54 protein-coding genes and 1 pseudogene (1 of these 55 only partly in view) are annotated in these 57,095 nt (G+C 50.5%); 26 read left to right on the top strand and 29 right to left on the bottom strand.

Annotation, left to right across the window (positions count from 1 at the left end; all coding sequences use genetic code 11):
* Window positions 1-745, top strand: partial view of a threonine-phosphate decarboxylase CobD gene (cobD, locus tag H6F76_RS11340; RefSeq protein ID WP_190508259.1) — the 3' portion only. The gene continues 344 nt to the left of window position 1, outside the view; only the last 745 of its 1,089 coding nucleotides appear in the window; the start codon falls outside the window, past its left edge; it ends in the stop codon at window positions 743-745.
* 74 nt (window positions 746-819) lie between these two features.
* Window positions 820-2,304 (top strand): FAD-dependent oxidoreductase, encoded by a 1,485-nt coding sequence (locus H6F76_RS11335; RefSeq protein WP_190508257.1) that lies wholly within the window; start codon window positions 820-822, stop codon window positions 2,302-2,304.
* 121 nt (window positions 2,305-2,425) lie between these two features.
* Here the strand turns inward: H6F76_RS11335 and dcd are convergent, their stop codons facing one another.
* Together dcd and H6F76_RS11325 are read right to left on the bottom strand one after the other, a co-directional pair.
* Complete coding sequence (gene dcd / locus H6F76_RS11330) at window positions 2,426-3,007, bottom strand: dCTP deaminase (RefSeq protein ID WP_190454644.1); 582 nt, start codon at window positions 3,005-3,007, stop codon at window positions 2,426-2,428.
* 67 nt (window positions 3,008-3,074) lie between these two features.
* Window positions 3,075-3,611 carry a P-loop NTPase family protein gene (locus H6F76_RS11325; RefSeq protein WP_190454641.1) on the bottom strand — a complete coding sequence of 179 codons (537 nt, stop codon included), beginning with the start codon at window positions 3,609-3,611 and terminating at the stop codon, window positions 3,075-3,077.
* 212 nt (window positions 3,612-3,823) lie between these two features.
* Here H6F76_RS11325 and H6F76_RS11320 point away from each other — a divergent pair, with 212 nt between their 5' ends.
* Together H6F76_RS11320 and rph are read left to right on the top strand one after the other, a co-directional pair.
* Entirely contained in the window at window positions 3,824-4,378 is a 555-nt protein-coding gene (locus tag H6F76_RS11320; protein WP_190508255.1) for an adenylate kinase, read from the top strand.
* Window positions 4,379-4,447: 69 nt separating this feature from the next.
* Window positions 4,448-5,161, top strand: a complete 714-nt coding sequence (gene rph / locus H6F76_RS11315; RefSeq protein WP_190508253.1) for a ribonuclease PH — start codon at window positions 4,448-4,450, stop codon at window positions 5,159-5,161.
* Window positions 5,162-5,298: 137 nt separating this feature from the next.
* Here rph and H6F76_RS11310 read toward each other — a convergent pair whose 3' ends face one another.
* The gene (locus H6F76_RS11310; RefSeq protein ID WP_190508250.1) at window positions 5,299-6,747 is read right to left on the bottom strand and encodes an ATP-dependent DNA helicase RecQ; all 1,449 of its coding nucleotides are present in this window, start codon (window positions 6,745-6,747) and stop codon (window positions 5,299-5,301) included.
* 426 nt (window positions 6,748-7,173) lie between these two features.
* On the opposite strand from H6F76_RS11310, the gene H6F76_RS11305 reads away from it, so the two are divergent.
* Window positions 7,174-7,749, top strand: a complete 576-nt coding sequence (locus H6F76_RS11305) for a TMEM175 family protein (protein ID WP_190508248.1) — start codon at window positions 7,174-7,176, stop codon at window positions 7,747-7,749.
* Here the strand turns inward: H6F76_RS11305 and H6F76_RS31010 are convergent.
* On the bottom strand, window positions 7,739-7,873 hold the full coding sequence (locus tag H6F76_RS31010) for a hypothetical protein (RefSeq protein WP_277881214.1): 135 nt from the start codon (window positions 7,871-7,873) through the stop codon (window positions 7,739-7,741). The two genes, H6F76_RS11305 and H6F76_RS31010, sit on opposite strands and share 11 nt — an antisense overlap.
* Window positions 7,874-7,915: 42 nt before the next feature.
* Here H6F76_RS31010 and zds point away from each other — a divergent pair, with 42 nt between their 5' ends.
* From zds to H6F76_RS11290, 3 genes are all read left to right on the top strand, one after another.
* Entirely contained in the window at window positions 7,916-9,385 is a 1,470-nt protein-coding gene (gene zds, locus H6F76_RS11300) for a 9,9'-di-cis-zeta-carotene desaturase (protein WP_190508950.1), read from the top strand.
* Between the two features lie 89 nt (window positions 9,386-9,474).
* Entirely contained in the window at window positions 9,475-9,924 is a 450-nt protein-coding gene (locus H6F76_RS11295; protein ID WP_190454625.1) for an SRPBCC family protein, read from the top strand.
* Window positions 9,925-10,245: 321 nt separating this feature from the next.
* The gene (locus tag H6F76_RS11290; protein WP_190508246.1) at window positions 10,246-11,418 is read left to right on the top strand and encodes an LL-diaminopimelate aminotransferase; all 1,173 of its coding nucleotides are present in this window, start codon (window positions 10,246-10,248) and stop codon (window positions 11,416-11,418) included.
* A gap of 729 nt (window positions 11,419-12,147) precedes the next feature.
* Here the strand turns inward: H6F76_RS11290 and H6F76_RS31460 are convergent.
* The 3 genes from H6F76_RS31460 to H6F76_RS31005 form a co-directional block, all read right to left on the bottom strand.
* Window positions 12,148-13,719, bottom strand: a complete 1,572-nt coding sequence (locus H6F76_RS31460; protein WP_190508244.1) for a tetratricopeptide repeat protein — start codon at window positions 13,717-13,719, stop codon at window positions 12,148-12,150.
* Between the two features lie 144 nt (window positions 13,720-13,863).
* Window positions 13,864-15,534 carry a dynamin family protein gene (locus tag H6F76_RS11280; RefSeq protein WP_190508242.1) on the bottom strand — a complete coding sequence of 557 codons (1,671 nt, stop codon included), beginning with the start codon at window positions 15,532-15,534 and terminating at the stop codon, window positions 13,864-13,866.
* A 138-nt stretch (window positions 15,535-15,672) separates the two neighbouring features.
* Entirely contained in the window at window positions 15,673-15,795 is a 123-nt protein-coding gene (locus H6F76_RS31005) for a hypothetical protein (RefSeq protein WP_277881213.1), read from the bottom strand.
* Here H6F76_RS31005 and H6F76_RS11275 point away from each other — a divergent pair, their 5' ends adjacent.
* On the top strand, window positions 15,796-16,272 hold the full coding sequence (locus H6F76_RS11275) for an Hsp20/alpha crystallin family protein (RefSeq protein ID WP_190508240.1): 477 nt from the start codon (window positions 15,796-15,798) through the stop codon (window positions 16,270-16,272). It begins immediately after the preceding gene.
* Between the two features lie 396 nt (window positions 16,273-16,668).
* Window positions 16,669-17,229, top strand: coding sequence for a hypothetical protein (locus H6F76_RS11270; RefSeq protein WP_190508238.1), 561 nt, complete (start codon window positions 16,669-16,671; stop codon window positions 17,227-17,229).
* A 19-nt stretch (window positions 17,230-17,248) separates the two neighbouring features.
* On the opposite strand, the gene H6F76_RS11265 is transcribed toward H6F76_RS11270, so the two are convergent.
* A complete protein-coding gene (locus H6F76_RS11265) occupies window positions 17,249-17,914 on the bottom strand; it encodes a DNA-3-methyladenine glycosylase (RefSeq protein WP_199322056.1) in 666 nt (221 codons plus the stop codon).
* Window positions 17,915-17,948: 34 nt separating this feature from the next.
* On the opposite strand from H6F76_RS11265, the gene H6F76_RS11260 reads away from it, so the two are divergent.
* Window positions 17,949-18,584 carry a histidine phosphatase family protein gene (locus tag H6F76_RS11260; RefSeq protein WP_190508236.1) on the top strand — a complete coding sequence of 212 codons (636 nt, stop codon included), beginning with the start codon at window positions 17,949-17,951 and terminating at the stop codon, window positions 18,582-18,584.
* 3 nt (window positions 18,585-18,587) lie between these two features.
* Here H6F76_RS11260 and H6F76_RS11255 read toward each other — a convergent pair whose 3' ends face one another.
* Entirely contained in the window at window positions 18,588-19,058 is a 471-nt protein-coding gene (locus tag H6F76_RS11255; protein ID WP_190508234.1) for a DUF4079 domain-containing protein, read from the bottom strand.
* Window positions 19,059-19,169: 111 nt separating this feature from the next.
* Here H6F76_RS11255 and H6F76_RS11250 point away from each other — a divergent pair, with 111 nt between their 5' ends.
* Entirely contained in the window at window positions 19,170-19,700 is a 531-nt protein-coding gene (locus H6F76_RS11250) for a hypothetical protein (protein ID WP_190508232.1), read from the top strand.
* A gap of 35 nt (window positions 19,701-19,735) precedes the next feature.
* Here H6F76_RS11250 and purH read toward each other — a convergent pair whose 3' ends face one another.
* On the bottom strand, window positions 19,736-21,301 hold the full coding sequence (gene purH, locus H6F76_RS11245) for a bifunctional phosphoribosylaminoimidazolecarboxamide formyltransferase/IMP cyclohydrolase (RefSeq protein WP_190508230.1): 1,566 nt from the start codon (window positions 21,299-21,301) through the stop codon (window positions 19,736-19,738).
* Window positions 21,302-21,491: 190 nt separating this feature from the next.
* On the opposite strand from purH, the gene H6F76_RS11240 reads away from it, so the two are divergent.
* The 4 genes from H6F76_RS11240 (at window position 21,492) to H6F76_RS11225 (ending at window position 24,241) form a co-directional block, all read left to right on the top strand.
* Window positions 21,492-22,145 carry an alpha/beta fold hydrolase gene (locus tag H6F76_RS11240; protein ID WP_190508228.1) on the top strand — a complete coding sequence of 218 codons (654 nt, stop codon included), beginning with the start codon at window positions 21,492-21,494 and terminating at the stop codon, window positions 22,143-22,145.
* Between the two features lie 106 nt (window positions 22,146-22,251).
* Entirely contained in the window at window positions 22,252-22,464 is a 213-nt protein-coding gene (locus tag H6F76_RS11235; RefSeq protein ID WP_190508946.1) for a DUF2555 domain-containing protein, read from the top strand.
* A 150-nt stretch (window positions 22,465-22,614) separates the two neighbouring features.
* Window positions 22,615-23,817: a bifunctional phosphopantothenoylcysteine decarboxylase/phosphopantothenate--cysteine ligase CoaBC gene (coaBC, locus tag H6F76_RS11230; RefSeq protein ID WP_190508226.1), complete on the top strand. Its 1,203-nt coding sequence runs from the start codon at window positions 22,615-22,617 to the stop codon at window positions 23,815-23,817.
* Window positions 23,818-23,827: 10 nt separating this feature from the next.
* The gene (locus tag H6F76_RS11225) at window positions 23,828-24,241 is read left to right on the top strand and encodes a hypothetical protein (protein ID WP_190508224.1); all 414 of its coding nucleotides are present in this window, start codon (window positions 23,828-23,830) and stop codon (window positions 24,239-24,241) included.
* Window positions 24,242-24,254: 13 nt separating this feature from the next.
* Here the strand turns inward: H6F76_RS11225 and H6F76_RS11220 are convergent, their stop codons facing one another.
* Window positions 24,255-24,461 carry a hypothetical protein gene (locus H6F76_RS11220; RefSeq protein ID WP_190508222.1) on the bottom strand — a complete coding sequence of 69 codons (207 nt, stop codon included), beginning with the start codon at window positions 24,459-24,461 and terminating at the stop codon, window positions 24,255-24,257.
* A 563-nt stretch (window positions 24,462-25,024) separates the two neighbouring features.
* Window positions 25,025-27,130, bottom strand: a complete 2,106-nt coding sequence (locus H6F76_RS11215; RefSeq protein WP_190508220.1) for a TIGR00300 family protein — start codon at window positions 27,128-27,130, stop codon at window positions 25,025-25,027.
* A 123-nt stretch (window positions 27,131-27,253) separates the two neighbouring features.
* On the opposite strand from H6F76_RS11215, the gene sfsA reads away from it, so the two are divergent.
* The 4 genes from sfsA to H6F76_RS11195 all read left to right on the top strand — a co-directional run bounded on the left by sfsA (window position 27,254) and on the right by H6F76_RS11195 (window position 32,210).
* Window positions 27,254-27,973, top strand: a complete 720-nt coding sequence (gene sfsA / locus H6F76_RS11210) for a DNA/RNA nuclease SfsA (protein WP_190508218.1) — start codon at window positions 27,254-27,256, stop codon at window positions 27,971-27,973.
* Window positions 27,974-28,377: 404 nt separating this feature from the next.
* A complete protein-coding gene (locus H6F76_RS11205; RefSeq protein ID WP_190508216.1) occupies window positions 28,378-30,591 on the top strand; it encodes an ATP-binding protein in 2,214 nt (737 codons plus the stop codon).
* 129 nt (window positions 30,592-30,720) lie between these two features.
* Complete coding sequence (locus tag H6F76_RS11200; protein ID WP_190449444.1) at window positions 30,721-31,326, top strand: hypothetical protein; 606 nt, start codon at window positions 30,721-30,723, stop codon at window positions 31,324-31,326.
* Window positions 31,327-31,541: 215 nt separating this feature from the next.
* Complete coding sequence (locus tag H6F76_RS11195; RefSeq protein ID WP_190508214.1) at window positions 31,542-32,210, top strand: M23 family metallopeptidase; 669 nt, start codon at window positions 31,542-31,544, stop codon at window positions 32,208-32,210.
* An 86-nt stretch (window positions 32,211-32,296) separates the two neighbouring features.
* Here H6F76_RS11195 and ftsH read toward each other — a convergent pair whose 3' ends face one another.
* Window positions 32,297-34,144 carry an ATP-dependent zinc metalloprotease FtsH gene (gene ftsH / locus H6F76_RS11190; protein WP_347276019.1) on the bottom strand — a complete coding sequence of 616 codons (1,848 nt, stop codon included), beginning with the start codon at window positions 34,142-34,144 and terminating at the stop codon, window positions 32,297-32,299.
* Window positions 34,145-34,697: 553 nt separating this feature from the next.
* On the opposite strand from ftsH, the gene H6F76_RS11185 reads away from it, so the two are divergent.
* Window positions 34,698-35,243, top strand: coding sequence for an NAD(P)H-dependent oxidoreductase (locus tag H6F76_RS11185; RefSeq protein ID WP_190449441.1), 546 nt, complete (start codon window positions 34,698-34,700; stop codon window positions 35,241-35,243).
* 211 nt (window positions 35,244-35,454) lie between these two features.
* Here the strand turns inward: H6F76_RS11185 and H6F76_RS11180 are convergent, their stop codons facing one another.
* Window positions 35,455-36,633: a ferrochelatase gene (locus tag H6F76_RS11180; RefSeq protein WP_190508210.1), complete on the bottom strand. Its 1,179-nt coding sequence runs from the start codon at window positions 36,631-36,633 to the stop codon at window positions 35,455-35,457.
* A 194-nt stretch (window positions 36,634-36,827) separates the two neighbouring features.
* On the opposite strand from H6F76_RS11180, the gene H6F76_RS11175 reads away from it, so the two are divergent.
* Window positions 36,828-37,424 carry a hypothetical protein gene (locus H6F76_RS11175; RefSeq protein WP_190508208.1) on the top strand — a complete coding sequence of 199 codons (597 nt, stop codon included), beginning with the start codon at window positions 36,828-36,830 and terminating at the stop codon, window positions 37,422-37,424.
* 198 nt (window positions 37,425-37,622) lie between these two features.
* A complete protein-coding gene (locus H6F76_RS11170) occupies window positions 37,623-38,867 on the top strand; it encodes an MFS transporter (RefSeq protein WP_190508206.1) in 1,245 nt (414 codons plus the stop codon).
* Window positions 38,868-38,903: 36 nt separating this feature from the next.
* On the opposite strand, the gene H6F76_RS11165 is transcribed toward H6F76_RS11170, so the two are convergent.
* The 14 genes from H6F76_RS11165 to H6F76_RS11100 all read right to left on the bottom strand — a co-directional run bounded on the left by H6F76_RS11165 (window position 38,904) and on the right by H6F76_RS11100 (window position 49,204).
* Entirely contained in the window at window positions 38,904-39,431 is a 528-nt protein-coding gene (locus tag H6F76_RS11165; RefSeq protein ID WP_190508944.1) for a CPBP family intramembrane glutamic endopeptidase, read from the bottom strand.
* Between the two features lie 212 nt (window positions 39,432-39,643).
* Window positions 39,644-40,729 (bottom strand): DUF3326 domain-containing protein, encoded by a 1,086-nt coding sequence (locus H6F76_RS11160; protein WP_190508204.1) that lies wholly within the window; start codon window positions 40,727-40,729, stop codon window positions 39,644-39,646.
* A gap of 64 nt (window positions 40,730-40,793) precedes the next feature.
* Window positions 40,794-40,976, bottom strand: a complete 183-nt coding sequence (locus H6F76_RS11155; protein WP_190508202.1) for a hypothetical protein — start codon at window positions 40,974-40,976, stop codon at window positions 40,794-40,796.
* Between the two features lie 74 nt (window positions 40,977-41,050).
* Window positions 41,051-41,593: a hypothetical protein gene (locus H6F76_RS11150; RefSeq protein ID WP_190508200.1), complete on the bottom strand. Its 543-nt coding sequence runs from the start codon at window positions 41,591-41,593 to the stop codon at window positions 41,051-41,053.
* A gap of 80 nt (window positions 41,594-41,673) precedes the next feature.
* The gene (locus H6F76_RS11145; protein ID WP_190449434.1) at window positions 41,674-42,000 is read right to left on the bottom strand and encodes a 2Fe-2S iron-sulfur cluster-binding protein; all 327 of its coding nucleotides are present in this window, start codon (window positions 41,998-42,000) and stop codon (window positions 41,674-41,676) included.
* Window positions 42,001-42,115: 115 nt separating this feature from the next.
* A complete protein-coding gene (locus H6F76_RS11140) occupies window positions 42,116-43,066 on the bottom strand; it encodes a F0F1 ATP synthase subunit gamma (RefSeq protein WP_190449433.1) in 951 nt (316 codons plus the stop codon).
* Window positions 43,067-43,201: 135 nt separating this feature from the next.
* Window positions 43,202-44,716: a F0F1 ATP synthase subunit alpha gene (gene atpA / locus H6F76_RS11135; protein ID WP_190449432.1), complete on the bottom strand. Its 1,515-nt coding sequence runs from the start codon at window positions 44,714-44,716 to the stop codon at window positions 43,202-43,204.
* Window positions 44,717-44,811: 95 nt separating this feature from the next.
* Window positions 44,812-45,369: an ATP synthase F1 subunit delta gene (atpH, locus tag H6F76_RS11130; RefSeq protein ID WP_190449431.1), complete on the bottom strand. Its 558-nt coding sequence runs from the start codon at window positions 45,367-45,369 to the stop codon at window positions 44,812-44,814.
* On the bottom strand, window positions 45,366-45,932 hold the full coding sequence (locus H6F76_RS11125) for a F0F1 ATP synthase subunit B (protein ID WP_190508199.1): 567 nt from the start codon (window positions 45,930-45,932) through the stop codon (window positions 45,366-45,368). The genes atpH and H6F76_RS11125 overlap by 4 nt, the downstream gene beginning before the upstream one ends.
* 87 nt (window positions 45,933-46,019) lie before the next feature.
* Window positions 46,020-46,442 (bottom strand): F0F1 ATP synthase subunit B', encoded by a 423-nt coding sequence (locus tag H6F76_RS11120; protein ID WP_190449429.1) that lies wholly within the window; start codon window positions 46,440-46,442, stop codon window positions 46,020-46,022.
* Window positions 46,443-46,622: 180 nt separating this feature from the next.
* A complete protein-coding gene (gene atpE / locus H6F76_RS11115; protein WP_190449428.1) occupies window positions 46,623-46,868 on the bottom strand; it encodes an ATP synthase F0 subunit C in 246 nt (81 codons plus the stop codon).
* A gap of 128 nt (window positions 46,869-46,996) precedes the next feature.
* A complete protein-coding gene (gene atpB / locus H6F76_RS11110) occupies window positions 46,997-47,752 on the bottom strand; it encodes a F0F1 ATP synthase subunit A (protein WP_190449427.1) in 756 nt (251 codons plus the stop codon).
* A gap of 59 nt (window positions 47,753-47,811) precedes the next feature.
* The gene (locus H6F76_RS11105; RefSeq protein WP_199322055.1) at window positions 47,812-48,231 is read right to left on the bottom strand and encodes an ATP synthase subunit I; all 420 of its coding nucleotides are present in this window, start codon (window positions 48,229-48,231) and stop codon (window positions 47,812-47,814) included.
* Window positions 48,232-48,589: 358 nt separating this feature from the next.
* Complete coding sequence (locus H6F76_RS11100) at window positions 48,590-49,204, bottom strand: hypothetical protein (RefSeq protein ID WP_190508197.1); 615 nt, start codon at window positions 49,202-49,204, stop codon at window positions 48,590-48,592.
* Window positions 49,205-49,262: 58 nt separating this feature from the next.
* Here H6F76_RS11100 and H6F76_RS11095 point away from each other — a divergent pair, with 58 nt between their 5' ends.
* Together H6F76_RS11095 and H6F76_RS11090 are read left to right on the top strand one after the other, a co-directional pair.
* Entirely contained in the window at window positions 49,263-49,505 is a 243-nt protein-coding gene (locus H6F76_RS11095) for a 2-oxoisovalerate dehydrogenase (protein WP_190508195.1), read from the top strand.
* A gap of 273 nt (window positions 49,506-49,778) precedes the next feature.
* A pseudogene (locus H6F76_RS11090) lies at window positions 49,779-53,066 on the top strand (phycobilisome rod-core linker polypeptide); the annotation flags it as partial.
* Window positions 53,067-53,384: 318 nt separating this feature from the next.
* Here the strand turns inward: H6F76_RS11090 and H6F76_RS11085 are convergent.
* Entirely contained in the window at window positions 53,385-54,344 is a 960-nt protein-coding gene (locus H6F76_RS11085) for a beta-1,6-N-acetylglucosaminyltransferase (RefSeq protein ID WP_190508191.1), read from the bottom strand.
* Between the two features lie 231 nt (window positions 54,345-54,575).
* Here H6F76_RS11085 and nrdJ point away from each other — a divergent pair, with 231 nt between their 5' ends.
* Entirely contained in the window at window positions 54,576-56,906 is a 2,331-nt protein-coding gene (nrdJ, locus tag H6F76_RS11080; RefSeq protein ID WP_190508189.1) for a ribonucleoside-triphosphate reductase, adenosylcobalamin-dependent, read from the top strand.
* The last annotated feature ends 189 nt before the right edge of the window (window positions 56,907-57,095 follow it).

Here is a 57,095-nt window from a genome sequence, read left to right as displayed (position 1 = left end):
TAAAGCCTTCAACGCTCACGTCTTGGCACGTCCGTTAGCACCTCAGGACGATCGCCATTGGAATTTTGAACAGGCTTTGCCGCTCGAAGCCGGTAAGCAGCGATTGAATGGTCAAGCGCTTGGGCTATTGCTCAACAATCCGCATAACCCGACTGGGAGCCTTTTAACAAAGCACTGCTTGCAGCCGCATTTGCATGATTACGCGCTGGTGGTAGTAGATGAAGCATTTATGGACTTCTTGCCACCAGACAAGCAGCAGAGCGTGATTGATCTGGTTTTGGAGCAACCAAATTTGGTGGTATTGCGATCGCTCACGAAGTTTTACAGCCTGCCGGGGCTGCGGTTGGGCTACGCGGTCGCCCATCCCGATCGGCTCAAGCGTTGGCAAGAGTGGCGCGACCCCTGGTCTGTGAATGCACTAGCAGCAGCAGCAGGTGCAGTGATGGTGCAAGACACCGCATTTCAGCAGCAGACGTGGGAGTGGCTGGCGGCAGCAAAGCCTCGGTTGTTTCACGGTTTAGCTAGCTTGCCGGGGTTACAGCCGTCTCCTGGTGCAGCGAATTTTTTGCTGGTCGAGTCGGATCGATCGGTCGTGCAACTGCAAATGGAACTTTTGAAGCGACACCAGATCCTGATTCGGGATTGTTTGAGTTTTCCATCACTAGGCGATCGCTATTTCCGTGTCGCCATTCGCACTGAGGCTGAAAACCAGCGGTTAATAGACGGCTTAAGTTGCATCCTCTGAAAGGGAAAGTAGGGTTAGTGTTAAGTTGTGTGCCTTCATAGTTTCAACTTCTGCCCCCTTTCTTCTCTCCCTTTATGCCTGTTGATTACGATCTGGTTGTTATTGGTGGTAGTGCGGCTGGCATTCAGGCAGCGATCGCGGCGGCTCAGCTCAAAGCCCGTGTAGTGCTGGTGGATCAGGGCTGTGCTACTAGTAAGATAAGCGATGCTCACGTGCTAAGTGCTATGGGGCAAACGCTTAGACAGTTACAGCGAGGGGTACAGCTAGGTCTTGAGACGATAGAGGCAACGCTTCCGTCTGAAGCAACAGTGTGGACGCAAGCAAAACGCTGGTCGGTTGCGGCAAAGACTGCCAGCACTGAAATGCATTCTCCCGCTGTCCTCTCTGCTATGGGAATCGAGGTGATTGCTGGCTTTGGTGAGTTTCATCGCAAACCCCAACTCGGCTTGCTGGTTAATGGTCGATCGCTGCGATCGTGTGCTTACCTTTTGGCGATCGATTCTCTTCGTGTCAGCTTCCAAACCGAGCCAACAGGGGTTGGAACAGTGCTACCGCCGCTTGCAGCGATTGATGGACTGACCACTGTTGGCTACTTGACGGCTGATGTGGTTTTACAAAAACTGCCTTCACTGGCATCTCGTCAACTCGTCATCATTGGCAGGGAAGCGATCGGCGTTGAATTGGCGCAAAGCCTGGTGCGGCTTGGACGATCGGTCATGCTCATTGTGCCGGATGCCCAATTGCTCCCGCACGAAGATGCCGAAGCCGCCTTTTTGATTCAGGCGCAGCTAGAAGCAGAAGGCGTAGAGGTTTTAACGGGAACGAGTGTGAGCCAGGTACGAGAAATTGACGGTAAAAAATGGGTACAGGCAGGCAATCGGGCGATCGAAACGGACGAAATCATCCTGGCTATGACACCACCGTTTGACCAAACCAGCCTCAATCTGCCAGCCGCAAACGTCAAACAGTCATCCTCAGGCATTCTGGTCAATGCGAAACTACAAACCACCAATCCTTGCATCTACGCCTGTCGGGGACGGATTGCTGGTTACGATACTCCGCACATTGCGCTCGCTGACGCTAAAGTCGCCCTCAAAAATGCGCTGTTTCTGCCGATCGCCAAAGTCACCGATCGCCCTATTCTCAGCGTTGTTGCCACCCACCCACCTTTAGCACGAGTGGGACAAACCGAAACCGCTGCCGTTCAACGCTATGGCAATGACGTAACCATCCTCCGCCAACCCTTCAAAACGCTGGCTAAAGCCCAACTTCAAGATGAAACAACCGGCTTTTGCAAACTGCTGGTGCATCGCAATGGCGAACTTCTGGGCGCACACATCGTTGGTTGGCAAGCGGAAGAACTAATTAGCACGATCGCCCTTGCTATGCAGCAAAAACTCAAAATTCAGGCGATCGCTGCTCTCGTGTTACCGTCATCGTCTCTCGCCGTAATCCTTCAACAAACTGCCGCCGAATGGCAGCGCCTTCGATTGCAGAGAAACACTAGATTGCAGGATTTTCTGGAAGGCTTTTTCAACTGGCGGCGATCGGTAAACTGAGGCGTAGTTGCTAGCGGTTGGTTGTTAGTTTTTAGAAGGAGTCAGAAAACAGAAGCCAGGAGTCAGAAACCACGAATCAGAAGATGAAAGGTAAAAGCTGACCGCTGACTGCTGACCGCTATCACACCCTTGCTAGCGTCACCTTCTCTGGCTGATCTTGATACTTGCCGCGTCGAGTTTCGTAGCTTACAGCGCAGGGCGCTCCTTCCAAAAAGAGCAATTGAACAACACCTTCGCCTGCATAAATGCGGCAATCAGCGCTAGACGAGTTGGAAAATTCTAGTGTCAAATAACCGCGCCAACCAGCCTCGGCAGGCGTTAAGTTCGCAATAATGCCGCAACGAGCATAGGTACTCTTACCAATGCAAACCACCGTCACGTTTTCAGGCACTTCCAGCTTTTCTAGCGCCACCCCTAAGCCGTAAGAATGGGCAGGCAAAATAAAGTGATGTCCGTCCTCACCTGCATGGAGTTGGGCGGGTTCTAGATTGGCAGGGTTAAAGTTTTTGGGGTCAACCACTGTGCCAGGGATGTGCTTAAAAATCCGAAACTCAGAGGGTGAAAGTCTCAGGTCGTAACCGTAGCTGCTCAACCCGTAGGAAATAACTGGCAAGCCATCGACTTTTCTAACTAATTGTGGCTCAAAGGGACTAATCATTCCCTGTTCAGCCATTTGTGTAATCCAAGTGTCGTTTTTAATCATGACTGGTTAGGTTTGATGGCTCTGAGTGATGACTATCTTTGTAAAGCTGATAGCTGAACGCTAAAGGCTAAGGCTGATGGCTACGCCGGAGTTCGGTGATTTGATCCGCTACGTCAAGGAGCGATCGCGGCATTTCTGGTCCCGTAAGGATAATATCCACGTGACGCGGACGCTGTTGCAGGAGTGATAGCACCTCTGTATCAGCAATCAGCCCAAAATTGACTGCCAAACTCAGTTCATCCAGCACTACCAGTTCGTATTTACCTTCCAGGACGATCGCCTGCGTATACTCCCACAGCTCCAACAGCGATCGCGTCTCCTCTTCATCCAACTGGGGCGTATCAATACAGCGCGGCAAATTGCAGCGAATCCAGTCCAGGTTTTGACCCAATTGCACCGGATGCTCGTAGCCTTGACCAATACCACCCTTGAGAAACTGCACGACCAATACGGGTGTGCCCTGTCCAGCAATCCGCAACGCCTGCGCCATCACGTTGGTAAAAAAGCTGCGATGCGAACACGTAAAAACCTGTACCAGCCCTTCAACCCGATGGGTGAGTTGATGACCGACATCGATCGAGGGGGTTTCGATCTGTGAAACCATAAGCTATATCCAGGTAACGATTAACTAGTATCAGCGTTAGTCTTAAACTTTTTGAAGTACTCAGAATCTAGCGTGATTTGCAGGGTTTCTCCCACATCAAACACTATATGTAATAGTCCGTCAAGCATAAGGTACTAATCATACGATCGTGCAGTGGTGTCATGAGAAATGGTGCAAAATAGCCTTGAGCCAAGCAGCAGGAGCCGTCAGCCATGAAACTCGTTATTTTGGGAGGACCAGGAGCCGGAAAAGGAACGCAAGCAGAGCAACTGTGTCAATCGTTAGGCATCACTGGGATTTCAACTGGCGATATTCTGCGAAGCGCGATCGCAGCTCAAACGGAACTGGGCAAGCAGGTGCAAACGCAAGTTGAGCAGGGTGAATTGGTCTCCGATAACAGCATGATTGACCTCATTCGACAGCGCTTATTGCAACCAGATGTGGTGCAAGGCTGGCTGCTCGAAGGCTATCCTCGCACGGCGTTTCAGGCAGAGGAGCTTGATTTTCTGCTCGATACACTTGACCAGCAGTTGGATTTTGCGATTTTACTTCAGGTTCCCGACTCGGTTTTGGTCAGTCGTTCGCTGACAAGAGCCAGAACTGACGATACCTTAGAAGCAATTCAGCGGCGCATCACTCTCTTTCATGAGTGCACTACGCCACTGCTGGAGTACTACGCTATGCGCGATCGCCTACTCAAGGTCGATGGCAATCAGGCGATCGCTCAGGTACAGCAAGCAATCGTGCAACAGCTCAAGCCGCAGTAAGAACAGTCGTGCCCCTAGCCCCCTAGCTCTAACCCCTGTATCCTGAGCAAGGGGATTTGAGGCAAACGTATGGCTTGGCAGCGTCCAGATGGTCGACGATCGAATCAGTTGCGCCCGGTGAGCTTTGAGCGCAACTTTACGCGCTTTGCAGCAGCATCGGTGTTAGCAAAATGTGGTGATACGCAGGTGCTTTGTAATGTCTCCATTCAGCCGAAAGTGCCCAGATTTTTGGAAGGTAAGGGGCAGGGCTGGCTAACGGCAGAATATCGTATGCTGCCCGGTGCCACGCCAGATCGCCAGGAGCGAGAACTCATGAAGCTCTCTGGTCGGACGCAGGAGATTCAACGATTGATTGGGCGCAGTTTGCGATCGACCCTGGATATGGCACTGCTGGGCGAACGCACGATCGTCGTTGATGCCGATGTGCTGCAAGCGGATGCTGGTACACGCACCACGTCCATCACGGGCGGCTTTGTGGCGCTGAAGGATGCACTGGATCAACTGGTGGCAAAGGGGGAACTGGCGCGATCGCCCATCATCCATCAAGTGGCTGCGGTTTCTGTGGGATTGATTGATGACCAACCCTTACTCGACCTCAACTATCCCGAAGATGTCGCCGCCGAGCTTGACTGCAATGTGGTAATGAACGAAAAGCTGGAATTGATCGAAATTCAAGGCACTGCCGAAACAGGTAGCTTTAGCCGTGCCCAACTCAACCGCATTCTGGACACTGCTGAAAAGGGCATTCAGGAGTTGCTAGACGCACAGCTTCGCGCGTTTTAGCCTCTAGCAGGCTTGTTGTCGTGACGATTAAACGACGATCGCTGAGGTTTGAAAGACGGCAAAGAGAGTTCTAGCTTACTTCTTGGCTTCCTCGATCGGTCGAACTGACGTTTAGTTTTATTCTCAGCCCCCAGGCTCTAGTGGCGGCAGTTATCACAGTGCCCACAGCGTAAGTTCAATGCGTCTGCCTCAAACCCAAACGCACTAAGCAAAAAGCGCCAACGACAGTCTCGCGTTTTAAGGTACTCGGTCATCTGTTTGGCAGCCTGAGTATTTGATTGTCCTGTGCGATCAACGTTTCCAGACTTCATCACGTAATGGAACGGATCAGACCATTCCAGGTGTCCGGTGCTGTTGAGCAGAGAGAGGGCGATCGCGCCATCCTTAAATTGTCTGCTAACGCTAGCGACATCCCCTTGAGTTGGCAATTTGTGGCTAAGTGCCTGCGCTGATCGCTGCTGCTTTTGTGCCTGTTCGACAAAAAACTGTCGTCGCTGTTTGTCTTCTGGATCAAGCCAGCCTGTTGTCTCGCTGATGAGCGTCAGAGCTGTAGCAGGTTTTCCGTCCCGTCCGGCTCGTCCGACTTCCTGCACATACTCTGATAGCAGCAGCGGCGAGTGAAAATGCACGACCCAACGGCAATCTGGTTTGTCAATCCCCATGCCAAAGGCGCAGGTGCAGATAACGAACTGTATTGTGCCACCTAACCAGGCTTTTTCAAGCTGCCGACGCTCATCAGCACTCAGCCCTGCATGATAGGCTGCCGTCTGAAAACCTTGCTGCGACAGCCACTCTGCCAGAGTTTCACTATCGCGACGAGTGCGGACATACACTAATCCCGCTTGCCCTAGCTGCGCTTGAATAAACTTCAGCATTTGCTGCCGTCGCTGCCTGGGTGTCCAAACTACCTGCACATTGAGGTGCAAATTGGTGCGGTAGGGATTGAGCCGAAAGACTTCTGGCTGTTGGAGTTGCAGCACTCGCTGAATCGTTTGCTGAGCGTCAGGGTTGGCAGTGGCAGTGAAGGCAGCGATCGCAATCTTTGTCCCCTCTGGCTTACACTTCAGTAAGGCTGGACGCACTATACCCAACCGATAATACGCTGGACGAAATGTATCGCCCCACTGGACCAAGCAGTGAGCCTCGTCCAAAATGAGTCCGTTAATTTTGAGATTGGGCTGACATAACCGCTCCCAGACAGCCTCACTCAGCAGCGTTTCAGGCGAAAGGTAGAGCAACCGCAGACTTTGGTTTTCTAATGCCCACAACGTTTGTCGGCGCTGTTGTTTGGACACTTCACTATGCAGCAAGGCGGCAGGCAAACGGCGTTGGCGAAGTTCCTGCACCTGGTTTTCCATCAGCGCCACCAATGGCGACACAACGATCGTCAACCCAGTTTGCATCAACGCTGGAAGCTGAAAACAGAGGGATTTCCCCCCGCCAGTCGGCATGATGATCAGCGCGTCCCGTTGCTCCAGCAAGCACTGGACAATTTCTCCCTGAGGTGATCGAAAATCGTCATACCCCCAAATCTGTTTCAGCTTCGCGCGAATGGTTTCACGCACAGACACAGTCGGATGATTCATGCTTGATGCTTCCCTGATGACACGCTTCTGTAGAAGTCATTGCTTCAGAATGCCCAACTTCGCCATGTCGATCGAAGCAGCACACAGGTCGATCAATGTGCCTGGTAGAACGGTCAGTCGTAGGTAAATTCTGCTTGTGGCTAGGAAGTGAATCAACAGGGCTTTATACTGGGTTCACTTTAAGCATGAAGACAATTGACACAACGCAGTGTCATAACTGTTTTCGGATGACCAGACTAGACTGCGTCATGCAGTTTTTGATCACGGGTAACGCGGGAACATTACGATAAGCCCCTTACCTTCTACCATTGCATCAGAGCTATTGTTGTGTCTCTGACGGCGAGCGCTGCAAAACATAGAGCTTTTTGGGGTCGAACCGACAGCCTATTTTCAACGTGTGAAAGCACAAAAAGGAGCATCAATACTATGGGAAAAGGCAGGTTAGAAGCATTCAGCGATGGTGTCCTTGCTATCATCATCACGATCATGGTGCTGGAAATGAAGGTGCCGCATAAAGCCGATCTGTCAGAGCTACGTCCGCTGATTCCAATCTTTTTGAGCTATGTTCTCAGTTATGTCTATATCGGCATCTACTGGAACAATCATCACCACCTATTTCAGGCAGTTCACTCTGTAAAAGGCAGTGTTCTCTGGGCGAATTTGCATTTGTTATTCTGGTTGTCACTCTTTCCGTTTATGACTGGTTGGATGGGCGAGAACGCCTTTGCTGCCATCCCCGTTGCAGTCTATGGTGTGGTGCTCATGTTTGCCGCGATCGCTTACTTTATTTTGACCCGCGTCCTCATTGCTAGCCACGGTAAGGATTCTACTTTGGGGACGGCTATCAGGGAGGACTTTAAAGGTAAGATTTCGGTCATCCTTTATGCGGTGGCTATTCCACTGGCTTTTGTCAATGCGTGGGTTGCCTGCTTAATCTACACTGTGATCGCAATCTTTTGGCTCATCCCCGATCGTCGCATTGAAAAAACTCTCATTCAGTAAGGCGATCGCTCCATTGCATCAGGTGTTGACGACGGTCGAATGCTAAGAATGACGAGCCTGATACGCCAATTTCGCCAATGGGTGAATCAGTTGCAGTAAGCGCCTGCCGCTCATCTACCCGCACATTCCTTTACAATATGTGAAGCAATCTAAGCGAGAAGACAGAATGCGAGTTGCGATCGTGGGCGCGGGACTGGCAGGTTTGGCAGCAGCCGTTGAGTTAGCCGATGCCGGACATGAAGTGGAAATTTTTGAGTCTCGTCCGTTTGTGGGTGGCAAGGTAGGCAGTTGGGTTGATGCAGACGGCAACCATTTAGAAATGGGTCTGCACGTCTTTTTTGGCTGCTACTACAACCTGTTTGACCTAATGAAAAAGGTGGGAGCCTTTGAGAGTTTGCTGCTCAAGGAACACACCCATACCTTCATTAACCGCGGTGGACAAACCGGGATGCTGGATTTTCGCTTCATCACCGGTGCGCCCTTTAATGGTTTGAAGGCATTCTTCACGACCTCCCAGCTTTCGGTGCAGGATAAAGTGCAGAACGCGATCGCCCTTGGCACCAGCCCTATTGTGCGTGGCTTGGTAGACTTTGACGGTGCCATGAAAAGCATTCGCAACTTGGATGGTATCAGCTTTGCCGACTGGTTTCGCAAGCAAGGTGGCTCGAACGGTAGTCTGAAGCGGATGTGGAACCCGATCGCCTATGCCCTCGGTTTCATTGACACCGAAAATATCTCTGCTCGCTGTATGCTCACTATCTTTCAGTTCTTTGCTGCTAAGACAGAAGCCTCAGTGCTGCGAATGTTAGAAGGGTCGCCCCACGAGTATCTGCACAAGCCGATCGTGGACTACCTGGAAGCCCGCGGCACCAAGATCCATACTCGCCGCCGTATTCGTCAGGTTCTCTTTGAAGGCGAAGGCGATCAAACCCACGTCACAGGCTTAGTCGTTACCAAAGATGACACTGAAGAGACGATCGCGGCTGATGCCTACCTCGCCGCCTGCGATATCCCCGGTATTCAACGACTTTTGCCTACCGAATGGCGTACCTGGAAAGAGTTCGACAATATCTACAAGCTGGATGCGGTTCCTGTGGCGACTGTGCAGCTTCGCTTTGATGGCTGGGTAACAGAGCTGCATGACTCCGCGCAACGCAAACAACTGGATCACGCTACTGGCATTGATAACCTGCTCTACACGCCCGATGCTGACTTTTCTTGCTTTGCTGATATGGCGCTGACAAGCCCCAGCAATTACTACCGCGAAGGAGAAGGTTCTCTACTGCAACTGGTGCTAACTCCGGGCGATCCATTTATCAAACAGAGCAATGAGGCGATCGCGCAACACGTCCTTAAACAAGTCCACGACCTTTTCCCTTCCTCCCGCGACCTCAAGATGACCTGGTACAGTGTTGTTAAACTTGCCCAATCCCTCTATCGCGAGGCTCCCGGCATGGATCCGTATCGTCCTGCACAAAAAACGCCGATCGCTAACTTCTTCCTTGCGGGCAGTTACACTCAGCAAGATTATATCGATAGCATGGAAGGAGCAACCATCTCTGGTAGACAAGCCGCACAAGCGATTCTGGAACCAACAGGGCACAAGGTTCAAGGCATGGGATTGTTTAACTACTAGGGAAGAGACAGAAAGGCTAAACGCTAAAGGCTGAAAGTATTGCCAGTAGTCAAATCAACTCAAAACTCAAAACTCATAACTTTTCCCTCATGTCCAACTGGCTCGAACACAGCGTCCAAGTAGAAGTTGATGCCCCGATCGAAGTTGTCTGGGGTCTTTGGTCTGACCTGGAGCAAATGCCCCGATGGATGAAGTGGATTGATTCTGTCAAAGTCCTTGAAGACCAGCCTGAACTGTCGCGCTGGAAGCTGGCAACGGGAGGTTTGGAGTTTACCTGGCTCTCTCGCATTGCGAAGGTGGTGCAGAATCAAATTATTCAATGGGAATCAGTCGATGGGTTGCCTAACCGGGGTGCGATTCGCTTTTACGATCGCGGTGATAAAGGCAGCATCGTCAAAATGTCCGTCGGCTACGCGATTCCTGGCTTTCTCGGTCAACTCCTTGATAATCTCTTCATTGGGCGAGTGGTGGAATCAACGCTGCACGCAGATTTAGAGCGGTTTCGGCAATATGCGCTCCAAGCAAAAGCGAATCTGTGATTTTAGGCTGACAATCCAATGAGCTAGCTATATGAACTGAAGCGGTATGGCTTTGCTGACGTGCTTGGTCGAAGCAAAGGATGAAAGCATTAGTGTCTTGCCCCAAGCGTTAGAACAGTACAAGTCTTCTCGGCAGCGTTTTAAGCCGTGAGCCAAAGGGCTGGCACACGCCACAACAGCTATCTTTTTGTTTGCGAAGCCTATAGCAGCTAGCCCAAAACGATAGACTGAAGTTTCTCAGTTGACAACACTTCTTTAAGTCGATCGCCAGGTGTAACCTAACGGAGTACGCCCAAGCTTGACGGCTCAATGCTAACTGCCATGCAATTTGCTAACCGCCTTAAATCGCTACAGTCCAATGTGTTTGCCGATATGGATCAGGCAAAAGCTAGAGCTAGAGCAGCAGGGCAGACTTTGATTGACCTTTCCTTAGGATCGTCTGACTTGCCTGCTGATGCGTCTGTGCTGGATGCGATCGCTCGTTCCTTGCCTGACCCAGAAACACACGGCTATCTCCTGTACCACGGTACACGGGCGTTTCGGCAAGCGGCAGCTACCTGGTACACCCAGAAGTTTGGCGTTGCCGTTGATCCAGAAACAGAAGTTTTGTCGCTGATCGGTTCTCAAGAAGGCACTGCACATTTGCCTTTGGCGATTCTAAATCCAGGTGATTTTGCGTTACTGCAAGATCCTGGCTACCCGTCTCATGCAGGCGGCGTTTATTTAGCAGGTGGGCAGATCTATCCCATGCCACTGCACATCGATCGCGATTTTCTACCTGCGTTTGAGGATATCCCTGCCCCTGTCCTGGCGCAAGCACGCCTGATGGTATTGAGCTATCCTCACAATCCCACGACCGCGATCGCGCCCTTGTCTTTCTTTCTGTCTGCGGTCGCCTTTTGTCAGCAGCATAATTTAGTGCTGGTACATGACTTTCCGTATGCAGATTTCGTGTTTGACGGGGTTCAGCCACCCTCTATACTGCAAGCCGATCCTGATAAGACGGTTTCGATCGAGTTTTTTACCATGTCCAAGTCCTACAACATGGGCGGATTTCGGGTGGGGTATGCGATCGGCAATGCGGCTCTTATTCGGGCGCTGCGACAGGTCAAGACGGTGGTTGACTTTAACCAGTATCGAGGGATTTTAAATGGGGCGATCGCCGCCTTAACGGGAACACAAGCGAACGTTGAGGCAAGTGTCAAAATCTTTCGTCAGCGTCGTGATGCATTTGTAGACGCACTGCATCAGATTGGTTGGGAGGTGCCCTCACCAGCCGCCACGATGTACGTTTGGGCAAAACTGCCGGAACCCTGGGCAACGCAATCCGTCCATTTTTGTACCCAGCTAGTCGAAGCGACGGGTGTAGCCGTCTCGCCTGGTGCTGGCTTTGGTAAGTCTGGTGAAGGATACGTGCGGTTTGCTCTGGTTCACGAACCCGCCATTTTAGAGACAGCCGTGGCTAGAATCGCTGACTTCTTGCATTCCCACTGATAAAGCAGCGGTTCCTCATAGAGCAAGGTATAGGTGATTAGGGAAGCATGGCGTCAGTAGGTGCCGCAGTAAGTAAAAACCGCTATAACGCTGGCTTTCAACCTGTTTGTCTTCATCTAAACTTCACTAGATTGAACCCTGACTTTACCAATTCAAGCGCATCCGGGTTTATACTTGAAAATGTAGAAAGTAATTCAGGCGAACGGTAAACCTACTGAGAAGACAGGACTTGATAAGATGCCCTGTCAGTAGCTATGGCTCGCGGAAATGTTTTCACAATCTATCATGAGAGGCTAAGGGGGCAGTTTTGCCCCTTTTTTTTGGCTGTATGGCTTCACTTGTAGCAGTCGAAGAGAACGTTAGGGCAGACACAAACCTGAAACTTCCTTTAAACAAGGCTTCTATTTAGCCTTCATCCTTTTGCTATGCCTTTGCTTCACCAGACGCAACTAAGCTTGTTGCTTGACTGCTAGCTCTCTACAGCTTCGTACTGTCGCTCATACTTCCTAAGCAAATAGAAGCTTTAAGTAGGAGGGTTAAATTAAGCACTACTTAGAGATCGAGTTTCGACTGTGCTCAACCTGCCCACAAACAGGACTGGGAGTCTTGAGACTTCGGCGTGCGCTTTCGACCTGAGCTTTTGACCTGAGCGCTCAAGCTGAAGGGCGCTCAGCCGAAACGTTGAACGCGAAGTCGAAATGCAGCTTGTAAATGATTACACCTACGTACTTAATTGTTTACAGGAAGTGACTTCAATGCGTGCACGACGCGATCGAGTACACCTTGCCAGTCATTTAGTTTAGATTGACGGAACAAACGCATTGTAGGATACCAGGGGGTATCTTCGCGGTGTAACATCCAGCGCCAATCGGGTTGCAAGGTGAGCAAGACCCATACTGGTTTACCAAGGGCACCAGCTAGATGAGCGATCGATGTATCGACTGTAATAACCAGATCCAACTGAGCGATCGCCGCAGCGGTCTCTGCCATATCATTGAGCCGATTGCTCAAATCCTGTACTTGAGACTCCCAACCCAATTCTGACAAATGCGTTTGAGCAATGCCTTTTTGCAAACTGTAGTAAGCGATGTCAGGCAATTGCAGCAACGGTTGAAAATGAACCAACGGACAAGAGCGGCTCTGATTTTTTTTATACAAATGCCCACCAGACCAGACGATGCCAACTTTCAGCCGTGCTGTTGCAGGTGCTGCTAGTTGCAAAGCAGACTGAGGCGGTTGCAAATAGGGTATTGGTGCAGGCACATTCTCTAGCGTTGTACCCAAAATGCCCGGTAGGCTCATGAGCGGGGCATAAACGTCAAAATTGGGTGGGGGATAGCCAAGCGGCACTAGCTGATTAATACCGGGCATTGTTGACAAGAGGCGCATCAAGGGCTGATGACAGGTCAGCACAATGCGCGCCCCCCGCTGCTTTACGAGCGCAGCATACCGAATAAATTGAAGCGTATCGCCTAAGCCTTGCTCCGCATGAAGCAGAATCGTGCGTCCTGTGAGATCAGACCCGTCCCAGAGAGGCTGCCGGAAGGGGCAAGGCGGAAATTCGCGCGTTTTTAAGCGCCACTCGTACTCTGGAAACCCCTGCTGATAGTCACCTTCGGTCAACAAGATAAGCGATCGGTTATAGCGAGCATTCGCATCCGTTGGGTTTAGCGCTAGAGCCTGATTGAAGCACGATAAGGCTTCCTGGGTATTGCCATCTTCTTGCAGTGCCGTACCTAAACTATTAAGGGCGTCAGGATAATGGGGTCGTATTGCCAGTGCTCGACGGTGATAGGCGATCGCGGCAGACGTCTTGCCTTGCTGTTGCAAAAGGGTGCCGATCGTATTGAGTGCCACCGCATCATCAGGCTGAACGGATACGGCTTGCAGGTAGTAACTCAAAGCTTCGTCCAGCTTGCCTTGCTCAACCAGAATGCTGCCTAGATTATGGTAAGCCTGCTGGTTTTCGGGCTGAAAGGTGATGATTTGACTGTAAGAATCGATCGCCTCTTCAATCAGTTGTTTGCCCCGTTTCCAAAGGGCAACGCTAAGATTTTCGCGCGCACTGACATAGCCTGGACGCAACGCTAATGCTTGCCGATAGAGGGTAATGCCCTCGTCTAGCCCACCTTTTTGGCAGGCAATCACACCTAGCAGATTCAGCGCGTCAACCTGTTGGGGCTGCTGCTGTAAAATCTGACGATAAAGCTGTTCTGCCTGGGGCAACCGTCCGGCTTGATGATGAGCCGTAGCCGTCGCAAGCGTTTCTGGAATATTGAGTTGGGAGGGGTAGCTTTGCACGGGTGAGGGTTAAGGGGTGAGGAGAGAGGAGTTGATTTAGCTTGAGTTGATTCAGTAATGAGCAATTAGCGTTTCGACTTCTGCCATATTCTCATAACCAACAAGACGTTTCTGAGCAATGTTAAGGTGGGAGTCGGGTTTGCTTTAGTTGACCGAAACCTGCTCGATCGCGCCCTGCAAGTTAGCTAGGGTGTTTTGCAACAACTCTAGCTGATGGTGCTGATGGGTCAGGGCGATCGGCTCTTGTGCGGCATCAAAGCGAAGGACTGGTGCTGCGATCGCCTCATAGCGCTGTAATGCTGCCAGGTTCAGGCTGCTGAAGTTGACCAGATAATCTCTTGCTGCTTCCAGGTACGCATAGGTTGTAGGTGCAGTCGAAACAGGCGGCGGTGTTGGTTTGCCTACATTGAGCGATTTGTTGAGCAGGTAAGAGGCACTACCCAATACAGCACCGCCAACGGGACCACCCAGCACCCATCCGATACCCGTAGCGATCGCGGTCGGTGTCAAATCGCCCGTTTTAGAGGGACTGGCTGGCGTTGAAGACTCTGGGGCAACCTCGACCGACGGTGCGGGTGGAAACGCGACCAGCAATTGGTGAGGACGCGATCGCTCAAAAAACTCGCACGCTTGCTGCACCCACTTTGCTACTGCCTGCTGGTGGTCGATCGCCGCGGTTTTGAACGCGCCCGTTTCCCAAGTTTGGAACTGCCCGTTTTGCAGTGCTTGTGCCGCGTCGTCCTGGTAGCGATCGAGTAAATTAGTGAGGGCTAACCAGTCGCTAAAGTCTGCTGCACTCTTCGCAAAGCCCGTTTCAAGCAACCGCGATGCCTTTTGCTGAATCTCATGCTTTTGCTGGCGCTTGTTAGCCGCAGTTTGCAATACCGCCGTCACCTCATCGACTTTTGCTTGCAGCGCTTGTGCAACCACGTGGGCGATCGCTGTTACCCGTGGCAACCGTATTTCCGTTTGCTCTTGCTGCGCCTGGACGATCGTCTGCAGGGCTGATTCAAACGTGGGTAAACCTGCTGTTTGCGCCGCTGCCATATCGCCCTTCAGTCTAGCTCTTAGTGCTGGCAGCGCATCCACGCGATAAAGATTGCTGATACCAGGTGGCAACCTGGAGCGAAAACTTTCTGCCACAAAGCGCAGGCGATTGTAAACCTGCTTCTGCTCGTCTGGTTCTAGCAAATTCAGAAAATTGACCACAAACACAACGGTTTCAATGCCGCGATCGAGCAACCAATCGCGCAAGTGCTCCCGTTCGCCCAGCGTCATTAGCTTGCGTCCATCCAGCACCTGCACGACTAGATCGGCACTCAGCAGTTGATCTTTCACCAGCGCATCTTGCTCGTCGCGATCGTTCGTCCCCGGCAGATCCATCAGTTCCACGCCCGTTTGCAGAAAGGGATGGGGACACAGCACTTCTACAGACGCAACATCCTGACGCATCCGGCGATCGTCATCCAGAATGGCAAAGCGCTTGAGTACCTCTGTCCCGGGTTCGTTAATGACAGCGCCATCAGTGAGCCGAATACACGTTTGCAGACTCTCACCGTAGCGCACTGTAATTGCTGCGCCTGTAGTGGGAATCAGGTCGATCGGCAATGCCCGCTCACCCAACAGCGCATTCAGCAATGTCGATTTGCCATAGTTGAACGGACCAAAGACCGCCACTCGATAGCTAGACCGCACACACTGATCGCACACGGCTGATACGTCTCGCTGAAGCTGGGAGTTGCGATCGAGTTCTAGCAAACCGACCGCTGCTCTGAGGCGATCGAACAACTGCTGGTAAGCATCCGGCTGTACCATTGGCACTTTCCTGAAAGCGTGTCTCTACAATAACAATGCCCATAGCGGGGCGGTAGATAGCAGTCGGGGAGTGGGGGGTAGGGGGTGGGGAGTAGGGAGTGGGAAAAGCAGGGAAAAACTCGAAACTCCTTCTACCTTTTACCTTCTATCTGGTTGGGCAACCTGAACATCCCCGGTACGGTTTACCTGACTGCGTTTCAGGCGCGATCGCGGCACTATAAAAGAGTCGATTTCAATCTTGATCCAAAAGGAGATAGACATATGTTAGTTCGTTACTGGCAACCCTGGCGTGAAATTGAATCCCTGCGTCGTCAGATGGACAATGTGTTCGATGAACTGACACAAACCACTAATAGCGAAGCGTCCTGGACTCCCGCTGTGGAGCTAAAAGACACTGGCGAAGCACTATTGTTGCGGGCACAATTACCTGGTATGGAAGCCAAAGACCTGGATATTCAGGTAACGAAAGAAGCGGTTTCCCTTTCTGGTGAACACCGTCATGAGGAAAAGACTGAGAAGGATGGCTTCTTCCGCACCGAGTTCCGTTATGGCAAATTCCAGCGTGTGATTCCGCTACCCGTTGCAGTGCAGAACGATCGCGTTGAGGCTAACTACAAGGATGGAGTTTTGAGCCTCACACTGCCAAAGGTTGAAGAAGTCCATAATAAGGCGGTCAAGATCAACCTGACGGGTGCTGAACAGCCCGCCGCAACTCTTGAAGCTAGCGGTCGCAACTAAAACCAGCATTGCACTTCAAGCGCTGTTACATCTAGCTGTCACATCTAACTATGGTGAGTTAATCATCACTCTCTACTAACGCAATCTAAGCGAACCAAGTTCGCTTCAAGCAGGATAGGCACCACGCTTACCCTGCTTTTTTTTGCATTACAGCCACATTCCTTTGTCCATTTCCCTACGTTCCAATGCCTCCAGCAGCACTCTAGGCAAGTCATCAGGGCAGGCTCAGGGACATTGAAACAACCTCTGTAATCTGTCCTTGTAATCTACATCACACTTCATCATAGTTTCGATCACACGATCGTCTAGTTGAGATCACGCATATTCGCTGACTGTATCACCTGTTCATTCTCTGAAAAGCTCGATATTACTTGTATTGCAAGCCCCCGAAAAACTATGTCAGTTCAATCTACCGTCGTTGCATCGATCGCCCTCGTCCCTAAAACCGCCTTACGCCCCTTTGAGAAATTGCTGACCGGCGTTGTACTTACTTGTGCCATTAGCTTAGTAACGCAGGGACAGGGATTGACCCATAGCAGTGAAATTCCTGCCACCAAAGCTCTGCCTGCAAATGTTGTAGCGGTTTCTCGTGCGGCGACTAACTCGATGCCCAATGGCACCTATCTCTACGGTCAGGCTCCTAAAGCAGGACAATTAGGTGCAACCTATTTAGTCTTTGAAGTGAACAAAGGCAACGTGACAGGCGCGTTTTATATGCCTCGATCGTCCTTTGATTGTGTGCATGGGACGCTTCAGGCGCAACAGTTGGCGCTCACTGTCGTTAATAGCTACGAGCAAGCCAGCTATCCCTATGCGGTTGCCCTTCAAAGCAGTGGTACTTCTGCATCCTTCACACAGCCCAACGTTACGCCTATTAGTTTAAAGGGCTACTATCCCATCAAGCAGCTTAGTGCAGGCGATCGACGTCTTTTGTCTACCTGTAAAGCCAGCCGTTAAAGACGTTTGGTCTTCTGGCTTAGGGCTTGGCTGTACTTGCAGGCGTAGTGATATCTAGGCTGCGCCAGAGATACCAGGAGGCGATCGTACGGTAGGGTCGCCACGGTTGTCCAATGCGCTCAACGGTTTTCTTATTCGGTAACTCTGCTAAACCATAGGCGCGACGAATGCCAGAGCGAATGCCGAGATCATCAACAGGCAGCACATCCCAACGATGCAGCCGAAAGATGAGCAACATTTGCACTGTCCAGCGTCCCACACCTTTAATGGGGATGAGCGTTTGCACGATCGCCTCATCGTCCATCGCGTCCAACTCAGCCATTGTGGGCAGTCCATCCAGCGTTTTTTGCGCCAGATCTTTCAGATACACAATTTTGGGACGTGAGATACCTGCACTTCGCAAGTCCTCATCCGGCGTATTGAGCAGCTCAGCGGCAGTTGGGAACCCCTGGTGAGGGTAAAGTGCTAGAAAGCGACGATGGATTGCAGCAGCAGCTTTGCCGGACAACTGTTGGTAAAGGATTGATTCGCAAAGGCAATACAGCAAATCGCCCTTTTGCCGTCCCAGATTTAAGGTGCAGGCACCCACTTGCTCAATGAGAGTTGCCAAAATAGGATCAGCTTGGGTAAGAGCGGCGATCGCTACTGAGTAGTCGATCGACTCTTCTAATTGAGATGTAGTCATCGGCGGAATTAAAGCTCACGTTCAGTCATCCTTCATGCAGCCCAAACAGCCTGTCTACACGAAGCGAGTCCTGCTTATTTTAGCGATCAGTGTTGCTACAGCGTGGGCTAGTGCTTGCGTTACTCGTTCTGATGAGCGCTCCAATGCTGCCCCTGTCCGTCAAACCCAAACGTCTTCTCTCTGGACGCAACTCCAGAGCGGTGATGGCTATGTGGTGATGATGCGTCATGCCCTTGCACCCGGCGTTGGTGATCCCAGCAACTTTCGGCTCAATGATTGCTCGACGCAGCGCAATTTGTCGGCAACTGGACGGCAGCAAGCAGAACGGATTGGGAAGGCGTTTCGCGATCGTAAGATTCCCATTGCTAGCGTGCGATCGAGCCAGTGGTGTCGCTGTCTGGAAACGGCAAAACTGCTCAACCTCAAGCCCGTTCAAGCCTTCCCGCCGCTCAATTCCTTTTTTAACAATGCCAGCACCAAAAAACAACAAACAGAAGCGGTACGTCGCCTGATTTTGGCAAGTCGTACCACTCAAGGCGTGACAATTTTAGTGACCCATCAAGTCAACATCACCGCCTTGACAAACCGCGTGCCTGATTCGGGAGAGTCTATTGTGCTGCGTGCAAAGGGACAAACGATCGAGGTCGTTGGGCAACTTCCACCGCCCTAAAGACTACATCTTGCCAATAATCCGCTGCACGATTTGCACACCTGTCACTGCCTGCCAGCCAAAGAGACCAACCAGCACAATGTTCAAAAAAAAGTGAGTGTAGCGTGCCCAATCTGCACCTTTCTGCATAAAGGGTGAGAGTGAAGCCGAAACTGCAATCATCCCAGTCATACCCAAGCCAGCCAGCAGGTGAGCGCCAACAAACAGCTTGCCATTGTTGATATAAGTGACGACCATCCCGCCGATCGATCCTACTACCATCAACGCCAGCACTAACGAACCCACCTGAAAATGCTTGACGTTAAATTTGCCTTTGATAAGTTCTTTCCTCTCTTCACCTTCGGCGTAGCGCACACGACGCGCTTTAACGCCGAGATACAGCGCATAAAGGGTTAGCGCAAACAAGACCCACATTAGGGCAGGATGAAAGAACTGACTCCAAACTTTAACGGATTCGGGGATTGCAGGACTCATAGAACAGAAAGAGCAAAGGACACTTCATAAAAATTAGCATAGAGGGATGGGAGTAACCAGAAGGCAGGAGTCAGAAGACAATGAGGTTGACAATGTTTGTTAAGTGAATTGATGAGTTACGACCTTGCCTTGTATTTCAGAAGCCCTGAGTTTCCAGATAAAGAATGGACGGAAATTCTGTCGTGGTTTGATGCGATCGAGCGAGCTGTTGAGCTAGATGACCTCAAGCGCTACCACGGTTTGCGAAAAGAATGGTCTAGATACGACGTTTTTTACACTTTGTACGAACGCCATACTCGCTTGAGCTTTGCAGATGACCAAGCGTATTGGAAAGTTTCTATAAGTACTGGTAGTGGGCTGGGTTTGAGCAGTTTGTTCGGTTATACGGTCTGCTACTGTGCCTTGAGCTTAATTCCTGGGACAAGCGCATGGGATGGGGGGCAGTACTTTGACACTCTTTATCAGAAACCCGACGAATTTCTTAGGAAGGTTAATGCCATCATCAGTAGTAATCTCCGCTACAGAAAGTACAAAAAAAGATTAGCCATGCAGCAACTGGGCGTAATGGATGAGAATTTTCATCTCATCCCTGATCCGCATGTGCTTAAGCTTGCTGCCCAAAGTGATCGATATGATGGGTAGCCTAAACCCCTCTCACCTCTCACTTCACTCCTTACCTAGTGCAAAAAGTGCCGTATTCCCGTTAGTACCATCACAACCCCCAGTTCGTTGGCGGCGTTGATGGAATCTTGGTCGCGGAGGCTACCACCGGGTTGGACGATCGCACTAATGCCTGCTGCCGCTGCTGTCCGTACTGAATCATCGAACGGGAAAAAGCCATCGCTGGCAAGGACGGCTCCCTGCGCTTTTTCGCCCGCTTGCTCCAAAGCAATTTTGACGGAACCAACGCGGTTCATTTGTCCGGCACCGACTCCAAGCGTCGTACGATCGCGCGTTACCACAATGGCATTCGATTTGACGTGTTTGCAAAGCTTCCAGGCAAACAGGAGTTCTTCTAGCTGCGCGTCTGTTGGCTGTTTCTCGGTAACGATTTTCCATAGGCCAGGCTCGACTGGGCGATCGTCCGACGTTTGTGCCAGAAAGCCACCCGCGATCGCTGTAACTGTTTCCTTCGGTCCACTGCTTAAGTCTGGTAAAACCAAAACTCTCAGGTTTTTCTTAGCGCTGAGGATGGTTTCGGCTTCTGGTTCACAGCCAGGAGCGACGACACATTCTAGAAAGGTCTTAGCCAGTGCAGTGGCAGTCTCAGCATCAATCGGACGGTTCAACGCAACAATGCCACCAAACGCTGAAGTGGAATCAGCATCAAACGCTCTTTGATATGCCTCTACCAGTGTCTTCCCTAGCGCTGCGCCGCAAGGGTTAGTGTGCTTGACGATCGCCGCTGCCGGATCGCCTTCAGTAAACTCGGCAATGATCTGTCTTGCGCCTTCCAAATCCACCAGATTGTTGTAGCTCAACTCCTTACCTTGAAGCTTTGTCGCGGCTGCCCATCCTGTGGTCGTTGCTCCGGTTTGATACCACGCCGCAGGCTGATGCGGGTTCTCGCCATACCGCAATGACTGAAGTTGCGTTCCTGCAAGCTCATACGTCTCAGACAATTTGCCTTCTGCCTCCTGTCCTCTGCCTTCTGCCTCCTGCCTTTCTAAATATGCCGCGATCGCCCGGTCGTAGTGCGCCGTATGTTGGAATGCTCGTAGCGCCGCCCTTTGTCGAAAGGCAGGTGATGCACTACCGCTGTTTTGGCGTAATTCTTGCAGGTAGTCAGTGTATTGGGTTGGGCTACACAGAATCGTGACATGGGCATGATTTTTTGCAGACGCACGAATCATGGCAGGACCACCAATGTCAATCTGCTCGATCGCGTCTGCCAGAGACACGTTAGGCTTGGCGATCGTCTGCTCAAAGGGATACAGGTTGACCACAACAAGGTCGATCGGACGCATCTGCTGCGCCTCCAGATCTGCCACATCTTCAGCCAGATTTCGCCGTGCCAAAATGCCGCCATGAATGCGAGGATGTAACGTCTTCACCCGACCGCCTAGAATTTCGGGCGAGCCGGTGTAATCCGAAACTTTGGTAACAGGCAGCCCAGCTTCTTTCAATGCCTGCGCTGTGCCCCCACTGCTGATGAGATCAAAGCCAAATTCTTCTACCAGGCTACGTGCCAGTTCAATCAATCCCGTCTTATCCGATACACTCAGCAATGCCAGTGGTGCCATGCGCCGCAACTCCCGTAAATCCCTAAATTAGTGTACCGGAGGATGCGCTGGATAACGGAAGCTTGCACCTAGCCTCCACATACATAGTTCTTGGCAGGTCAGCAGGGGCAAAGCTCATTCCAACGGTACAAGGATCTTGGCTTCCACCTCGCGCTACGATGGGCGTTCCAGCATCTAGAAGAACAAACTCATGGCTCTGCAAGCGATTACTATTCCTCCTGCGTCCGGTCAGCCACCCCGAGGCACGGTCGTCATCCTACATGGCTGGGGTGCCAGCGCTAAGGATGTTTGGTCTCTAGCATCGTTAGTTAACTTGCCTGATTTCCAGTTGGTGTTTCCCGATGCGCCCTTCTCGCACCCGTATTCAGCGGGCGGCAAGATGTGGTACGACTTTCCCAATCATTTCAACTTTCAAAGTACGTCTGAGTTTCGTACCCGTAAGGATCTTTCTACTAGCCGTCAACTGTTGATCGACTTGCTCAAAGAGCTGGCGACGACAACCGGAGTACCGCTTTCTCACACTGTGCTGGGCGGCTTCTCTCAAGGTGGTGCTATGACGTTGGATGTTGGTTTAGGGCTACCCCTTGCAGGCTTGATGGTGCTCAGTGGCTATCTCCATGCGCCGATCGTACCGCCGCAAGCTGCCATCCCGCCGGTGCTAATGATACACGGCAAGCAAGATTCCGTCGTGCCACTAGCTGCCGCTCAACAGGCACTTGCTAGCCTGCGAAGCTTAGGGGCAGATGTGCGGTATCAGGAATTTGACATGGGGCACGAAATTCAGCCGATCGTACTGAAGCTAATACAAAGTTTTGTTGAAGAGTTGTTGCCTAATAATAAGTAAACTGCTAGAGCGTGGCTGGAGTCGATCGAGTAATGTACTATGTAGTACGGGCTTATACCTAGAGTTAGCAAGCTGATTCGGGCATTTTAAGAGAGAGGTGGTAATGATGGCGACTCTAAGCGTTGAACATTTGGATGTGACCCAGTTGACCACGACAGATGTAGCAGAACTTGCTGTCCGTCTGGAGAAAGATGATTACGTCAATGCCTTTGAAGGGCTAAACGACTGGCATCTGCTTCGGAAGATCGCCTTTCAACGTCCAGAACTGGTGGAACCCTACCTTCACCTGCTTGACATGGAAGCCTTCGACGAAGCCTAAGGGGAATGCAACGTTGACTTATGTAGGGATGTCCTGTGGAATTTCCCTACAGCGGCAGGCGATCGCGTTGAACTGCTGCCACTTAAAAACTCAACGTGCAGAATGAAAGCATAGGCATTTTGAGTTTTGCCGCTCCCACTTTTATGTTCTATGCAAGGCAAGCGAGTTTTAGTCGGCATTAGCGGCGGCATTGCGGCTTACAAAGTTTGTGAAGTCATCTCAACTCTGGCAAAGCAGGGCGTTGCAGTACGTGCCATCTTGACGGATTCAGCCCAAGCATTCATCACGCCACTAACGATTTCAACCCTTTGCCGCCATGCAGCTTATACAGATGCATCGTTCTGGCAAGCCCAGGATCGCCCGTTGCATATCGAGCTAGGCGAATGGGCAGAGTTGCTGGTACTGGCACCGCTGACTGCGAACACGCTGGCAAAGCTAGTCTACGGCATGGCAGATAATTTGCTCACCAATACTGTGCTGGCATCGACCTGCCCCGTGTTGCTTGCGCCTGCGATGAACACGGATATGTGGGAACAAGTGCCTGTGCAGCGCAACTGGCAGACAGTGCAGACACAGCCACGAATGCATACGCTTGCGCCTGGAGCAGGCATTTTGGCGTGCGATCGAGTGGGCACGGGACGCATGGCTGAACCTGTGGCAATGCTGGCCCAGATTGAGTCGCTGTTATACACCAGTGGGCAGCGCGATTTAGTTGGTAAGCATCTTTTAATCAGTGCTGGCGGCACCCGAGAGTTTCTTGATCCGGTTCGCTTTCTGGGCAATCCCTCAACCGGCAAGATGGGTATCGCGCTAGCACAAGCAGCCCTACATCGGGGTGCGACCGTTACGCTGGTACATGGAGTATTAGACGCGTCGATCGCAGCTTTAGAAGGTGTGCAGACGCTTGCGGTGACCAGTGCAGAAGAAATGCAGCAGACGTTGCTGAAATGCTTCCCAAATGCCGATTGGACGATTATGGCAGCAGCGGTAGCCGACATGAAACCTGCCAGTTATAGCTCAGAAAAATTGCCGAAACGATCGCTTCCCTCGTCTCTGCCGTTGGCACCCGTTCCAGATATTGTGGCAGAGCTAGCAGCACTGAAACAGCCCCACCAAAAGCTGATCGGCTTCGCCGCTCAGACTGGCGATATTGTGACACCCGCGCTAGAGAAACTGAAGCAGAAAAAGCTGGACGCGATCGCGGCGAATCCGATTGACCAACCAAACAGCGGTTTTGGTAGCGACTCTAACCAGGCAGTATTGCTTGACCTTAATGGCAGAAAGCAGGTTGTTGCACCCTGTAGTAAGCTGCACATGGCGCATCAGCTACTTGCTTTCATTCACGCCATTTAGGTTATGCGTTATGACGACGGGTCCCGGTTTGATTCCCACGTTTCTCTATTACTTCGTGGTCACGACGCTGATTACGGCGTTTGTGGTTTCGCAGCAGACCGATATGATGGCAACAGGTGCACCGTATCAGGTTGGCATTTTGTTTGGTCTGCTGGCTGGCTTGACGGGCGCTTACTTTAATCGCAATGTTTCCATCACTGCCGCAGTTAACGATGCAAAGGCATTCACTCAAACGCTGACAACAACCTTGAGTGAACTGGGCTTTGAGCAACAAACGACGATCGACTCGTTCACAGTTTATAAGCGATCGTCGCTAGGCGGGCTGTTCGCAACCAAAGTGCTGGTAGAGATAGAAGCAAAGGCAGCAACCATCTCAGGACGATCGCACATCATCAAGCAGTTGCAGCAACGCCTCAAAGCTTAAAGGATGCAGTGAGCTAGAGATAAAAGGTGGGGTAGGACTGACTATCGCGATCGCAGTCTACACAGGCTCTTGAAGTCTCTGCTGATTGCATAGCGATACCGGATGCCCAACAAGATGAAGCAGGTTGTTCGTTTGCAAGTGGCGATACAAGTTGCGGCTGCTTCTGACCTAGTTGATCAGCTTCTTCAGACAGGATGTAGAGGTAGGCAAGGCTTTCCATAAGAGTGAGGGAGCTTTGTAGCGTAAAGATGGTTTTAAATGTTGCTGTTATAACGGCCAATAGCTTCAGCACCCCTGATTGTGTAGTCAGTCAATGAGTTGCTCGACAACTTCATTAGCTGTGCTACGAAGTCCTTGACTAGCGGCTGCATTACTCGGTTCCATATCGCTGCTGATCTCTGTCTAAGGGTAGATCTGCCTGCTGTTAGCTTCATTAGTAGAGCAGCACGCCATTATGTAGACGATGGATTTGTACCAACTCAAAAAGTGCTGGCTACAGGTTTCTCCATTACTCCCTTTTAATCCGCCTTAATAAGAGTTGCAGGCAGAGGGAACTTTATGGCATGTGGGAAGGGAACAGGTATTATCCACAGGCATCAAAAAATGCACTGTAACACCGATCCATCAAGCGGTTGATGATTCCATTATCAATGACGTGAGACCAGAAGGCATCACACATTAAGGTAATCGTTCGTTCACAAAAATGAAAGGAGACACGCTGCTGAGCCGCATCTCCTTTAAGTACAGATTCTAATTTCAGACTTGTTGTAAGGGAATAGCAGCCTAGGCAACGCGGTAAGGGCTGGTCAGCTTGTTAAGTTGTTGTACTAGCAAACTGAGGAAGAGACCGACATCGGTGACTACGCCGACCGATTCAACAGAGCCACGATCGCTCAATTTCGTCACTACGGCTGGGTTGATATCCACACAGACCATCTTCACGCCCGCGGGAGTCATATTGCCCACACCGATCGAGTGCAGCATAGACGACAGCATCAAAATCAAGTCTGCGCCCTCGATTAAGCGAGCGTAGTCGGTTTGCGCTTTGATCAAGTCCATCTGTGTATCTGGCAGCGGTCCGTCATCACGAATCGAGCCAGCTAACGAGAATGGGATATTGTGTTTCACACATTCATACAGAATGCCGCTAGTGACAACGCCCTGTTCCACCGCTTTCGCAATGCTGCCAGAGCGACGAATCGTGTTAATGACCTTCAAATGGTGTCGATGCCCACCCCGTACCGATACGCCGCGCTTCATGTCTACACCTAGCGAGGTGCCCATCATGGACTGCTCAATGTCGTGAACGGCGATCGCATTACCACCCAGCAACGCCTGCACATACCCTTCACGCACTAGATGCGCCAGATGTTCGCCACCGCCTGTATGGATTACGACGGGTCCAGCGCTGACAACGACTTTGCCACCCTGGTCGCGGATTTGGCGGAGTTCCCACGCAATTTGTTCCACAACAAGTTCGACCCGCCGTTCGCTAGAGACACCTGCACCCATGAAGCTAAATTCCTGAGTGTTGCGCTGTTCGCGCGATTCGGTTTTGCGGATGGTGCGGATGCCTTCTACACCCACTACAACCCGATCACCCACTTGCAAATCGCGTAAGAGGCTGCAATAGGCATCCAAGCCATGAGGTGTTTCGCGCACGACGATCGCAGCATCCATTCGCTGTCCACGTACCTTCACCCATTCGCACTGGACACGCACTTGAGTGGGATAAATCGTTGTAACGTAAAAATCATCAGGCGAAACTCCCGCTTGTGTCACGGTTTCTAGAATGCTGTCACAAACATCCTCTGGTGGCGGCAGTGCGCCCAAGTCAATCAACTGCGACATGAGCGACTCCATCACCTCATGGGATGGCGCAGTCACTTTCACTTCCGCAGACGAGGTGCTTTGGCGCTGCTCACCCAGGCTGAAATTGAGCACCTGAAAGCTGCCGCCTCCATCCACAATTAAATCTAATGCCTGGTTAATCAGTCCTGCATCCAGCAGGTGTCCATCCATACGAACCACGCGGCTTTCGACCGTGGCACTAGCATGAACGTTTGCCTGCACTGGTTCAGTGACCCGCAAGGTCAGGCACTTCGCTGCGCCGCCTGCCTTCAAGAATTCTGTTAAGGGTGTTTCTAGTACTCGAAACCCGACCTCTGCCAGTCGTTGTTTCAGTTTGTCGCTGGCTTTGTTAAGGACGATCGTGCGATCGATGTTGACCGCATTGCAGGCAAAGGTCACGGCATCTTCTTCGGCGATCGCAATCCGCTTCGCCTCTGGTACTCGCATTTCAATCAAGCGATTAGAGTAGGCATCAAACGCAGGCGGATAATACAGCAAATAGCCATCTGCTAGCGGGCAAAAGCAGGTGTCCAGATGATAAAAACGCTCATCCATCAGCCGCAGCGATAGCACTTCAATATCAAGCCAGCGCGCCAGATACGGGTGGGAATCTAGTTCTGATCGGAAGCCATAGCCAGCCCACAGCCACCGTCCCTCGCGATCGAACAGCGCATCGCCTGCACCTTCAAAGGGCAGATCCTTCGGCAGTTCATGCACTGTAAACCCGTGCTCTTCCAACCATGCTTTGAAGAATGGTTCTTCCCCTTGCCGCTCCTTGTGAAAAAAGCGACTGAGTACCGCCGTCTTGCCCTGCACCAACCCTGCATTCGCCGTAAAGACCATATCGGGCACGCCTTTCTCTGGCTGCACCAGATCGACGATCGCATGGTCTTTAAGGAGGTGGAACAACTGCTGCCATTGCTCCACAGCACGTTCGCGGGACGACTTGTGGATATTACCCTCCATCCAGGGATTAATTACATAATCCACGTCGTAATGGTCAGGCGCACACATGAGGAAGCGAATTGAAGATGTCATAGGAGAAATGTCTGCCAGCGTAGACGCAGGAAAAAGAACGAAGAACGGTCAACGATCTATTGTATTACAGGAGCAGGGAGGCTCGTCGCTAGCGTCACTGTTCAATAACAATCACTGCAAATAATGACTGAATTTCTTTACCAATACCCCACTCTTTATCCTGGAATTTTGCTTAAACGGTACAAGCGTTTTTTTGCAGATATTGAGTTGGCAACAGGTGAGGTTATTACAGCGCATTGCCCCAATACAGGACCAATGACGGGTGTTTACCTTCCTGGCAATAAAGTGTATGTGTCTGCCAGCGACAACCCTAACCGCAAGTTGCCGTACACGTGGGAACTAATTGAGGTTTGCGATACTGTACCAACGTGGGTCGGCGTGAATACCAGTTTGCCAAATCGTGTAGTGAATCTGGCGCTTATGGCAAAGGCAATTCCAGAGTTGGGTGCATACAGCGAAATCCGCTTTGAAGTCCCCTATGGTCAGGATAAGAAAAGCCGAGTGGATTTTTTGCTGACAGGGAGCGATCGCCCTATTTACATCGAAGTCAAAAACACAACCTGGGTACAGGGCAACTTGGCGCTGTTTCCCGATACGGTGACGACACGCGGACAAAAGCACCTGCGCGAACTGACAGCACTCTTACCCGAGGCAACATCAGTGATGCTGTATTTCATTAATCGGAATGACTGCCCCGCTTTTGCACCAGGGGATAGCGCGGATCCACTCTACGGAAAATTATTAAGGGAGGCGATCGCGCTTGGCTTACAGGTTCTTCCTTGCCGCTTTGACGTTTCTCCCCTCGGCATTCGCTACCTGGGGCTTGCCTCACTAAAGGTTTAGGTGATCGAGAAGCCACGACCAATTTTATCAGTAAGAGGTTATATCAATTTCTCTTTACATACTGTGAGGCAGGGAGAGAAAGCTGTGGCTAGCACTTTTTGCATTGACATTACTTCTGACACAGGCAGAATCTCAGTCTTTAGGCAGATTTTATGACTTAAATCACTTCTGTAAAGCAGCCTTAACAGTTCAATTTGGAGATGAGCATGATTCAGATTGTCTTCCTTACAAGCCATCTGGGTAATGTAACAGTATGTTAAGTTCGGGATGAAGAATCTTCTTGGGTGACATTTGTCAGTATCACTTCAAGCCACTTCATTACCACCAGTCGTAAAGCCTTGTTGCTAGAACAAAAGTTGCTGCTAAAACACTGTCACCCCCTTGCTGAATCATCTTCAAAATCCATGTCGATCGCGCCCTTACCTGAAAATGAGTCCGATAGGCTGCATAGCCTTTGCCAGTATCAAATTCTGGATACTGAGCCTGAACTTGGCTTTGATGATCTCACGAGCTTAGCTGCTAGCATCTGCAATACTCCGATCGCTCTGGTAAGCCTGGTTGATGCTCAACGACAATGGTTCAAAGCAAAAGTGGGCACGGAGGTGGCAGAGACAGCACGTGATATTGCCTTTTGTAGTCACACAATATTGCAGTCTGATATTTTGCTCGTGCCGGATGCGCTAACTGATGAGCGCTTTAACACAAACCCCTTAGTAACGGCTGAACCCTACATCCGTTTCTACGCAGGTGTACCGTTAATCATGCCTGACGGTTATGTGCTCGGCACACTGTGCGTCATCGATTTTGTTCCACGTGAGCTTAATCCTAGCCAGCTTGAGGCATTAAAAGCGCTGGGTCGTCAGGTCGTTGCACAGCTAGAGTTACGACGAAAATTGTTGGAGGCAGATCATCTAACGCGAGAGCTTCAGCATAACGAAGCGGCACTACGCGAAAGTGAAGAGCGGTTTCGGACCATGGCTGATAGTGCTCCGGTCTTGATCTGGATTGATGGTCAGGATCAGCGTTCTGTTTTTCATAACCAAACCTGGCTTGATTTTACGGGGCGATCGTTTGCTCAAGAGTATGGGGATGGTTGGCAGGAGAGCATCCATCCAGACGATCGCTCATCCTGGTTCCAGCGCTATGCCTTAGCGTTTAAAGCTCGCGAACCGTTCACCAGTGACTACCGCCTGAGACGAGCCGATGGTGAGTATCGCTGGATGTTAGAAACGGGTGTGCCTCGTTGGTTGCCAGATGGAACCTTTGCTGGTTTTGTTGGCTCGTGCGTCGATATCACCGATCACAAAGAAGCAGAGCAAGATCGTCAGCTTTTAAAGATGGTGACTCATGCCATCGTCAACTCTCCCGATTTTCATTCCGCTTTACGGGTAGCCCTCCAAAAAGTGTGTGAAGCAACGCAGTGGGAATTTGGGGAGGCGTGGGTGCCTAACTTAGACAAGACTCTGATGGTATGCAGCCCTGCCTGGTACAGCAAAACCGATCGTTTAAATGAATTTAGACAGTCAAGCGAAGGTTTCACATTTCCTCCAGGCAAGGGGCTTCCGGGTCGGGTCTGGGTTTCTAAACGCACCGAATGGCACCAGGATGTCTCGCTGGAATCCACCTATCTCCGTGCTGAAGCCGCAATGGCAGCAGGGCTAAAGGCAACGTTGGGCATCCCGCTGATTGCGAACAATGATGTCATTGCGATTCTTGTGTTCTATATGTTTGAAGCCCGACAAGAAGACCAACGGCTGATTGACTTGATTGCAGCCTCCACCGAACTTGGGCTGTTTATCCAACGGAAACAGGCTGAAGAGGAGATGCTGAAGTCTTTAGCCAAAGAGCAAGAACTCAATCGCTTCAAATCTAACTTCATTGCCAATATCTCCCATGAGCTACGGACGCCCTTGACTTCAGTTTTAGGTCTGTCAACGGTGTTGCTGACACAGCATTTTGGTGATCTCAATGCTAAACAGGCGCAATATCTTTCTTTGATCCACAGTAGTGGGGATCATTTGCTGAAGCTGATTAATGATTTACTTGATCTTGCCAAGATTGAAGCGGGAAAGCAGGAACTCAACAAGTCAACGGTTGATGTCATTGAACTATGTCAGAACGCGATCGAAATGCTGGAAGTGCGCGCGATCGAAAAACGGCAGGTCATCTCTCTGCAATTACCGCTGGCTGTTGAATCTATAGTGGTAGACCAGCAGCGTGTTGTACAAATTCTGCTGAACTATTTGTCTAACGCAGTGAAATTTACGCCGGAAGGCGGCAAGATCACTATCAGCAGTCGCCTAGCCTCCGGGCTAGAGTTAGAACAAAACACTCTGCCACCCGTTTCTACTGACAACACTGCCCTGATGGTTATTGAGCCAGATGCCCGCTTTCTAGTGCTGGAAGTAACCGATACAGGCATTGGCATTTCTCAGGAAAAGCAGCACCTGTTGTTTCAAACCTTTCAGCAACTGGATGTAGTGAGCGATCGTAAATATGAGGGGTCAGGGTTGGGGCTTTCCCTTACCAAGCAATTGGCAGAACTACATGGCGGACGAGTCTCTGTTTGCTCAACCTTAGGCAGCGGCAGTACGTTCTCGGTTTGGCTCCCCCTATAGCGGTCAGCCCCACTAGTAGTACTTGTAGCGGTTGCCTCAAAAGAAAACTTAAACTGTAAGCTAAAGCCTAGATGAGCGTTGCAATGCAGTAGAGCGTTGCCAGGAAATGCAGCCGATACCTACAAGGCTATGAGTGACCCCAGGCTAGAATATCCGCTGCTGTGGGCAATGGGCAGACCACGGGCAGAGCAGCGACAACCCCTGCGATCAAAGGTGCCGCTTGCGCGTGCCACAGATGATTTGCTGTATGAACTCCAGTTGCTTGGTGCTACAGCCATTATCATCAGTTGCAATGTCGAGCCGTTGAAACAGTTTCTTAGTTATCCCGAACCATACGTACTCCCACAAGATCCGGGTGTTGCCGTTTATTTCACCCTCAATGGCGTGTCGTACATTTTTGCCTGTGATGCTATTGATGCTGTGCAGGGCAACATGCGTGCGATCGGACAACTGCTGCGCGAAAAACGATTGCTAACCGAACAATACCCGTGCGCATCGATCGAGCGCGAGTTGGCTGGTTATAAAACTGCGATGGTGCCAGTCGAAGCATCGCCCCGTCGTAAACCCTGGTGGAAAGTACTTTATGTCTCACCCGATGCCCCACTGGCAGTCATTGAAGCAGCTTACAAAGGTCTAGCCAAAATCGTTCATAGCGATCTAGTTCGGGATGGCAGCGATGCAGCAATGGCAGAATTAAACCGCGCGGTTGAAGAAGCTAGATTAACAAAACGATAGTAACGGTTTACTAAAAAATTAAGTTCATCTATCAAGAACGTGGAGTAAGATACATCGGGTATCTTTGCACCGATCGCCGCTTGACTTTTTTGTCGCTTATCCGCAGTTTCATCCGGATAACGATCGACGAAGTAAGTCAATGTAGCAGCAATCGATCCGTGTACAGTTTTGAGCACCCATACTACAGACTCATCCGGCAGTTCAGGAGTGATGAAATGACACAACGGTTAACCCCATCGTTGAGCCAGAGATTAGCGCTAGCAGGTCAGATCCTGCTGTTGGCAAGCATTGGGCTAATAGGGGCAGTGGCTTTGGACACAAAGCAGGCAACGACAGCAAAGGCTTCTGAAGCAAAGGCAAGCCAGGTCGCGGCAACTGGAGGCACCTGGCGTGGTGCATCTTTTCCAGTTGAGAACTTCCAGGCATATACGTCAGCCTTTGGCTATCGTGGCTCTCCTGATGGCGCTCCTGGTCAAGAGTTTCATCGTGGGTTAGATTTAGCGGCTCCAGACGGTAGCTACATTCGCAACTGGTGGGCGGGTAAAATTGTTCAAGTTTCCGATAATAGCGCCTGTGGTACATCCGTCGTCATTCAATCAGGTGAGTGGGAACACGTCTACTGCCACATGAAGGGGCACGTCGAGACAGCAAATGGCACACGCTACTTAAGCGATCGCAGCGGTGGCATTCAACTTTCGGAAGGACAAGTTGTGCCAGCAGGTGTTCGTATTGGGCGTGTGGGTATGACCGGACGCACAACCGGACCACACCTTCATTGGGGTCTAAAATACACCGGAAAGTGGGTCGATCCAGCTCTAGTTCTACGTGCTATGTACGCCGAACAAGCTAGAGCAAGAGCGAACTCTAACTACAATCAAGGCTAGTTTCTAGCAGTTATCTGTTAGTTGTTAGAAGATAAAACGCTAACAACTAACAGACACCCTTCTTTTATGCTCGAACGTCTTTACAGCTAAGCCTGTGCGTTTGCTGTAGCAACACTTGGCTCTCCCCGAAATTCCGTAACAATTTTACGGAAGTCTTCGCCTTCAATGGTTTCCTGCTCCAGCAGCATTTCAACTAGACGATCGACCAGCGTACGATTTTCTCGAATGATCTTGCGGGCTTCTTCATAACAATGAACAGCAATACCGCGCACCTGCTGATCGATTTGGGTCGATACTTCTTCCGAGTATTCTGTACGGGGTGATAAACCCCGTCCTAGAAAGACCTCGCTGCCCGCACTTTCGAGCGCCACTAGCCCCAAGTCAGACATGCCATAGCGTGTCACCATCTCGCGCGCCAGGTCTGCTACGGCTTTGATGTCGCTGCTAGCACCAGCAGTCACTTCAGCATCACCGAAGACTTCTATCTCGGCAGCACGTCCACCCAGGGCGATCGTAATGCGATCAGTCATCCAGGCACGGGTATAAAGCCCGCTGTCAATCATGTCTTCGTTAAATGCTTGCTGTGCAAAGCCACCAATGCCACCCGATCGCGGAATAATCGTAACTTTATTCAGTGGGTCAGAGTTCTTAAGCACCGTCATTAAAAGCGCATGACCGATTTCGTGATAGGCAATCAGTCGCTTCTTCTTACTATCCAGCAGCGGGGTTAGCGTCAGACCAATAGTGACGCGATCGATCGCATCGTCAATTTCTAACATTGTCACCGCATCTTTACGACGACGCGCCGTAAGAATCGCGGCTTCATTGAGTAAGTTTGACAACTCTGCGCCTGAAAAGCCTGGTGTGCGGCGTGCGATCGTCTCCAAAGAGATATCTGGACCCAGCTTTTTATTGCGAGCGTGAACTTCCAGAATGCCCAACCGCCCCTTATAGGTGGGCAGATCTACCATCACCTGACGGTCAAAGCGACCCGGACGTAGCAGCGCGGAATCCAACACATCAGCACGGTTCGTCGCAGCGATGATGATGATACCGGTGTTGCCTTCAAAACCATCCATCTCGGTCAACAACTGGTTCAGCGTTTGTTCCCGCTCGTCGTTGCCGCCACCAATACCGGCTCCACGTTGCCGTCCCACTGCATCAATTTCATCAATGAAGATAATACAGGGTGCATTCTCTTTCGCTTTCTTGAACAGGTCACGGACACGAGACGCACCTACACCCACGAACATTTCGACAAACTCAGAGCCAGAGATGCTGAAGAAGGGCACACCTGCTTCACCCGCGATCGCCTTTGCTAACAGGGTTTTACCTGTACCAGGAGGACCGATCAACAGTACGCCTTTAGGAATTCTTGCGCCGATCGCGGTGAAACGTTCGGGCTTTTTCAGAAAGGTAACGACTTCTTGCAGTTCTTCTTTGGCTTCTTCAATGCCCGCCACATCATCAAACATCACGCCTGTTTTGGCTTCCATCTGAAAGCGAGCGCGAGATTTACCAAAGCTCATTGCCTGCCCAGGACCACCAGGGGCATTGCTAGAGCGGCGCAAAATCATGAGTAAGCCACCGATCAGCAAGAAAAACAGCAGTAGATTTGCCAACACGCCCATAACAGCGCTGTTATCCTGGGTTGGCTGTACAGCAATGTCAATCTTATTTGCTAAAGCTTTCTTAGTAAGTTCACCATAACTTTCAAAAAGAGCCACTTCGCGTAGTGGGTCGCCCTTTTTATCTCCTTCCAACATCACACGAGCCACTCGTTGCGTTGGGTCAACCTCAATACGGGTTACCTCGCCAGAGTCGATTTTGGTCAGTAGGGCACTGTAACTTAGAGCCTCACGGTTGCTTTGTGCTACTGCTGGCGATAGCGTAATGCCATGCGCAATGACCCAGAAGGCAGTAGCTAGGCCCATTGCGGTAGAGCCTCGCCGTGGCAATCGTTTTACCAGTGCTTTTGTCCAGAAACCTTTCATACACAGCGCCTTTTACCTTAACTTGCCAATCGCGTTAGCTCGCCAATACTTTAGCTCGCTGACCCATTGATGTTGTTGATCATGCTGTCTTGGTGACTGTAATGCTGCGATCGCACCCACCCAAGCAAACATAGTTACGGGACTTCTTCTCAGTTTAGCTCACCCATCTCTATCCTAGCGAACGAAGTATTCCTGGTCACAGCCGCCGTTTGCACACTAGAAGCAGAAAAACGACCACTTGTGCCATCCTGCCAGCAATACGAATGAGCCAATGGCAGCACAACTGACGAACTGCTATGATAAAATCGTAGTCATTACGAGTTTGCTTTACCTGCTTTAGTCTAAAGGTGTACTTGGGAAGCTCAAGGAACTACACACTTGAATATTGGGATAGCAAGCTTGCTAATAGAAAGAGTTGTAATTAGCAGCGTTTTCATCACTTACCGTTAGACTTCTTTCGGTCGTACAAATCCATTTAAGAGGATGTTTAATTATGGTAAAGTTTGTCGGTATTGCGGGTAGCCTTCGAGCTGATTCTTATAGTCAGCAGGCGTTAAAGCTTGCAGCACAACGGTTAGAAGCGCTGGGCGCAGAGGTGGAACTGCTTGATCTCCGCTCGCTCAACCTACCGTTTTGTGATGGTGGTAAAGAGTATGCGGGTTATCCCGATGTCGATCGCTTACGCCATGCGTTTCACCAGGCAGACGGCTTTATTCTCGCCACACCGGAATATCACGGTAGCGTTAGCGGTGTGCTCAAAAATGCGCTGGATTTAATGAGCTTTGATCAGCTTTCAGGGAAGGTTGCTGGACTCATTAGCGTCTTAGGTGGACAGCCCAACAGCAATGCACTGAATGATCTGCGAACGATTTTGCGCTGGGTGCATACCTGGGTGATTCCTGACCATATTGCGATCGGTCAAGCATGGCAAGCCTTTGACGCTGACGGCAAACTGCAAGACGCAAAGCTATCAGAACGCTTCGATAAGTTTGCTCAGAGTCTAGTTGAAAATACGCGAAAGCTACGGGATGTCGCTTAAGTGGGCTGCTATGGCAGAAGGATGAGGGATGAATCGAAGCCCTTGCTGAAAGGAAGATTTTAAGGTTTAGGTCTGTCCTAACCTTCGCTTCGACTGCTATAGCTTAGTGTTTAGCCTTCTATTGCAGGTTAGCCCTTTAAAGTTGCTAATGCCGCAATCGGGTTCTACTCCTGATTGCGGCATTAGTGACAACTAGCTAAGAACGGCGCTTCTAATGATGATGGTGCCCATTGCCGTGTTGATGCCCATGACCATGATCATGATGATGACCATGATCGTGGTTATGTTGAGCATGGCTCTGGGCAAGGCTGGGATTTACTGCCAAGGCTTGCTCTGACAGCAATGCCTCGATTTGCGGGTGTGCCCAGTCTGCTACCATCTGGAGGAATTCGGGACGATCGTTCACGCATTCCATCTGCACATAGGTGACTTCAGGATGCTTGCGCCGCAATGTGTGAATGATGTGATCAACATCGAGAAGCGTTTCGTGGTTCTCAGTGGCGAAACCGATCGGCATAAAGACGAGTGCGGTTGCGCCTAGATCAATCAAGTTGCTGGCTGCTAGCTCGGCGTTCGGTTGCGTCCATTCAATCAATGGCGTTTGGTGGTTGAGCCAGCCCACTGAAGTCAGGGGATAACGGTAAATCAACTTTTCACGGACGCGATCGTACAAAGCTTGGCTCTCATCAATCCCAGACGTAAAGCCCTTCGCTTTGTGAGGGCAACCGTGGTTCATCAACACAATCCCTGTTTGTGAGGGCAGGTGTGCGACTGCCAGATCGGTTTTGATTTTGTCTTCAACCATGCCTGCCAGCAAATCAATGTATGCAGGCTCGTTGTAGAACGATGGAATGTAGCGAGTGCCCTTCACCCAATGCTCGTTACCGTCTGCTAGCTGCGTAAGCGCCTTGTTGACCTGCTCGACCGCAATACCGCTTGTGAAGATGGAATCGACAACTAGCAGTGGGTAAATCAGCAGCTTATCGAACCCTTCTGCTTTAATCTCAGTTAGCACTTGCTCTGGCAGAAAGGGAGCGCAGAAGTTAAACGCCTTGAAGACTTTGATACGATCGCCCCAGCGTTCCTGCAAATACTGTTCAACACCTGCCCGCTGACGCTCAAAGATAGCGTTATGAGGTGAAATAAAGTGGTCGTGCTGATGGCTCCACTCATGCAAATCAAACATGGCTAACAGCTTCGCCATTGGAGGATAAATCCACGTCGGCACAGGCGCAAATTTTGCTGTTAGGAGATTAAGCGCTTGCTCGTTATAGTTGGCAAAGTCTTCATAGCTTTCAACTTCGCCATAGCCCATGAGCAAAACCGCAACTCGATCCTGAGGGACAGAGACATCGGTTAGGGGTTGGAGTTTTTCAGGAGTAGCGACCACTGAGACTGCCTCAATATGAAATGGACTAAAACTATGGTTGAGTGGTAATCACTCAGGTACTGCCATCTTTAGCTGTTTAAGCATCAGATAACGCCAAAGTGTAACCCTCTCACGACTAGCCTAACATCCTCTCCGGGGGGATAGGATGAAACTGGTATATAAGTTGCTGGCTAAGAGCACATGAGGGATGGGTAATGAGCGCTAAGAGACATAGGGTAAGGGTTGTAGTTTGCCCTGGCATCCACGAGCGCGCGTTAACTCAGCAATTTATTGAGGGCTTGCTAACAACTGGCGAGGAACGCTTACATCCAGCATCATGGCTAGTGTTTCCAGCCGATCGCTACCCTGCTTATTCAGGGCTGCACATCTTGCGCTTTCTTCATGAAAAATTAAGCACTTATAGTCTGGATACAGCACTTTGTACTCCGTTGATTTTAATTGGGTTCAGTGCTGGAGTGGTAGGTGCTGTAAGTGCGGCTTGTGGGTGGAGGAGTCTGGGTGGAGTGGTGAAGGCATTGATCGCAGTCGATGGGTGGGGTGTGCCACTAATAGGCGATTTTCCAATGCACCGTATGAGCCATGATGCGTTTACACACTGGAGTTCAGCCTTGCTGGGCGCAGGAGAGGACAGTTTTTATGCTGACCCTGGTGTGGATCATCTAGATTTATGGCGATCGCCACAAACAGCTGCTGGCTACTGGGTTAAGCTGGGTTCTTCGAGTCCGCCTAGAGGCACTTCCGCTGCCACTTTCCTTACTGCCCTGCTGCGTGATTATGAAGCTCTGTTGTAAGGCATTGTGGAAGCAGCAAAGAATATTGCTAGTTGTCATGTGAGAACACTAAAATAGCTCAACTTAGAGCACTAAAGTTAATGCCAGACTGACGCTATTGCTACTAAGGTGTGCTTAAGCTGACAACACTTGCTTAAAGCACCGTAAATAAGGGAAGAAACTCAGCTGGTTCCTAAACGATCTTCAAGACACAACGCTATGTCTCCAAGCAGTCCTGCTAATGGCGGGTTCGCTACACTCCTGCAAAATCGTTCCTTTTTAGCGCTCTGGATCGGGCAGGTTTTGTCGCAGGTTGCCGATAAAATCTTTTTCGTGTTTCTCATTGCGCTACTGGTTAACTATCAGCCGCCGCCTGGTTTAGAAAGCTCTGCCCGTTCAGCGCTAATGTTTGCCGTTACCTTGCCTGCAATTTTGTTTGGCTCGGCGGCAGGTATTTTTGTCGATCGTTATGACAAGCGACAGATCCTCATCGTTTCCAATCTGCTGCGCGGTCTGCTTATCTTGGCAATACCGCTACTGCCCAGAGCCTTTATCGTGCTTCTGGTGATTGGCTTTTTAGAGTCCCTCCTCACGCAGTTTTTTGCACCAGCCGAACAGGCAGCGATTCCGCTTTTGGTGCCTCGTGAAGGCTTGATGAGTGCGAATGCGCTGTTTACAACGACGCTGATGGGTTCGCTGATTGTGGGCTTTGCGATCGGCGACCCAGTGCTTAATCTAGCAAAGGCGGGTGGGCGCTTTGGGCAGGAGCTTTTGCTGGGCGGGCTGTATCTTGTGGCAGCCGTTATCTTCTATTACCTGCCAATTCGCAAAAGTGGTGCTGATCCTAAAATTGTGCAGGCTCACCCCTGGAGTGACTTTAAAGCAGGGCTAGCTTATTTGCGAAAGGATCGCTTAGTGAGCGGCGCGATGGTGCAGTTGACTATTCTGTATTCGGTTTTTGCAGCGCTGACAGTTCTGGCGATCGATCTAGTGGAAGAAATTGGGCTGAAATCAACTCAGTTTGGCTTTTTGCTGGCTGCCGCAGGCGTTGGCATGGTCTTTGGTGCAGCAGTACTAGGGCACTGGGGCGATCAGTTTCACCACAAACCACTCCCGCTGATTGGCTTTCTGATTATGGCAGCGGGCTTAACCGTGTTTACTTTTACTAACCAACTGTGGCTAGGTCTTGGTCTCAGTACGTTGTTGGGCGTTGGGGCATCAATGGTCGGTGTGCCGATGCAGACGTTGATTCAGCGGCAAACGCCAGAAGCAATGCGCGGCAAAGTTTTTGGCTTTCAGAACAATGTTGTAAATATTGCTTTAAGTGTGCCGTTGGCAATCGCCGGACCGCTTACCGATGCCGTTGGCTTGAGAGTAGTGATGCTGGCGATGGGTACAATTGTCAGCGTGGTTGGCATCTGGGCATGGCAAAGTACTCGACGTGTTTTGCAAGACGCGCTTTGAATGAAGGATAGATGTGACGATTGCCCTGCTGGGCTGCTAGATAGAGGCAGCGCGATCGCGCCATTTCCAAATGCTGCTAGAAATTAAATTTGTTACCATATGTGCGACGACAGGCACCACCAGGTTATGCGTTACCAGAGCGCTATAACCGAGTAAAACACCGACGATCGTTGCCCATGCAACATACGACCATTGCTTTGGGCTACTTAAATGCAAGACCCCAAAACAAAGACTAGAGATAATTACCGCTTCAAAGTTCAAGCCAAAGGCTGGCAGCATCACCCCACGAAACAGCAGTTCTTCACTCAAGGCAGGCAGTAACCCAAGCCAGATAAGATCAGGCAAGACAAGCGGCTTCAGCACCAGTGCTAGATAATAATCAGCACTCTGGCGATAAGCTCCCCACACGCGATACACCACTGCACTAGCGAGTGTAATGACAAGCCCTAAACCTAGCCCCTGTGAGATGGCGATTAGCGACCATTTCAGCGGTAGCAGAATCACCGTACCAAACTGAACCCACAGTTTGGCAGCAACTAACAGCACAACTGCCGTTACGCCCATGGCAATCAGTACTTGGGTCCGGCTTAAAGGTTCGACTTCGGGGTGATCAGGAAACTGTGCCACAGGAAAAAAGCTGCTAAAGAACGGACTCTCACTTCAAAGCTTAGGCATTCTGATCTAGTGATACAGTTGGCGGCGGTCTGAAAGAGCCATGATTTCTCAACAAGTCTAGCGCTTTGCGCTCAAAGTGCATCGTCTGTTTGTTGAGGGATTCAATCATTAAAACGGGATAACGATCGCAGGGATGGCTTGAGCGCAGCAGCACTGATTCCTGCCCGTTGAGCCACCAGTAAACCTAACGCTTCCAGGTAAGAGGGCACGCAGGTTGCGTCCATGCCTAAGGCTTTGGGTGGCACTTGCATAGTAGTCTGGTTGTCCTGTACTGCAATGATGCGGGGCGATGACGTTCCAATCGTTGATGATTGGCTCCAGCTCATGACTGCGCTACCACCACAAGCGGTTGCAGGTACTACGACAGCATCTACTTGCTCTGTCCAAATGTCTCCCATTTGAGGACTGAAGGTAGGATGCGATCGCGTCACAAATTGCGGCGCACGACTTAAGCCCACTAAAACACAGGGCAAAAAGGTATAGCCTAATTCTTCAGCCGCCGATCGTGGTGCGACTTGAGGATCAAGCGGCAGCGGCAAAAGAGCGGGCGCATGGGCACAGGGAATACTAAACGTGCGTACAACTAAATGGCTGATTACTGCTTCGGCTCCTGCGATCGGATCAACACCTTGACCATGGCGGTATTGTTGGAGTGCATCACCCCCAAAATCATCAGGAAAGCGGGCAACCACCGCGATCGCCGTTGCGCCTGCTTTTTGGATCAATGCCTCTGCTGCACGTAACAAACTAGCGGGGTTTTGAATCGTACCCCATGTTGCACCCGATGCGGCTGTTTGCAGACTCACGTTTAGAGGCGCATCTGTAACAATGTATTCAGTGAGATCTAATCCTAGTGTCGCTCTTGCTGCATCAGCAGCCTGAAGGTGCCGCAGGCGCAACTCTGGTTCAATCCCTTGATCAAGAATTAACCCGATACGGTTTTGGTGAACGGGACGCAAGCCCCACTGTCCTGCTGCAAACTGATCGAGTCCATAGCCCTCCACATACAGTGCATTTGGAAGCTGCCAATAAAGCTGCGCGCCGTTAAGAACATTAGGATGCGTAATAAGGCAATCGGCAACCTGTGCGATCGCCCGTGCAACAGGTAACGCATCGCCTGCATAACCACCGATCGTCGCCCCAATGCCCGTCGGTATAATCAAGGCAACAGTAAAGGGGCGTTTCATAGAAAGGATAAGGAATGTAGCTTGCTTCCGCTCGGCGGTAGGATGAGGGATGAAAAATTAGCCTTTAGCCTTCATCCTTTTTTGTAACGATCGCTTCCACGATGGCTTTTTGCGTAGTGATATTTACCTCAGTTACAGCCCAGCGTAAGGGATCGCCATAGGTTTGCAGCTTAGCTTCGATCGCTTGACGCACTTCAGCAGGCGATCCCTCAAGCTTAATTTCGGCAGTGATGAATTGGGTAATCACTATTCACGTTCAAAATTGTTAGGTTGATGGTCTTTGCGTATTGGTATTAAAAGGAGCGATCGTCTAGTAACCGTTCACAACTCATTGAGTACATACACAACTTGCTCACCATCAGCTTCGTCAAAACCTGCTAAACCTGAGGCTGTAAATCGGCACTCAGTTGGAATACTTGAATCTAGCAACGGTGGAGCTTCTTTTCCCAATAGTTGTAGAAAAGATTGAATTAAAGAATCTAACCATGAGCCGTTAGTCTGCTTCTGAGCTAAACCACCGATCATCTCCCCAAAGTAAAGCGGAGATTGCCGGCTATACTCCGTCTGAAGAGAGGCTAACGCTGCTTGGTGAGCCTTAAGAGCAGTATTCTCACGACTGGAAGGTAGCTTCCACTGACCTCGGAGAGAACCAGGTCGGTAATCTATTTCGACCAGCAACCTTGTACATTGACGATCGAAAGCTCGCTCTTCAAGAGCTTTCAAAACAACTGCGGCTCGGGTTGAAAATTGTACTTGCATTTTCTCAATGCTAACTTTCCAGCTACTACCACCTGCAATGCTTGGGGTCTGAATCGTTGCTATTAGCAGCAAGGAAAGGACAGAAGGTTTTGTTACTACTTTCATGCTGCTGATAGACAATTCTTAGGGTACAACTCTCCCTTAAAACCTGCTATACAACGAAAATCTAGTGTTCTCAGCTCTTATTATTTCTGTTGAAACTGCCCAAACTGGAGGTGATAAACCGTATCTTCTTTCTCAGTTTCAATCTTCAAATCAGAACGCGGATACGCGACACAAAGGAGGGCATAGCCCTGTTCTCTCAATTCTGGGCTAACCCCCATTGCATCGGGCTGATCAACCCTGCCTTCAATCACCTGAGCCGCACAGGTTGTACAAATACCTGCATTGCAAGAATTAGGTAACTCCAGCCCAGACGCTTGAGCCGCTTCTAAAATGGTTTGATCATCGGGCACCTGAAGCGTATGAGTGCTACCCTGATGCTGAAGTTCAACCGTGTAGGTGTTAGACATAAGCGATCGACAAAAGAATACAGCGCTTCCTTGATTTTTCGATAGATGGCTCAGACGATCGCGGGGCAGCCGTGCCTAGACACACACTGAGACGATCGTCTGAATGACCGCCGATTTAACGTTGGGCTTCAGCGCCACCCACAACTTCCAGGATTTCTTGCGTAATTGCCGCCTGACGAGCTTTGTTGTAACCCCGTGTTAGCGTGCTAATCAAGTCCTTCGCGTTGTCGCTGGCATTGCTCATAGCAGTCATTCGGGCAGCAAGCTCACTAGCGGCAGACTCTTGGAGCGCTCGTAGCAACTGGTTGTTTAAATACAGCGGCAGCAAAGCATCCAAAATCTGTACCGGATCTTGCTCAAAGATCATGTCTTGAGGGAAGGTCTGAGGTGCAGCAGCCGCTACTTTCGATCGCTCCACCTGAAACTGTCCACCACGAGACGTAAGCCGGAAGATTTCATCGTCTGGCACCTCAAGTCCCTGAGGATCAAGTGGCAGAAGCGTCTGAATGACAGGACGAGAGCTAATAAGTGAGACAAACCGTGTGTACACCAACTCAACTTTATCAACCGTTTCAGAGAGAAAGAGAGCCAGCAGTTGATCGGCAATTTGCGATGCCTCGGAAGCAGTGGGAATCTGCTCCAAATTAACAAAGGTTTCGACGATCGGCTGATCACGTCGTTGGAAGTATTGCGTTGCTTTGCGACCAACCAGCACATAGCGGTAGTTGATACCTTCCGCCTGCAGTTCCTTAGCGCGGATTTCTGCCCGCCGAATCACGTTGGAGTTATAGGCACCGCACAGACCACGATCGCCCGTTACAACCAAAATACCTACAGTCCTGACCGTGCGACGGCTCAGCAACGGCAGGTTTGCTTCGTCAAACCGTAAGCGAGCTTGCAGCCCGTAAAGTACCTGTGCCAGCCGATCAGCAAAGGGACGTGTTGCAATGACCTGCTCTTGAGCACGACGCACTTTAGCAGCAGCAACGAGACGCATCGCCTCAGTAATTTTTTTAGTGTTTTTGACCGACTTAATGCGATCGCGAATGCTTTTAAGATTTGCCATGTCGGAAGTGAGGGATGAGGGGTAAAGGGTGAGGAGTGTCTCACCAGAGCAAAACTAGAGCAGTCAATGTAAGCAGTGAGATGAAAAGAGGAGTAAGGGCATTACACCTTTCTCCTCACCCCTCTCTCCTCATCTCTATGCCGCAGCAAACGTCTTCTTGTACTCGCCAATCGCGTCCTTCAAAAGACCTTCAGCTTCTGGCGTTAGCTGCTTCTCAGTACGGACAATATCGCCATACTTAGGAGCGCTGTTCTTCAGATAGTCACGCAAGCCTTTCAGGAACGAAACCACCTTATCAACCGGAATATCATCCAGATACCCATTGATACCAGAGTAAATCGAAGCTACCTGTTCGGCGACTGAAAGCGGCGAGTATTGCGGTTGCTTCAGAATTTCGCGTAGGCGTTGACCCCGTGCCAATTGGTTTTGGGTCGCCTTGTCAAGGTCAGAAGCAAACTGAGCAAAGGCTTGCAGATCGTCGTACTGAGCCAGTTCCAGCTTCACCTTCCCAGCAACTTTTTTCATCGCCTTCGTTTGGGCAGCCGAACCAACCCGTGAAACAGAGATCCCTGCATTCACAGCTGGACGCAAGCCGGAGTTAAACAAGTCAGATGACAAGAAGATCTGCCCATCAGTGATCGAAATCACGTTGGTGGGAATGTAAGCCGAGACATCACCCGCTTGCGTTTCAATAATCGGTAATGCAGTCATGCTGCCTTCACCCAGTTCAGGGCTAAGTTTTGCAGCCCGCTCTAACAAACGGGAGTGAGCGTAGAATACGTCACCTGGGTATGCCTCACGACCGGGTGGACGACGCAGTAGCAATGACATTTGGCGATATGCCTGCGCCTGCTTGGAAAGGTCATCATAAATCACCAGGGTGTGCTTGCCCTTGTACATGAAGTATTCTGCAAGAGTCGCGCCTGTGTAAGGTGCAAAATATTGCAGAGTTGCAGGGGCGTTGGCGTTTGCAGCAATAACGATGGTGTAGTCAAGCGCACCATTCTCACGCAGGACGCTAACAATGTTGGCGACGGTCGATGCCTTCTGCCCAACTGCTACGTAAACGCAAATAACATCTTCACCCTTTTGATTCAGAATGGTGTCGATCGCAACGGAGGTTTTGCCAGTTTGACGATCGCCGATAATCAATTCTCGTTGACCGCGACCAATCGGAATCATGGAGTCGATCGCCGTGATGCCGGTTTGCAGTGGCTCATACACCGACTTACGCTCAATAATCCCAGGCGCGGGCGATTCAATCAGGCGCGTCTCTGTCGTGTGGATGTCACCTTTACCATCAATAGGGCGGGCAAGGGCATCTACCACCCGTCCAAGCATGGCTTCACCCACTGGAATCTGAGCGATTCTGCCAGTAGATGTCACCGAACTTCCTTCTTGAATATTAAGTCCGTCGCCCATTAGCACGACACCAACGTTATCTTCTTCCAGGTTCAGCGCCATACCGACGGAACCATCTTCAAATTCCACCAATTCGCCCGCCATTGCTTTGTCTAAGCCATAGATGCGAGCAATACCGTCACCAACCTGCAGCACTGTACCAACGTTTGACACGTTGACCTTTTGATCGTACTGCTCAATCTGTTGGCGAATAATGCTGCTAATTTCGTCTGGTCGAATACTTACCATAAGAGTTGCTCGTTGTGAGGATGAGAGATGGGATCAGTTTTTGGTTGTTCGTTGTTAGCGCTGAGACTAAAAACCAACCACTAACGGCTAACAACTTAAGTTGTGCTGCCTAAGCGTAACGAAATGCGTCGGAGTTGACCGCGCAAGCTTGCATCAATGATCTGAGAGCCAACTTTGATAATCACACCACCAATTAAGTCAGGATCGATCGTTGTTTCGATCTCAACGTTTTGGGCACCCGTGAGGGCTATCACTCGCTCACGCACTGTCTGCTGCTGCGCCTCATTAAGTGGCACTGTCGAAACAATTTGAGCCAGCGCCGTTTGGTTTAGTTCGCGTAGCAATGCCTGATACTGCTTCAAAATGCCACTTAAAAAAGCGATACGACGATGATCCACAATCAGCAGCAGAAAGTTGCGAATGTGGGGATGCACCTGGTCACCCAAAACCTGCTGCAAAACTGCTTTCTTGGCGTCCAGACTAACAACAGGGCTTGCCAAAAACTGATCGAGATCAGGCGATTCTTTCAGGAGGTTCAAGATACTGCTGGCATCTTCACCAAAGCGATCGCTCAAATTCTCAGTTTTTGCCAGAGACATCAGCGCCTGGGCATAGGGGGCAGAAATTTCACTGGTAATGACGCTATCACTCACTGGTCGCCTCCTACTAGCATGGCAATGCTACGATCGATTAATTGTTGCTGCACCGAGTCATTTAGCCGCGATGGCAGCTCTGACTCGACACGCTGCATGGCTAGCGCTGCTACTCGTTGACGTAGCTCATTAATCACTTTTGCCTGGTCAGCGTTGAGATCCTGGGTCGCTGCTTCACGCATCCGTTGGATGTCAAGTTCAGCTTTGGCAGCAATCTCTGCTTTAGCGGTAGCAGCGGCTACTTGTCCTGCTGCTCGAATTTTTTCCGCTTCCCCTTGAGCTTGTGCTAGCTTCTGCTGTTGCTGTGCTAGGGCACTCACTGCGTCTTTCTTGCGTTGCTCAGCTTCTTTAATGGCGTCTTCGATCGCAGTTCGACGAGCGCTCAGGGTTTTACCTAAAAAGCCGCGCCCAAAGTAGATCAAAACACCCGCAACGATCGCCAGGTTAACCAAATTGGTTTCAAGAATGTCGAAGTTGAGACCAAAGCCACCTGCTTCAGCTGTTTCAACCGCTTCGGTGCCTAAAACGTTAGCTTCAATCGCCAACTTTAAGAGAATATCCATATCGCTACGTCCAAAATGGCTGGAGTCATCAGCGTTCAGTTGTTAAGCTCTAGACTTTAAGGGTGCTTAAAGATTAACAACCAACGTCTAAAGACTGACTAAAAGTTTGTCTAAAATCTGGTGGCTCAATGACTCAACTTGCTGCTCTAAGGAACTCATTGCTTCCTGCTTCTGTTGATCAAGCTCACGCTGCACGCGCTCACGCTGAGCTTGCGCTTCTTGCTGTGCAGTGGCAATTTGTTGGTCAGCAAGGGCTTGGGCTTCCGCTTGTGCCGTAGCGATCGTCTGTTGATATTGCCGACGAGTCGTTGCCAACTCTTGTTCGTACTGCGTTGCTAAATGTTCAGCCTTTGCCAGCCGCTCACGCGCTTCGGTTTCATTTGTGCGGATGTAGTCACTACGGTCTTCGATCGCCTTTGTTAATGGCTTGTAAAAGACCACGTTTAGCAGGGCAACTAGAACCAAAAACTGAACCGCCATCAGTGGCAGAGTGGCATCAAAATCAAACATTGTCTTGAGTTTGGGGTTCTTGAATTGGGATGGAGCGTCTCTCGTAACTTCTCGCAATTGATGTCGAGTTATTGGTAACTGGTAACTAAAGACAAACAGAATGACTCTGTTACCAATTACCCATCACTCGTTCACTTCAAATGGCGCGTACTGGTTAACCAAATTACTGAAGCAAGGCGCTTAAGCGAAGGGGTTAGCAAACAACAGCACAAGCGCAATCACCAAGCCATAGATGGTCAAGGATTCCATAAACGCCAGAGTTAGCAGAAGCGTACCGCGAATTTTGCCTTCTGCTTCTGGCTGACGGGCAATCCCTTCAACGGCGGAACCGGAGGCATTACCTTGACCAATGCCAGGACCGATAGACGCTAAACCGATCGCCAATGCAGCAGACAGAACAGACGCAGAAGCAACTAATGGATCCATGATTCTTTCCTTGAGTAATGAACAAACTAAATGAACAACTTGCCGCTTAAAGGCTCAGGTTTCGCACCTGCGCTCGCATCTAAGCAATCTGAACCGATCGCAATCCGCCAGCAGATCAGCAATCGAAGCTATGCATGCTCCTCATGCTCATCTCCATGACCTTCAAGTGCTTCATGAATGTAAGCACCTGCCAGTGTGGCAAACACTAGCGCCTGGATTGCGCTGGTAAACAGACCTAGAAGCATCACTGGTAACGGCACAAACAATGGCACCAAAAGCACCAAGACCGCTACCACCAACTCATCCGCAAGAATGTTGCCAAACAAACGGAAACTGAGTGAGAGTGGCTTCGTGAAATCTTCCAAAATTGCGATTGGCAGCAGTACAGGGGTTGGCTGGACATACTTTGCGAAGTAACCCAAACCCTTGCGGCTAAAGCCAGCGTAGAAATACGCTAGAGAAACCAGCAGTGCCAATGCCACAGTCGTGTTGATGTCATTGGTAGGAGCAGCCAGTTCGCCTTCGGGAAGCCGAATCAGCTTCCAGGGAACCAACGCACCTGACCAGTTAGAGACAAAAATGAATAAAAAGAGCGTACCAATAAACGGCACCCAGGGACGGTACTCTTTTTCACCAAGCTGGTCTCTAGCAATGCCACGCACAAACTCCAACGCATATTCCATCAGGTTTTGAATGCCTTTAGGGATACGCTGGACATTGCGCGTTGCCGCGATCGAAGCAATCAATAAAAGCCCAATCACGACCCAGGAAACCAGAAACACCTGTCCGTGGATTCTAAGGTTGCCAATCTGCCAGTAAAGATGGTGCCCCACCTCAAGGCTGGCAAGCGGAAAAACGTTAAGCGCTGGGAGAAAACTTAGCATTAGACTTTGAGCGGTTTTCCCAAATAGATTAAGGGGTGAAAAGTTTCAGAACCGGCTGATTAGCGAGAGTCAGACGGTAGCAAGAGACGAAACATATAAACAATGAGCGCGGCTTTATAGGTAAGAAAACCTAAAAAGATTGGTAACACCTGCAATTGATCCAACCGAGTTGCTACTATGATCAACCCAATGAAGATCGCAATCTGGGATTTGCCAACCTTGCTATTCCCATTGCCTATCTGCTCAACGTTTCTAGCCAACACTTTCAAGTAAACCACACCTGTGCACGCTCCAAGTAAATAATTCAGAGCAATGTTGAGCGGGTAAAAAAAGCAAACGGTGAGGAAAATTATCCCCGTCAGCACTAGCGTCGTGAGCAGCAACTCGCGTTGGAGTTGGTAGTACTCCTGCATCGAAGCATTCGGCTTCGTTGAGCTGTCACTGGGCTGTGAAGGTGCGCCTGTTTCAGTGGTTTGCATCGTCAAAAGGATCAACTCGCTGTTTCAGCCATACTGACACAACAAAGAAACTCAACGATCGCACGTCTTTAAAGTAAAGACTTCAATGTGATGAGTTCCAGTCTTTTACTGGCAGCACCAGAGACCGCTGTCATCATATCACGCAGGGAGTAATAATACTTAATGACGCAAGATTAAGCAGGGTTAAAAAATGAAGCGCTGTTCCCTTAGTGATTGCATCTTGAACCAACACAGCAATGATCGAGTGCACTGGCTCCTGCACCTTCAGTTGATCGCATTAGTCAAGCAGGCGATCAATGTGTCCTTCAATATCGCATCGAACTCTACCCTGCTTTAGCGATCGCCTTTAGTCACAGGACTAAAGAAGATCACCGATATGTGGATAGCTTAAAGCCAACAGTCCATTTCCTTCATGTAAAGCAGTACGCAAAGAAGAGAGAAGCAATGATAAAAGCGTTTGAGGAAAGTTTTTGTAGTAGCCCAAGGCATAAACTGCCTCTGCCCTCTTATCAAACTCAGCTGAGTTTAGCTCTCCTAAAATTTGCTCCACTGTCTGCAAAACATCAGCTACATCCTTTGGCGGAACAAACATATTGCCAAAATAGCCTGGAAGTCTGCTTGTTTGCTCATATCCCAAGCCGACCCACAGTATCATCGTGGCACTTTCACGATCAGTTATCTTAAGAGCTAAGGTTGCCTCCTCTAGCTCGTCTCCGGGCATGATTGAACTTCGATCAGCAGCAATGTCATTCAGGATCTTAGTAAAACCATCTGGATAGAAAAGGTCATAAGCAAGACACAAATCGCTCCAATCATTAGGATTTAAGTCTGGCTCTAAAGCCCGATTTTGCAGAAATTCTTTTGCTTTCTCATATATGCGAGATTGCTGAACAGCTTTTTCAAAGATACTCTCTGCTACTTGAGCATCTTCAGCCAACACGAGGAGCAAAAACCAACCAGGATTAACGCTCATGCTTTTTCTGGCGATTGTTGCAGTTTAGGGTACTAGAATCGGCATTCTAAGGATAGCCATGATAGTAATCATTTTCTTGGTAGAAGACGATCCAGAAGGTGGTTACGTTGCCAGAGCGATTGGCGAATCTATTTTTACGCAAGCTGACACCATTGCAGAACTGAAAACATTGGCGCAAGATGCCGTGCAGTGCCATTACCCTGATCAGCAAGAGCGCCCTAAACCGATTCGTCTACACAGTGTTCATGATGAAGTGATTGCCTCAAACAGTCATGCTGCCGCACATAACGAAGATTTGTAACAAAACGTTTGTGCCTTCTCAGGAGCGTGACCTCGATCCCCTATGATCGGACGATACAGTGAGCGATCGCAGTCTACATACTTTTTAATCAACGAGTCTTGAGACTCGCATCGTTCTAACCTAAATATTGAACTGGTAGACCCTGTGCCGTCATTAGATTTGAGTCCTGATTATGCTTTTTTCTAGAAGGCAAGGGCTTTGGGATGGTTGCCAGGTGGCACTCTGGTCAGATTTAACACAGTCACGATCCGTTAAAGGGAGCTTTTGAAATCAATGAGTGTTAAAGCAAGTGGTGGAAGCTCGGTTGCCCGTCCGCAACTTTACCAAACCGTCCCAGTCGCGACGATCACCCAGGCTGAGCAGCAAGATCGTTTCCTGGGACGTGGCGAATTGGACGAGTTGGCTGGTTATTTCAGTTCTGGTGCCAAGCGCCTCGAAATTTCTGAAGCGCTGACTCAAAATGCTGAAATTATCGTTTCGCGGGCTGCCAACCGTATTTTTGTTGGCGGTTCTCCAATGGCGTTTTTGGAAAAACCGCAGGAAGAGCCTGCCATGGTGTCGGCTGGTGGTGGGATGGACACCCGCGAATCAATGAAGCTGGGAACAGCAACATACGTTAGCTCCGGTGGTGGTTTTCTGGATGGTATTCGATCGCTGTTCAGTACGAGCGGTGGCACGACTCCAGCAAACTTTCGTCCGATCAACGTGGCGCGTTACGGTCCCAGCAACATGGCAAAGTCCTTGCGGGATCTGAGCTGGTTTCTGCGGTATGTGACGTATGCGATCGTAGCGGGCGATCCAAACATCATTTCAGTCAACGTTCGCGGTCTGCGAGAAATCATTGAACGTGCCTGCTCAGGTGAGGCAACGATCGTGGCATTGCAAGAAATGAAAGTGGCTGCCCTGAGCTACTTCCGTCGCGATGAAGCAGCAACGGCGCTCGTGACAGAATACTTCGATGTTCTGATTACCGAGTTTAAAGCGCCAACTCCATCCGACAAGCTGCGCCAACGCGCTTCTAGTGATTTGCAAGGGCTGCAACTGCCCCAGATCTACTTCAACGCTGCTGAGCGTCGTCCTAAATACGCGATGAAGCCAGGGCTATCGTCCTCTGAAAAGAATGAGGTGATCAAAGCAGCCTACCGGCAGGTGTTTGAGCGCGACATTACCCGTGCTTACTCCCTCGGCATCTCGGATCTGTCCTCCAAGGTAAAGAACGGCGAAATCTCGATGAAAGAGTTCGTGCGTCGCCTTGCCAAGTCGCCGCTGTACCGCAAGAACTTTTACGAGCCCTACATTAACAGTCGAGCGCTAGAGCTGGCATTCCGCCACATCTTAGGTCGTGGTCCCAGTTCGCGTGAAGAAGTGCAAAACTACTTTGCGATCGTCTCCAAGGGTGGTCTGCCAGCCTTGATCGATGCGCTTGTAGACTCCAAAGAGTATGCCGACTACTTTGGCGAAGAAACGGTGCCCTATCTGCGTGGTCTGGGTCAAGAAGCGCAAGAGTGTCGCAACTGGGGACCACAACAAGATCTGTTTAATTTCAGTGCGCCCTTCCGTAAGATTCCGCAGTTTCTCACGACGTTTGCGAATTACGATCGCCCACTGCCAGATCAACATCCCTACGGCTCGGGCAACGACCCCCTGGAAATTCAGTTTGGTGCCATCTTCCCGAAAGAAACGAGAAACCCCAGCGCCAGCCCTGCCCCCTTTGGTAAGGATACCCGCCGGATTTTGATTAATCAGGGCGCAGGTATCAACAACCAACTCAGCAACCCTGAGGCGCGAGGTGTCGCTCCTGGTTCACTTGGACCTAAGGTGTTCAAACTGGATCAACTCCCTAGCTTTACAGGCGGCACTGGTCGGCGCAAAACCAACACCCAGGGCGTCAGTACCAAGTTTTCTGAGAGTTCTACACAGGCAGTTATTAAGGCAACATACCTGCAAGTCTTTGGGCGCGATGTCTACGATGGTCAGCGCTTGAAAGTAGATGAAATCAAACTAGAAAACGGCGAAATCACGGTACGCGAATTTGTGCGTCGGTTAGCCAAGTCCAACTTGTTTCGATCGCTCTACTGGACACCACTCTATGTGACGAAGGCGGTCGAGTATATCCATCGTCGCTTAGTGGGTCGCCCCACTTACGGTCGCCAAGAGACTAACAAGTATTTCGATATTTGTGCCAAGAAAGGCTTCTATGCACTGGTTGATGCCCTCATTGACAGCCAGGAATACAGTGATGCCTTTGGTGAGGACACCGTTCCCTACGAACGTTACCTGACTCCCGCAGGCTTGTCACAGCGTAACTCTCGTCTTGGTAGCCTCGGTGAGAAAGGCAATCGGGTAGATCAAGAAGAAACGCCGCGCTTTGTCACACTGGGCGCTGTGTCAGAACAGCGTTCTGAACCCGACATTGAGTTCCGTAGCAATCAAGGTGTTAGCAAGAAGCGCGAGCAAACGAAAGTCTTCAAACTGACTGAACTAAGAGACAAAATGGCGCTCCGAACCCTGATTGGTGCTGCCTATCGTCAAGTGTTTGAGCGTGATATTGCGCCGTACATTGTCGAGAATGAATTCTCGGCGCTGGAAAGCAAGTTGGGCAACGGTGAAATTAACCTCAAAGAGTTCATTGAAGGGCTGGGTTGCTCTAGCCTCTACATCAAAGAATTCTACACGCCGTATCCCAACACCAAAGTGATTGAACTAGGGACAAAACACTTCCTGGGTCGCGCACCGCTGGATCAGGCAGAAATCCGCAAGTACAACCAACTCTTGGCAACCAAGGGGCTTAAAGCTTTTATTAGTGCTTTGGTCAACGGCACCGAATACGCTCATGCGTTCGGTGAGGACACAGTACCTTATAACCGCTTCCTGACGCTGCCTGCTGCTAACTTCCCTAATAGTCAGACCCTTTACAACAAGTTGACGAAGCAAGACAACGCCTTGGTAGTGCCAAGCTTTGACACTGTGAAGCCACGCATGGATGTTGCAAAGATGCCGCTGATGGATCAGGCGTTAGCAGAGATAGCGGGACAGGCAAGCCAAGCCGCTCACAGTCAATCTGTGTTGGTTGAGTCGGGTCGATCGACTGGCAATGGCGATGGTCAAGTTGAGGTCAGTGCTGATGCGACTCGTCGCAAGCCTGCCCGCATCTACCGCTTGAATCCTGGTATGACTCAGGCTGAAATCGCGCTGGTTTGCAATGCAATCTATGTGCAGGTAATGGATGTCGCTAGCGGTCAAGTACCAGAGCAATTCCACCGTCCCGACTTAGAAAGCAAACTTCGCAATGGTGAAATCTCAGTGCGGGAGTTTGTGCAGGCATTGGTAAGCTCCGAAAGCTACATCAGCCGCTTCTATACGCCGTACCCTAGTGCAAAGGTTGTTGAGTTTCTGTTCCGCCATCTGCTAGGTCGTGCGCCTGCTCAAGCTGAAACGGCTCACTACCAAACTCTGCTGGCTGATCATGGGTTGAAAGCAGCAGTGGCAGCGATCGTTGATAGCCCTGAGTACGTCCGCTATTTTGGTGAGGATGTTGTGCCCTACAAGCGCCTTCCTGCCGCCACGATAGATAGCTAACGCTTTGGGTCATGCCAGGCAGCTATCTGGTCAAACTGTAAGAGTTGTTGTCCTCACTCTTGAGGCGACACTTATTGCCTTAATCACTCAAGGCATCTAGCACCCTCCCCTGATCTGCCACCAGATCAGGGGAGTTTTGCTATCTAAGGTAGTTCGGCAGCATTAATACCTGTGGACTGCTAAAAATGGATATAGGTATTAGAGAGACGATCGCGCGTCTCATATCATTAGTTTTAATGCCATAGGCACAAAGGCAATCGGTTCAATGGACAAGAACGTTAGCTTGTGGCTTGCGTGACCTCAGGCTGACGTGGTATTTAATACCGACTGGTCAAGGCGGTCTAACACTGCGCTGTCGATCGCTGGCTCAAACTTACGCGCAAAGAACGCGCCAGACGCAGTGATCCTGTCTAGATCCTTGACCTTTAGGGTTAAGGGGCGTCCCCTCTTACTGTTGACATCGAAGAAGAAATGGTGCTCGCCGCTGAGCTTCAGCTCGGGGTTGTTCGCTAGGACGGTATGTGGGTAAACTTCGCTCGGCGTATTCATCCGGCTAAAATGCAGCGTGATTTCAGGATGAGACCGTGTGAATTCACAGAGATAGCTAGCTGCACGGTGCGAAAGGGTCATGTAGTACGAGCCGCCGAAGAGCGGAAATGCTTCTCCAACGATGTTAGTGCGATCGCGTAGCCCGATTTGGAGCGCATAACTGGTGTCAAGACGAACCCAGGGCTGAATCTTGTGCAGCATGACACGTACGATTCCCAGCACCTTGCGCCACACCCAGGCGGGCTCGGTACGCGTAAACCGCCAGTAGTACTGATAGTGATAGCGACCATGTGCCTCATCGTATGGCCAGATGCCTCCACCTCGACCATGTTCGTCGAAGACTTGGTGATGGTCGATAAAGGCATCCACCTGCGCGCGCTCCAGCAGGCTCACAAATTCTCTTAGCGGGCGTACCGGGTAGCACTGCCCTGTCAAGTTGATCACCCAATCGAAACGAATTCCGAGTTCGTGCGCACGTTCAAGCGCCGCGAGGTAGGACGCCGGAAGTGAAAAGTCAATGCGGCAACCGCTTGGGACATTCACAATGTAGACATCGGTCAGCCCTTCAAATGCCACTAACTCAAGCGCAAATGCTTCCTGGTTGTGACTGATCAAAACTACCCCTGAAGGGTCTGACTGCCGAATCGTCCGCACAAGCCGTACGATCTGAGGCAAGTTCTTAAACGTTTGAATCAGATACAAGACCCTCATTGTCTCCTCCTTGAGTGTGGTTGCCATAATTACGAAGACGCTCGTCTTTGATTTTCTAGAATAGGCTTGCAATCTTCTACCAGTTGCGATCGCACCCAAAAGTTGTGTCGTTTCGCAAACGTTATGCTAAAACACTACTGATCCATAACTCTACCGATAGTGTAGACTGTGATCTCTAGATGCTATATCTAGCCAAGCCCACCCCGTTCCAAAGAAGTGAGCGCTTAACCTATGGTTCGAGAACTTCATCAAGTTCGTGCCAATAGCTTGCCAACCAATCCTGCTCCCGTGCAGGATTCTAGCTTTTTGTCTGGGCAGTTTCCAGAAACCGCTCCCACTGCCAATCCAGTCTTCTTCAGAACCTATAGCCGCCGCACCGAAAACCGTCGTGAACCATTAGCAGACGTAATCCAGCGGACGACGCAAGGCTTGGTCGAGCTAGGGCACCTTACCCACAAAGAAGCTGCGTTGATTCAACTGATGCAGCAGCAGCTTAAGAGCCTGCCTTCAGGACGCTGGTTGTGGGTAGGCGGCACAGACTGGATCAACAAGCCAGAGAACTTTTCAGGAGCCTATAACTGCACCAGCACCAATGTCATTGACTGGCAGGCATTTGGGCTGATGATGGATCTTGCCATGATGGGCTGCGGCACCGGTGCCATTCTAGAGCCACGCTATATCAGCCGACTGCCAGCTATTCGCAATCGTCTGTTAGTCAGTTTAGAAGGTGAAATCGGCACAACGCCTGCGACTCAGCGGCACGATCGCACTCAAGTCACAATCGACGACCACAATGTGAAAATCCGCATTGGCGATAGCCGTCAGGGTTGGGTACAGTCTTACAAAGCTTTACTGGAGCTTTCGACTGATGAGCGGTTTACAGGCGATGTTTCTGTCACCGTTAACGTGAGCGATGTCCGCGCCGAAGGCGAAGTGCTGAAAGGTTTTGGCGGCATGGCAAACCCCATCCGCTTACCAGGACTGTACGAACGCTGTGCAGCGCTACTAAATAAAGCGCTCGGTCGGCAGTTGACCTCTGTAGAATGCTGTTTATTGATTGATGAAGCGGCTGCGACCGTTGTAGCAGGTAACATCCGGCGCTCAGCAGGGATGCGGCAGGGCGTAAGCAGTGATGAAGCATTTGCTGTTGCCAAGGATAATCTTTGGCAACAGGATGATGCCGGTAACTGGCGCATTGACCCAGAGCGCGATGCTCTGCGGATGGCGAACCACACTCGTGTGTATCACCACAAGCCGACAGAGCAAGAGTGTGTCGATGCTGTCCGCAAGCAATTCTATTCTGGTGAAGGGGCAATTCAGTATGCACCAGAGGCGATTGCCCGCTCGAACTGCGATTTACTAACGACACCAGCACTCAGAGCTGACTTTCTAGCTGTCTACAATCAGGGCACCGCAAACGAGTGGCTGCAACAGCATGAACCCCAAATGTCTGTGGAAGAGCGAGAGCACCGTTTGGGGCGCTATGGGTTGAATCCATGTGGTGAAATCTTGGGTGCCGACTTCCATTGCAACCTTGCAGAAGTCCACCTGAATCAGCTCGATCCTAGTAATTTAGATGAGCAAGCAAATGCGTTTAAAGCCGCTGCCCTCTCTGTTGCAGCCCTGCTGAATCATCGCTTTACCGAACCGCGCTATCAAAAATCGCGTGACCTCGACCCGATCGTTGGCGTTTCGTTCACAGGTCTCTTCGACTTCTTTGTGCATGCGTTTGGAGTCGAGTGGCTGCGCTGGTGGGAGGCTGGTAGGCCTGAGACTATAGCAGGTTTGGAGTTTAAGCAGAAAGAGCAGGTGTTCCTGTCACGCTGGCGAGACACTGTCAATCAAGCGGTGTGGGAGTATTGCGATCGCCACCAACTCAAGCGTCCCAATCGTTGCACCACTGTGCAGCCAGCAGGCACCAAATCGTTATTGACTGGAGCTAGCCCTGGTTGGCATCCACCGAAAGCCCAGCGCTTTATCCGGCGCATTACCTTCCGCAAGAATGATCCTGTAGCATTGGCTTGCTTGGACTACGGTTATAGCATTGTGCCGTCGCAGTCAGATAAGGATGAAAACGGCAATCTGTTAAATGATCCGTTTGATTCTCGCTGTACAGAATGGTTGGTGGAAATTCCCGTTGAGGTTTCCTGGGCAAACCTACCTGGAGCCGACACGATCGCGATCGAAAAATTCTCTGCCCTCGCGCAGTTTGATTTTTATATGCAGGTGCAAACCTACTACACTGCGCATAACACTAGCGCCACGATCGAACTGACCGAAGCCGAAGTTGAACCATTGGCAAAGCGCATTTACCAGGCGATTGCTAACGACGAAGGCTACATCAGCGCGGCTTTGTTAGCGCGGTTTGATGCGCCCTTTCCACGACTACCGTTTGAAAAAATCGACAAAGCAACGTTCGATCGTCGCCAGCAAGACGTTAAGACAAAGCAACAAACCAGTGACTTTTACGCTGCCCTCAGCCGCTATGACTCTGGCTTTAGTCTGGCTGAAGGTCCTGCTGGCTGTGATAGCGACAAATGTATGCTGCCGGAGAAGAAGTAGTCAGGGGAGCGAAGTGAGCGGTTAGAACAAGCGCAGTTCTTTTACTAAAGACAGTCGGCATTCTCATACTCGCTCGCTCCTTACCTGAAGCGAAAATGGCTCTTTACCTGCGAGACAAATTCGCTTCGCGTTACAATCACCAAAGAAACAACGGTCAGCGTTCAGATAATGCAGGCATCGCAAAGCATT

The organism is Leptolyngbya sp. FACHB-321, assembly GCF_014695975.1.
In the GTDB taxonomy this organism is placed as follows: Bacteria; Cyanobacteriota; Cyanobacteriia; order Leptolyngbyales; family Leptolyngbyaceae; genus Stenomitos.
Note: the sequence above shows the minus strand (reverse complement) of the source record. Positions and strands in the feature narration are given on the sequence as shown.

Bases quoted from the DNA above. Each gene is read 5' to 3' on its own strand.
- H6F76_RS11335 (WP_190508257.1), top strand. From the start codon at position 820: ATGCCTGTTGATTACGATCTGGTTGTTATTGGTGGTAGTGCGGCTGGC.
- dcd (WP_190454644.1), bottom strand. From the start codon at position 3,007: ATGATTAAAAACGACACTTGGATTACACAAATGGCTGAACAGGGAATG.
- H6F76_RS11325 (WP_190454641.1), bottom strand. From the start codon at position 3,611: ATGGTTTCACAGATCGAAACCCCCTCGATCGATGTCGGTCATCAACTC.
- H6F76_RS11320 (WP_190508255.1), top strand. From the start codon at position 3,824: ATGAAACTCGTTATTTTGGGAGGACCAGGAGCCGGAAAAGGAACGCAA.
- rph (WP_190508253.1), top strand. From the start codon at position 4,448: ATGGCTTGGCAGCGTCCAGATGGTCGACGATCGAATCAGTTGCGCCCG.
- H6F76_RS11310 (WP_190508250.1), bottom strand. From the start codon at position 6,747: ATGAATCATCCGACTGTGTCTGTGCGTGAAACCATTCGCGCGAAGCTG.
- H6F76_RS11305 (WP_190508248.1), top strand. From the start codon at position 7,174: ATGGGAAAAGGCAGGTTAGAAGCATTCAGCGATGGTGTCCTTGCTATC.
- zds (WP_190508950.1), top strand. From the start codon at position 7,916: ATGCGAGTTGCGATCGTGGGCGCGGGACTGGCAGGTTTGGCAGCAGCC.
- H6F76_RS11295 (WP_190454625.1), top strand. From the start codon at position 9,475: ATGTCCAACTGGCTCGAACACAGCGTCCAAGTAGAAGTTGATGCCCCG.
- H6F76_RS11290 (WP_190508246.1), top strand. From the start codon at position 10,246: ATGCAATTTGCTAACCGCCTTAAATCGCTACAGTCCAATGTGTTTGCC.
- H6F76_RS11280 (WP_190508242.1), bottom strand. From the start codon at position 15,534: ATGGTACAGCCGGATGCTTACCAGCAGTTGTTCGATCGCCTCAGAGCA.
- H6F76_RS31005 (WP_277881213.1), bottom strand. From the start codon at position 15,795: ATGTCTATCTCCTTTTGGATCAAGATTGAAATCGACTCTTTTATAGTG.
- H6F76_RS11275 (WP_190508240.1), top strand. From the start codon at position 15,796: ATGTTAGTTCGTTACTGGCAACCCTGGCGTGAAATTGAATCCCTGCGT.
- H6F76_RS11270 (WP_190508238.1), top strand. From the start codon at position 16,669: ATGTCAGTTCAATCTACCGTCGTTGCATCGATCGCCCTCGTCCCTAAA.
- H6F76_RS11265 (WP_199322056.1), bottom strand. From the start codon at position 17,914: ATGACTACATCTCAATTAGAAGAGTCGATCGACTACTCAGTAGCGATC.
- H6F76_RS11260 (WP_190508236.1), top strand. From the start codon at position 17,949: ATGCAGCCCAAACAGCCTGTCTACACGAAGCGAGTCCTGCTTATTTTA.
- H6F76_RS11255 (WP_190508234.1), bottom strand. From the start codon at position 19,058: ATGAGTCCTGCAATCCCCGAATCCGTTAAAGTTTGGAGTCAGTTCTTT.
- H6F76_RS11250 (WP_190508232.1), top strand. From the start codon at position 19,170: ATGAGTTACGACCTTGCCTTGTATTTCAGAAGCCCTGAGTTTCCAGAT.
- purH (WP_190508230.1), bottom strand. From the start codon at position 21,301: ATGGCACCACTGGCATTGCTGAGTGTATCGGATAAGACGGGATTGATT.
- H6F76_RS11240 (WP_190508228.1), top strand. From the start codon at position 21,492: ATGGCTCTGCAAGCGATTACTATTCCTCCTGCGTCCGGTCAGCCACCC.
- H6F76_RS11235 (WP_190508946.1), top strand. From the start codon at position 22,252: ATGGCGACTCTAAGCGTTGAACATTTGGATGTGACCCAGTTGACCACG.
- coaBC (WP_190508226.1), top strand. From the start codon at position 22,615: ATGCAAGGCAAGCGAGTTTTAGTCGGCATTAGCGGCGGCATTGCGGCT.
- H6F76_RS11225 (WP_190508224.1), top strand. From the start codon at position 23,828: ATGACGACGGGTCCCGGTTTGATTCCCACGTTTCTCTATTACTTCGTG.
- H6F76_RS11220 (WP_190508222.1), bottom strand. From the start codon at position 24,461: ATGGAAAGCCTTGCCTACCTCTACATCCTGTCTGAAGAAGCTGATCAA.
- H6F76_RS11215 (WP_190508220.1), bottom strand. From the start codon at position 27,130: ATGACATCTTCAATTCGCTTCCTCATGTGTGCGCCTGACCATTACGAC.
- sfsA (WP_190508218.1), top strand. From the start codon at position 27,254: ATGACTGAATTTCTTTACCAATACCCCACTCTTTATCCTGGAATTTTG.
- H6F76_RS11205 (WP_190508216.1), top strand. From the start codon at position 28,378: ATGTCGATCGCGCCCTTACCTGAAAATGAGTCCGATAGGCTGCATAGC.
- H6F76_RS11200 (WP_190449444.1), top strand. From the start codon at position 30,721: ATGAGTGACCCCAGGCTAGAATATCCGCTGCTGTGGGCAATGGGCAGA.
- H6F76_RS11195 (WP_190508214.1), top strand. From the start codon at position 31,542: ATGACACAACGGTTAACCCCATCGTTGAGCCAGAGATTAGCGCTAGCA.
- ftsH (WP_347276019.1), bottom strand. From the start codon at position 34,144: ATGGGCCTAGCTACTGCCTTCTGGGTCATTGCGCATGGCATTACGCTA.
- H6F76_RS11185 (WP_190449441.1), top strand. From the start codon at position 34,698: ATGGTAAAGTTTGTCGGTATTGCGGGTAGCCTTCGAGCTGATTCTTAT.
- H6F76_RS11175 (WP_190508208.1), top strand. From the start codon at position 36,828: ATGAGCGCTAAGAGACATAGGGTAAGGGTTGTAGTTTGCCCTGGCATC.
- H6F76_RS11170 (WP_190508206.1), top strand. From the start codon at position 37,623: ATGTCTCCAAGCAGTCCTGCTAATGGCGGGTTCGCTACACTCCTGCAA.
- H6F76_RS11165 (WP_190508944.1), bottom strand. From the start codon at position 39,431: ATGGGCGTAACGGCAGTTGTGCTGTTAGTTGCTGCCAAACTGTGGGTT.
- H6F76_RS11160 (WP_190508204.1), bottom strand. From the start codon at position 40,729: ATGAAACGCCCCTTTACTGTTGCCTTGATTATACCGACGGGCATTGGG.
- H6F76_RS11150 (WP_190508200.1), bottom strand. From the start codon at position 41,593: ATGAAAGTAGTAACAAAACCTTCTGTCCTTTCCTTGCTGCTAATAGCA.
- H6F76_RS11145 (WP_190449434.1), bottom strand. From the start codon at position 42,000: ATGTCTAACACCTACACGGTTGAACTTCAGCATCAGGGTAGCACTCAT.
- H6F76_RS11140 (WP_190449433.1), bottom strand. From the start codon at position 43,066: ATGGCAAATCTTAAAAGCATTCGCGATCGCATTAAGTCGGTCAAAAAC.
- atpA (WP_190449432.1), bottom strand. From the start codon at position 44,716: ATGGTAAGTATTCGACCAGACGAAATTAGCAGCATTATTCGCCAACAG.
- H6F76_RS11125 (WP_190508199.1), bottom strand. From the start codon at position 45,932: ATGGATATTCTCTTAAAGTTGGCGATTGAAGCTAACGTTTTAGGCACC.
- H6F76_RS11120 (WP_190449429.1), bottom strand. From the start codon at position 46,442: ATGTTTGATTTTGATGCCACTCTGCCACTGATGGCGGTTCAGTTTTTG.
- atpE (WP_190449428.1), bottom strand. From the start codon at position 46,868: ATGGATCCATTAGTTGCTTCTGCGTCTGTTCTGTCTGCTGCATTGGCG.
- atpB (WP_190449427.1), bottom strand. From the start codon at position 47,752: ATGCTAAGTTTTCTCCCAGCGCTTAACGTTTTTCCGCTTGCCAGCCTT.
- H6F76_RS11105 (WP_199322055.1), bottom strand. From the start codon at position 48,231: ATGCAAACCACTGAAACAGGCGCACCTTCACAGCCCAGTGACAGCTCA.
- H6F76_RS11100 (WP_190508197.1), bottom strand. From the start codon at position 49,204: ATGAGCGTTAATCCTGGTTGGTTTTTGCTCCTCGTGTTGGCTGAAGAT.
- H6F76_RS11095 (WP_190508195.1), top strand. From the start codon at position 49,263: ATGATAGTAATCATTTTCTTGGTAGAAGACGATCCAGAAGGTGGTTAC.
- H6F76_RS11085 (WP_190508191.1), bottom strand. From the start codon at position 54,344: ATGAGGGTCTTGTATCTGATTCAAACGTTTAAGAACTTGCCTCAGATC.
- nrdJ (WP_190508189.1), top strand. From the start codon at position 54,576: ATGGTTCGAGAACTTCATCAAGTTCGTGCCAATAGCTTGCCAACCAAT.